This window comes from Mesorhizobium sp. P2_C4, assembly GCF_056404575.1.
Genome location: NZ_JBFUDT010000001.1, coordinates 1,301,214 through 1,351,752, shown reverse-complemented (window position 1 = coordinate 1,351,752; position 50,539 = coordinate 1,301,214). Strand labels below are relative to the sequence as shown.

At 62.8% G+C, this 50,539-nt stretch carries 47 protein-coding genes (1 of these 47 running past the window's edge); 20 read left to right on the top strand and 27 right to left on the bottom strand.

What is annotated here, in order from left to right; genetic code table 11:
• Positions 1 to 323: 323 nt before the first annotated feature.
• From AC1DX6_RS06415 to AC1DX6_RS06395, 5 genes are all read right to left on the bottom strand, one after another.
• Positions 324 to 548, bottom strand: a complete 225-nt coding sequence (locus tag AC1DX6_RS06415) for a hypothetical protein (RefSeq protein ID WP_477311865.1) — start codon at positions 546 to 548, stop codon at positions 324 to 326.
• 340 nt (positions 549 to 888) lie between these two features.
• Positions 889 to 2,175 carry a type II toxin-antitoxin system HipA family toxin gene (locus AC1DX6_RS06410; RefSeq protein ID WP_477311864.1) on the bottom strand — a complete coding sequence of 429 codons (1,287 nt, stop codon included), beginning with the start codon at positions 2,173 to 2,175 and terminating at the stop codon, positions 889 to 891.
• On the bottom strand, positions 2,172 to 2,504 hold the full coding sequence (locus AC1DX6_RS06405) for a helix-turn-helix domain-containing protein (RefSeq protein ID WP_477311863.1): 333 nt from the start codon (positions 2,502 to 2,504) through the stop codon (positions 2,172 to 2,174). The genes AC1DX6_RS06410 and AC1DX6_RS06405 overlap by 4 nt, the downstream gene beginning before the upstream one ends.
• Before the next feature lie 593 nt (positions 2,505 to 3,097).
• Positions 3,098 to 4,660 carry a glutamine-hydrolyzing GMP synthase gene (gene guaA, locus AC1DX6_RS06400; protein WP_477311862.1) on the bottom strand — a complete coding sequence of 521 codons (1,563 nt, stop codon included), beginning with the start codon at positions 4,658 to 4,660 and terminating at the stop codon, positions 3,098 to 3,100.
• Positions 4,661 to 4,716: 56 nt separating this feature from the next.
• Positions 4,717 to 5,220 carry a MarR family winged helix-turn-helix transcriptional regulator gene (locus AC1DX6_RS06395; protein WP_477311861.1) on the bottom strand — a complete coding sequence of 168 codons (504 nt, stop codon included), beginning with the start codon at positions 5,218 to 5,220 and terminating at the stop codon, positions 4,717 to 4,719.
• An 84-nt stretch (positions 5,221 to 5,304) separates the two neighbouring features.
• On the opposite strand from AC1DX6_RS06395, the gene AC1DX6_RS06390 reads away from it, so the two are divergent.
• The gene (locus AC1DX6_RS06390) at positions 5,305 to 5,622 is read left to right on the top strand and encodes a hypothetical protein (RefSeq protein WP_477311860.1); all 318 of its coding nucleotides are present in this window, start codon (positions 5,305 to 5,307) and stop codon (positions 5,620 to 5,622) included.
• A 9-nt stretch (positions 5,623 to 5,631) separates the two neighbouring features.
• Here the strand turns inward: AC1DX6_RS06390 and AC1DX6_RS06385 are convergent, their stop codons facing one another.
• The 3 genes from AC1DX6_RS06385 to AC1DX6_RS06375 all read right to left on the bottom strand — a co-directional run bounded on the left by AC1DX6_RS06385 (position 5,632) and on the right by AC1DX6_RS06375 (position 8,159).
• The gene (locus AC1DX6_RS06385) at positions 5,632 to 6,267 is read right to left on the bottom strand and encodes a 5'-methylthioadenosine/S-adenosylhomocysteine nucleosidase (protein WP_477311859.1); all 636 of its coding nucleotides are present in this window, start codon (positions 6,265 to 6,267) and stop codon (positions 5,632 to 5,634) included.
• Positions 6,268 to 6,271: 4 nt separating this feature from the next.
• Entirely contained in the window at positions 6,272 to 6,730 is a 459-nt protein-coding gene (locus tag AC1DX6_RS06380; protein ID WP_477311858.1) for a PaaI family thioesterase, read from the bottom strand.
• A gap of 139 nt (positions 6,731 to 6,869) precedes the next feature.
• A complete protein-coding gene (locus AC1DX6_RS06375; protein ID WP_477311857.1) occupies positions 6,870 to 8,159 on the bottom strand; it encodes an RsmB/NOP family class I SAM-dependent RNA methyltransferase in 1,290 nt (429 codons plus the stop codon).
• Between the two features lie 318 nt (positions 8,160 to 8,477).
• Here AC1DX6_RS06375 and AC1DX6_RS06370 point away from each other — a divergent pair, with 318 nt between their 5' ends.
• Entirely contained in the window at positions 8,478 to 9,155 is a 678-nt protein-coding gene (locus AC1DX6_RS06370; protein WP_477311856.1) for an MIP family channel protein, read from the top strand.
• Positions 9,156 to 9,229: 74 nt separating this feature from the next.
• On the opposite strand, the gene katG is transcribed toward AC1DX6_RS06370, so the two are convergent.
• Positions 9,230 to 11,419 carry a catalase/peroxidase HPI gene (gene katG, locus AC1DX6_RS06365; protein WP_477311855.1) on the bottom strand — a complete coding sequence of 730 codons (2,190 nt, stop codon included), beginning with the start codon at positions 11,417 to 11,419 and terminating at the stop codon, positions 9,230 to 9,232.
• A 127-nt stretch (positions 11,420 to 11,546) separates the two neighbouring features.
• Between katG and AC1DX6_RS06360 the strand changes: the two genes are divergently transcribed.
• The gene (locus AC1DX6_RS06360; protein WP_477311854.1) at positions 11,547 to 12,455 is read left to right on the top strand and encodes a hydrogen peroxide-inducible genes activator; all 909 of its coding nucleotides are present in this window, start codon (positions 11,547 to 11,549) and stop codon (positions 12,453 to 12,455) included.
• A gap of 187 nt (positions 12,456 to 12,642) precedes the next feature.
• On the opposite strand, the gene AC1DX6_RS06355 is transcribed toward AC1DX6_RS06360, so the two are convergent.
• Complete coding sequence (locus AC1DX6_RS06355) at positions 12,643 to 13,689, bottom strand: S1 family peptidase (protein WP_477311853.1); 1,047 nt, start codon at positions 13,687 to 13,689, stop codon at positions 12,643 to 12,645.
• 104 nt (positions 13,690 to 13,793) lie between these two features.
• Between AC1DX6_RS06355 and AC1DX6_RS06350 the strand changes: the two genes are divergently transcribed.
• The 3 genes from AC1DX6_RS06350 (at position 13,794) to AC1DX6_RS06340 (ending at position 16,427) form a co-directional block, all read left to right on the top strand.
• A complete protein-coding gene (locus tag AC1DX6_RS06350; RefSeq protein ID WP_477311852.1) occupies positions 13,794 to 14,864 on the top strand; it encodes a caspase family protein in 1,071 nt (356 codons plus the stop codon).
• Between the two features lie 109 nt (positions 14,865 to 14,973).
• Positions 14,974 to 15,567 (top strand): hypothetical protein, encoded by a 594-nt coding sequence (locus AC1DX6_RS06345; RefSeq protein WP_477311851.1) that lies wholly within the window; start codon positions 14,974 to 14,976, stop codon positions 15,565 to 15,567.
• Positions 15,567 to 16,427, top strand: coding sequence for a hypothetical protein (locus tag AC1DX6_RS06340; RefSeq protein ID WP_477311850.1), 861 nt, complete (start codon positions 15,567 to 15,569; stop codon positions 16,425 to 16,427). The genes AC1DX6_RS06345 and AC1DX6_RS06340 overlap by 1 nt, the downstream gene beginning before the upstream one ends.
• A 122-nt stretch (positions 16,428 to 16,549) precedes the next feature.
• Here AC1DX6_RS06340 and AC1DX6_RS06335 read toward each other — a convergent pair whose 3' ends face one another.
• From AC1DX6_RS06335 to hisS, 7 genes are all read right to left on the bottom strand, one after another.
• A complete protein-coding gene (locus AC1DX6_RS06335; protein WP_477311849.1) occupies positions 16,550 to 17,410 on the bottom strand; it encodes a sigma-70 family RNA polymerase sigma factor in 861 nt (286 codons plus the stop codon).
• Positions 17,407 to 17,904 carry a carboxymuconolactone decarboxylase family protein gene (locus AC1DX6_RS06330; protein WP_477311848.1) on the bottom strand — a complete coding sequence of 166 codons (498 nt, stop codon included), beginning with the start codon at positions 17,902 to 17,904 and terminating at the stop codon, positions 17,407 to 17,409. The genes AC1DX6_RS06335 and AC1DX6_RS06330 overlap by 4 nt, the downstream gene beginning before the upstream one ends.
• 160 nt (positions 17,905 to 18,064) lie before the next feature.
• Positions 18,065 to 19,021, bottom strand: coding sequence for a calcium:cation antiporter (locus AC1DX6_RS06325; RefSeq protein ID WP_477311847.1), 957 nt, complete (start codon positions 19,019 to 19,021; stop codon positions 18,065 to 18,067).
• Between the two features lie 265 nt (positions 19,022 to 19,286).
• Positions 19,287 to 21,059: an AMP-binding protein gene (locus AC1DX6_RS06320; protein ID WP_477311846.1), complete on the bottom strand. Its 1,773-nt coding sequence runs from the start codon at positions 21,057 to 21,059 to the stop codon at positions 19,287 to 19,289.
• Positions 21,060 to 21,156: 97 nt separating this feature from the next.
• Entirely contained in the window at positions 21,157 to 21,855 is a 699-nt protein-coding gene (gene hisG, locus AC1DX6_RS06315) for an ATP phosphoribosyltransferase (RefSeq protein WP_477311845.1), read from the bottom strand.
• The gene (locus tag AC1DX6_RS06310) at positions 21,852 to 22,973 is read right to left on the bottom strand and encodes an ATP phosphoribosyltransferase regulatory subunit (RefSeq protein WP_477311844.1); all 1,122 of its coding nucleotides are present in this window, start codon (positions 22,971 to 22,973) and stop codon (positions 21,852 to 21,854) included. The genes hisG and AC1DX6_RS06310 overlap by 4 nt, the downstream gene beginning before the upstream one ends.
• A gap of 312 nt (positions 22,974 to 23,285) precedes the next feature.
• The gene (gene hisS / locus AC1DX6_RS06305) at positions 23,286 to 24,788 is read right to left on the bottom strand and encodes a histidine--tRNA ligase (protein ID WP_477311843.1); all 1,503 of its coding nucleotides are present in this window, start codon (positions 24,786 to 24,788) and stop codon (positions 23,286 to 23,288) included.
• A 213-nt stretch (positions 24,789 to 25,001) separates the two neighbouring features.
• On the opposite strand from hisS, the gene AC1DX6_RS06300 reads away from it, so the two are divergent.
• Positions 25,002 to 25,256 carry a hypothetical protein gene (locus AC1DX6_RS06300; RefSeq protein WP_477311842.1) on the top strand — a complete coding sequence of 85 codons (255 nt, stop codon included), beginning with the start codon at positions 25,002 to 25,004 and terminating at the stop codon, positions 25,254 to 25,256.
• Position 25,257: 1 nt separating this feature from the next.
• Here AC1DX6_RS06300 and AC1DX6_RS06295 read toward each other — a convergent pair whose 3' ends face one another.
• On the bottom strand, positions 25,258 to 25,896 hold the full coding sequence (locus AC1DX6_RS06295; protein ID WP_477311841.1) for a DNA-3-methyladenine glycosylase I: 639 nt from the start codon (positions 25,894 to 25,896) through the stop codon (positions 25,258 to 25,260).
• A 210-nt stretch (positions 25,897 to 26,106) separates the two neighbouring features.
• On the opposite strand from AC1DX6_RS06295, the gene AC1DX6_RS06290 reads away from it, so the two are divergent.
• Positions 26,107 to 26,853 carry a L,D-transpeptidase gene (locus tag AC1DX6_RS06290; protein WP_477311840.1) on the top strand — a complete coding sequence of 249 codons (747 nt, stop codon included), beginning with the start codon at positions 26,107 to 26,109 and terminating at the stop codon, positions 26,851 to 26,853.
• 307 nt (positions 26,854 to 27,160) lie between these two features.
• Positions 27,161 to 28,081, top strand: a complete 921-nt coding sequence (locus tag AC1DX6_RS06285) for a bifunctional 5,10-methylenetetrahydrofolate dehydrogenase/5,10-methenyltetrahydrofolate cyclohydrolase (RefSeq protein ID WP_477311839.1) — start codon at positions 27,161 to 27,163, stop codon at positions 28,079 to 28,081.
• A gap of 5 nt (positions 28,082 to 28,086) precedes the next feature.
• Here the strand turns inward: AC1DX6_RS06285 and glcF are convergent, their stop codons facing one another.
• The 4 genes from glcF to AC1DX6_RS06265 form a co-directional block, all read right to left on the bottom strand.
• Entirely contained in the window at positions 28,087 to 29,412 is a 1,326-nt protein-coding gene (glcF, locus tag AC1DX6_RS06280; protein ID WP_477311838.1) for a glycolate oxidase subunit GlcF, read from the bottom strand.
• Positions 29,413 to 29,422: 10 nt separating this feature from the next.
• Positions 29,423 to 30,628: an FAD-binding protein gene (locus AC1DX6_RS06275; protein WP_477311837.1), complete on the bottom strand. Its 1,206-nt coding sequence runs from the start codon at positions 30,626 to 30,628 to the stop codon at positions 29,423 to 29,425.
• A gap of 235 nt (positions 30,629 to 30,863) precedes the next feature.
• Positions 30,864 to 32,360, bottom strand: a complete 1,497-nt coding sequence (locus AC1DX6_RS06270) for an FAD-linked oxidase C-terminal domain-containing protein (RefSeq protein WP_477311836.1) — start codon at positions 32,358 to 32,360, stop codon at positions 30,864 to 30,866.
• A 153-nt stretch (positions 32,361 to 32,513) separates the two neighbouring features.
• Positions 32,514 to 33,836, bottom strand: a complete 1,323-nt coding sequence (locus AC1DX6_RS06265) for a DUF3422 family protein (RefSeq protein ID WP_477311835.1) — start codon at positions 33,834 to 33,836, stop codon at positions 32,514 to 32,516.
• Between the two features lie 211 nt (positions 33,837 to 34,047).
• Between AC1DX6_RS06265 and AC1DX6_RS06260 the strand changes: the two genes are divergently transcribed.
• The 3 genes from AC1DX6_RS06260 to AC1DX6_RS06250 are packed head-to-tail and all read left to right on the top strand — an operon-like array spanning position 34,048 to position 36,821.
• Positions 34,048 to 34,833: an FCD domain-containing protein gene (locus AC1DX6_RS06260; RefSeq protein WP_477311834.1), complete on the top strand. Its 786-nt coding sequence runs from the start codon at positions 34,048 to 34,050 to the stop codon at positions 34,831 to 34,833.
• Positions 34,834 to 34,864: 31 nt separating this feature from the next.
• The gene (locus AC1DX6_RS06255; protein WP_477311833.1) at positions 34,865 to 36,001 is read left to right on the top strand and encodes an alpha-hydroxy acid oxidase; all 1,137 of its coding nucleotides are present in this window, start codon (positions 34,865 to 34,867) and stop codon (positions 35,999 to 36,001) included.
• A 37-nt stretch (positions 36,002 to 36,038) separates the two neighbouring features.
• Positions 36,039 to 36,821, top strand: coding sequence for a metallophosphoesterase family protein (locus AC1DX6_RS06250; protein ID WP_477311832.1), 783 nt, complete (start codon positions 36,039 to 36,041; stop codon positions 36,819 to 36,821).
• Here AC1DX6_RS06250 and AC1DX6_RS06245 read toward each other — a convergent pair.
• A complete protein-coding gene (locus tag AC1DX6_RS06245; protein WP_477311917.1) occupies positions 36,802 to 36,933 on the bottom strand; it encodes a hypothetical protein in 132 nt (43 codons plus the stop codon). The genes AC1DX6_RS06250 and AC1DX6_RS06245 overlap by 20 nt on opposite strands.
• A gap of 306 nt (positions 36,934 to 37,239) precedes the next feature.
• Positions 37,240 to 37,938 (bottom strand): type 1 glutamine amidotransferase, encoded by a 699-nt coding sequence (locus tag AC1DX6_RS06240; RefSeq protein ID WP_477311831.1) that lies wholly within the window; start codon positions 37,936 to 37,938, stop codon positions 37,240 to 37,242.
• Positions 37,939 to 38,024: 86 nt separating this feature from the next.
• Here AC1DX6_RS06240 and AC1DX6_RS06235 point away from each other — a divergent pair, with 86 nt between their 5' ends.
• The 4 genes from AC1DX6_RS06235 (at position 38,025) to AC1DX6_RS06220 (ending at position 41,991) form a co-directional block, all read left to right on the top strand.
• Entirely contained in the window at positions 38,025 to 38,672 is a 648-nt protein-coding gene (locus tag AC1DX6_RS06235) for a hypothetical protein (protein WP_477311830.1), read from the top strand.
• A 31-nt stretch (positions 38,673 to 38,703) separates the two neighbouring features.
• A complete protein-coding gene (locus tag AC1DX6_RS06230; RefSeq protein WP_477311829.1) occupies positions 38,704 to 39,438 on the top strand; it encodes a 16S rRNA (uracil(1498)-N(3))-methyltransferase in 735 nt (244 codons plus the stop codon).
• Positions 39,439 to 39,543: 105 nt separating this feature from the next.
• Positions 39,544 to 40,917 (top strand): glutamate--cysteine ligase, encoded by a 1,374-nt coding sequence (locus AC1DX6_RS06225; RefSeq protein ID WP_477311828.1) that lies wholly within the window; start codon positions 39,544 to 39,546, stop codon positions 40,915 to 40,917.
• A 93-nt stretch (positions 40,918 to 41,010) separates the two neighbouring features.
• Positions 41,011 to 41,991: a DUF937 domain-containing protein gene (locus AC1DX6_RS06220; protein ID WP_477311827.1), complete on the top strand. Its 981-nt coding sequence runs from the start codon at positions 41,011 to 41,013 to the stop codon at positions 41,989 to 41,991.
• A 156-nt stretch (positions 41,992 to 42,147) separates the two neighbouring features.
• Here AC1DX6_RS06220 and AC1DX6_RS06215 read toward each other — a convergent pair whose 3' ends face one another.
• Positions 42,148 to 42,438 carry a DUF1127 domain-containing protein gene (locus tag AC1DX6_RS06215; RefSeq protein ID WP_477311826.1) on the bottom strand — a complete coding sequence of 97 codons (291 nt, stop codon included), beginning with the start codon at positions 42,436 to 42,438 and terminating at the stop codon, positions 42,148 to 42,150.
• A 177-nt stretch (positions 42,439 to 42,615) separates the two neighbouring features.
• Here AC1DX6_RS06215 and AC1DX6_RS06210 point away from each other — a divergent pair, with 177 nt between their 5' ends.
• Complete coding sequence (locus AC1DX6_RS06210; RefSeq protein WP_477311825.1) at positions 42,616 to 43,572, top strand: LysR substrate-binding domain-containing protein; 957 nt, start codon at positions 42,616 to 42,618, stop codon at positions 43,570 to 43,572.
• 20 nt (positions 43,573 to 43,592) lie between these two features.
• Here AC1DX6_RS06210 and AC1DX6_RS06205 read toward each other — a convergent pair whose 3' ends face one another.
• Positions 43,593 to 45,809 (bottom strand): bifunctional diguanylate cyclase/phosphodiesterase, encoded by a 2,217-nt coding sequence (locus AC1DX6_RS06205; protein WP_477311824.1) that lies wholly within the window; start codon positions 45,807 to 45,809, stop codon positions 43,593 to 43,595.
• Between the two features lie 121 nt (positions 45,810 to 45,930).
• On the opposite strand from AC1DX6_RS06205, the gene xseA reads away from it, so the two are divergent.
• Both xseA and AC1DX6_RS06195 read left to right on the top strand, forming a co-directional pair.
• A complete protein-coding gene (gene xseA, locus AC1DX6_RS06200; protein WP_477311823.1) occupies positions 45,931 to 47,496 on the top strand; it encodes an exodeoxyribonuclease VII large subunit in 1,566 nt (521 codons plus the stop codon).
• Positions 47,497 to 47,512: 16 nt separating this feature from the next.
• Complete coding sequence (locus tag AC1DX6_RS06195; protein WP_477311822.1) at positions 47,513 to 48,631, top strand: DmpA family aminopeptidase; 1,119 nt, start codon at positions 47,513 to 47,515, stop codon at positions 48,629 to 48,631.
• A gap of 37 nt (positions 48,632 to 48,668) precedes the next feature.
• On the opposite strand, the gene AC1DX6_RS06190 is transcribed toward AC1DX6_RS06195, so the two are convergent.
• Positions 48,669 to 48,923, bottom strand: a complete 255-nt coding sequence (locus AC1DX6_RS06190) for a hypothetical protein (protein WP_477311821.1) — start codon at positions 48,921 to 48,923, stop codon at positions 48,669 to 48,671.
• 959 nt (positions 48,924 to 49,882) lie between these two features.
• Here AC1DX6_RS06190 and AC1DX6_RS06185 point away from each other — a divergent pair.
• Positions 49,883 to 50,539, top strand: the 5' portion of a protein-coding gene (locus AC1DX6_RS06185) for an ROK family transcriptional regulator (RefSeq protein WP_477311820.1). The gene runs 525 nt beyond the window's last position; the window shows 657 of its 1,182 coding nt (coding positions 1–657); it begins with the start codon at positions 49,883 to 49,885; the stop codon falls past the right edge of the window.

Sequence of the window (50,539 nt, the reverse complement as noted above, 5' to 3'; positions counted from 1 at the left end):
TCGCAAGAAGTGCCCGCAGCGTGGCATCAAGCTGATCCATGATATCCTGAGCAGCGTCCGCAATCGCATGCTTGCCGTCCATGGTCGCACCCAGTCACCGATCGAGTAGCGGTAGCACGATCGCCATAAGCTGTGAGCTTAGCCATTCGAGGGTGTTCGCTAGCGTGCCGCGCGTCCTAGCGTGCGCCTGTGGCAGCTGCCACCGCAACCAAGCCTGTTCGGCATCCTGCCCATATCCGGCCGGCATAGGCTTCCAATCGGCAGGCGGCAAGCGCATGGTCCACTTGGCATCGAGGTAGCCCCAATGCTCGATCCCAACGAGATCAGAGCCGTCGAACCAGACCGACACATTGAGCTTTGGAAAAGGCAGGGCCTTGGCCTGCCACCAAGTTGTCCTTGTCGAACTGGCACAGAACGATTGCGGGCTTCTCGACCTTGATCACACGCGAGCGAATCTCGACCAGCTTCTGGGTATCCTCGCCGACAAGAGGGTTCCAGTGCGACGATTCAGCCGCGATCCTTGGCGAAGCCATCAAGGCACTGATCAAGGCTCGAAAGGTGGCTCCCAACGATGTGGCGCCAAGTGCCATAACTGGTGCCGTTGGCAGCGTGGTTGCCAAGAACCTGTGGGGCGAGAAAGGAGCGTGTCAGTCGCTGCAGGTTAGCGCGAAGGACATCGCTGCTGCGGAGGCGGCCATACCAGGGTCAACCACCAAGGCGAGAAACTTGCGGGTCTTCCGGGTTCCAGAGACGATTGTGACTGCAGTTCCCACGGCAAAGCCCGCCAAGATTGTGGCTCATGTCACATTTTGAGATGTATTCCACAAGTGTCGGCTCTGTAATGCGCGGGGCTCCCTTCTCCGCCTCGGAGACTAAGGCTTCCCGGCATCACTGCAGTGCCCTTTGGGCCGCCTGCCTTTCGCTGTGTTCGAACGCATCGGTGAAGCTATCCAGCTCCTGGGAGGTCATCCCAAGCGCCCGCCCCTCCTCCCGCCATGTCGCGACCGCCCCTTCGACGTCTGCGAGGATCACCTTCGCCCGGTCGCCTCTGATCCGGAAATAGGCAATGACCGACATCAGAGCGTCGACAGTCGCTTCAGGCCCGGTATCCTCCGAAATCCAGGTTTTCAGTTCTCGCACGCGCTCGGGGAACGGGTTGATGTCGAACGCGGGCGCCAGGCGCCATTGTCCGCGATCGACATGGAGAAAGCCGTGATTGTGGAGGTGGTCATCGACATTGGTGACAAGGATCGAGAAGGCGATCCGCCGCCAAAGCTCCTCGATGTTGGCCGCTGGCTCGCTGCCGTGCTGGCGAAGAGCATCCACGAGTTCCGTATAGCTGTGCTCGCTGGCGTCCCCCGGCTCTGCACCGAGCATCGTGGCGGCTGAGACATACATCAGTCGATTGCCGATCGGTGTCCTGTCAAAGCGCCGGATCAGGGCGACGGAAGCGCCATCGCTGTCGACCAGACGTGCCTCGGCGGCATCGATGCCGGCTTTCCTGGCCAGCATCATGGCGAGCACTTCGCCCTTGGTGACAGAACGATCATCGGTGACGCTTGGAAACTTGCCGATGGCGAGCCGTCCGTCGTCGTCGACAACAGAACATTTCGGACGAAGGCCACCAAGGGACGTGCCCCGTCCACGCAGATAGGCGAGATCCGCGGCCGTCTCAGTGTTCGTCTCGATGGCGTGGGTCGCGGCGAGGAGTTGGCCGATCTCAACAAGCGGCGGCGTGGTGCGCCGGCCGTCTTCGACCGTTCTTTGGTAACGCCCCTCTTCGTCTTGCAGGCGTAGCGCACCAACGCGGCTTATGTCGTCCACTGCCAAAAGGTAATCCATCGCGTTAAGGGGCCGCGTCTCGGCCCCGGTTCCCGCCCGGCGCGCCTCCTGGCGACGCTTGGCGTGGTCACGCTGGATGACCCGCCGGCCCCAGCCGTCCGGCTCCGTGTCGGCAATCGCGTTGTGGAACACGGATCCCTCGCGGGTCTTGCGATGGAATTGAGGTCCTGCAACCAGCGGCAGGCCGGGTTCGATCGAGTAACGTCCCGCTGCTGCCAGCCAGCCTGCATCATAGTCAAACACAGCACTCTCGCGCGCACCTTGCTGGTCGTAGCGCAACGTGCCCAGTGGCGTCGCTTCCTCGCCGAGGTGAACCGCAATGGAACGTCTCATGTCGCGACCTGCGGCTTTCGCACCCTTATCCTCTTGGGCAAACGTTCGGCGTCGAGAAGCAGGCCCTGCTCGTCGCGGTGGGCGTCAACGATCTGCGACAAGGCCTCATCAAAGCCCAGCACGAAAAAGGTCATGGCGTAGGCGCCCATGGCGACTGTCGGGTCACCCTTCTCGATCTTCAGATAGGTGCTCTTGGCGACACCCAGTCGTTCCGCCATCATCATGATCGTCAGGCTGCGCTTCTTGCGGGCAAGCGCAATGTCAGCGCCGAGCTTGCCGAGCGCCCTCTTGACTCTGGGAGGCAATGTATCGATCACGGTCGAGCGCATGTGTGTCTCATAAAAACGGCCTTATAGGTCTTTAGGTCGTTTATATAAGACCTTAAACACGATCTGTCGAGATCAGACAGGGTCAGCGCGCCGGGCGGAACGCGGACGATCATATTGGCTTAGCCAACCCTCCAATCCCAACGCAATCCGACCCGCACGACCAGCGAACACGTCAGCAATCTTGTAGGTTTTTTCTCTTGGTTTCAGTGCTTTAAGAGCGGCGTCCGTCAGCATACTTATTTGCCTCCTGAAAAGTACCGTCAGTACAACTTCGAGGCTCCGTGGCAGGACATTCTCTTTTTCTTCAATGCCTTAAGTCACAAGAAAGTACCGTCAGGGCCTGGAACCCAGTGGCGGTACTTTTCTCGGACGTTGAGTCGCGGACAAAAAGAGCCGTCAAAAGTACCGTCAGATTGATCTGTTGCCCTTCACATCCAACGAGGCCCTCGTTTGCACGGAGCCAGAAAAATCAGTGACATAGGCAGTCGGGGACTTCAGTTGATGATGCAGCGTCGATAGTGAATGAGATAGACCGCAAATCGTTGTTTTTTCTGCGAAAAACTACGCCCGAGCACTCCAGACTACGCTAACCCCTACTCCCACTCAATCGTGCCGGGTGGCTTCGAGGTCACGTCGTAGACGACGCGGTTGATGCCGCGCACTTCGTTGATGATGCGGGTGGCGGCGGCGGCGAGGAAGTTCATGTCGTAGTGATAGAAATCCGCCGTCATGCCGTCGACCGAGGTGACGGCGCGCAGCGCGCAGACGAATTCATAGGTGCGGCCGTCGCCCATGACGCCGACGGTCTGCACCGGCAACAGCACGGCGAAGGCCTGCCAGATGGCGTCGTAGAGGCCGGCCTTGCGGATCTCGTCGAGATAGATGGCATCGGCCTCGCGCAGGATCTCCAGCTTCTCGCGGGAAATGCCGCCGGGGCAGCGGATGGCAAGGCCCGGACCCGGGAAAGGATGACGGCCAATGAAGCTGTCGGGCAGGCCGAGCTCCTTGCCCAGCGCCCGCACCTCGTCCTTGAACAGTTCGCGCAGCGGCTCAACCAGCTGCATGTTCATGCGATCGGGCAGGCCGCCGACATTGTGGTGCGACTTAATGGTCACCGACGGGCCGCCGGAGAAGGAGACGCTTTCGATGACGTCGGGGTAGAGCGTGCCTTGCGCCAGGAAATCGGCGCCGCCGAGTTTCTTGGCCTCTTCCTCGAACACCTCGATGAACAGCCGGCCGATGGTCTTGCGCTTTTTCTCCGGGTCCGACTCGCCTTCCAGCGCCGAGATGAACTTGTCCGAAGCGTCGACCAGGATCAGCGGCAAATTGTAGTGCTGGCGGAACATCGCCACCACGCCTGCGGCCTCGTCCTTGCGCATCAAACCGTGGTCGACGAGGATGCAGGTGAGCTGGTCGCCAACGGCTTCGTGGATGAGCAAGGCCGCGACCGAGGAGTCCACTCCGCCCGACAGCGCGCAGATCACCTTGCCCTTGCCGACCTGCTTGCGGATGGTCTCGACCGCATGCTCGCGGTAGGCGCGCATCGTCCAGTCGCCCTCGATGCCGGCGATGTTGTGGACGAAATTGCGCAGCAGCCTTGCGCCATCCGGCGTATGCACCACTTCGGGGTGGAACATGATGCCGTACATTTTGCGCGCGACATCGCCGAAGATGGCGAAGGGCGAGCCCTCCGACTTTCCCAGCACCTCGAACCCTTTGGGCAGCGAGATGACGCGGTCGCCGTGGCTCATCCACACCTGATGGCGTTGGCCGGGCGCCCACAGGCCCTCGAACAGCGGGCTGTCCTTTTCGATCTCGACGAAGGCGCGGCCGAATTCGCGATGGTCGGAACTCTCGGCGACGCCGCCCATCTGCACGCAAAGCGCCATCTGGCCGTAGCAGATGCCGAGCACCGGCACGCCGGCGTCAAAGACGATCTGCGGCGCGCGCGGGCTGCCGATGTCGGAGGTCGAGGCCGGGCCGCCTGAGAGGATGACGGCTTTCGGATTGATGCGCTTGAACGCTGCTTCGGCCGACTGGAACGGCACGATCTCGGAAAACACGCCGGCCTCGCGGATGCGGCGGGCGATGAGCTGCGTAAACTGGCTGCCGAAATCGACAATCAGGACGGTGTCGGGGTGATTGGCTGTCTTCATGGCGAGCGTTTAGAGAAAGAAATGAGTCGGCGCAATGGGTTACAAAGCCGCGCCTCTCACTTCAATTCGGGTGCTTCGCCTCGAGGGCCGGCGGGTTTTTCCGGCGCGTCCGCCTGCCCCGCGTCGAGGGAGCGCAAGGCGTCCATCAACGCCGCGAACCGCTGCTGACCGAGACGGGCGATGTAGCCCTGTTCGATCTGCAGCTTGATGCGGTCGCCGTCACGCAAGGCGTCCAGACCCTTGCGCGTGTAGCGCACAAGCTTGCCGCGGCCATCCAAGGGGTCGGGTAGACGCTCCAGCACGCCGTCCGCTTCCAGCCCGTCAAGCAATTGCTGAACCGCCTGCTTGGAGATCGCCGAGCGCTCGATCAGCGCCGACTGGCGCGTGCCGCTTCGCGGGATGTGCCCCAGCAGCCCGGCGCGCGCCTCGGTGAACCAGCCATGGCCGGCAGCGCGCATCGCGGCGGCGAACTCGGCCTGCCAGGCACGGCTCGCCTGCCACAACCGCCAGCCGACGTGATCGGGCAGCGTTTCGGTTTTTTCGTCAAGCTCCTTGACCATTTTCCCCAAACCTCATATAGTCAAGATACTTGACGACCTTCGTTACGTCGAGCGTTTTCGAACTCAAACTTTTGGACAGGGACAATGACAATTCTGAACAAGGACACGTTGGCCATTATCATGATCGGCACCACGCATGTCGTCGACATGGGCGGCAAGAGCGCCTTCATCCACTACGAAACGGGGACCCGTGCGCACATGCTGCTGCCGGACGGCAGCCGTTTCCATGGACTTTGGACGCTGCAGGACGACGGCTACGAGGTCGAATGGCAGGACGGCCCCACCGGTGCCTGGAAACTCGACCACACACCGGGCGCGATCGACTATGTCGACGCCACCGGCACGGTGCGCGGGCGCATTTCGCGTATCGACTTCGGCGATCCGGAACGCCTTGCTGCCTGATCCGGTTGCTCAGGCGCCGAGCAGGCCGTCACCGATCGCCTGCTCGAGCCGCCCGACCGCGTCCGCCAGCTTCTCGTCGATGACGTGCAGATATTCGGTCCAGTCGCCGACATGCCTGAGATCGGCGGCGCCATCAGAAATGCCGCGCAAGCCGATGAGCGGCACGCCGAACAGCTGGCAGGCGCGCAGGCAGGCGAAGGTCTCCATGTCGACCATGTCAGCGGCAATCGCATCGTAAGCGGCGCCGGAAATGATGGCGCCGCCGGTCGACAGCGTGGCTTGCCTGACACCAGGAATCAGGAGTGGCAGCGGCACGGTCACCGGCAGGTCGAGAAAGGGTGTGGCGCCCTTCTCAAAGCCCAGGGGCGAGGCATCGATGTCGCGATAGCTGACCGAAACGGCCTGGTAGATTCCCGCCTGCTCCAGCGTCCGGCTGCCGGCCGAACCGAGCGACACGATCAGATCCGGCAATCCGCCTTCGGAATTCAGCCGCGACAATTCTGCGCCCAGCCTGACGCCGGCCTCGACCGGCCCGACGCCGGTCATCAGCGGTGTGAACAGGCGCTGCAAATGCGGGCCGTATTCGGCCTGCGCCGCCATGACGAAGAGAACGGACTTGCCGCCGATGCGCACAACGTCACCCATTGGATCAGCCAGCGATGCCATCACGCCCGACAACCGTCATCATCGTTCCGGTCATGGTGGCGATCAGCTTGGCCTCGCCATCGGCGGTAAAGGCATAGGCCTGGCCGTCGGCGACGATGATGGTGCGGCCGGGTTTTGTCACCGAGCCGCGGAACAGGAAGCGCTCGCCCCTGCCCGGCGCCAGAAGATTGACCTTGAATTCGATGGTCAGCACGCTGGAGCTTTCCGGCATCAGCGAAAACGCCGCATAGCCGCAGGCTGAATCCAGCGCCGTCGAAATGACGCCGGCGTGCAGGAAGCCATGCTGCTGGGTCAGTGCCGCCGAATAGGGCATCTCGATCTCGATGATGCCGGGCGTCACCAGTGTCAGTTCGGCGCCGATGGTCGCCATCGCCTTCTGGCGCGCAAAGGAGGTCCTGACGCGATCCTCATAGTCCGGGGCCGGTACGATCTTTGCTGCCATGGCCAACGCCTTTGTTTCTCTGGCAAAGCTTATCGCAGAGGCATGGGCGGCAGGCAATCGCAATTGCTGCACTGCAGCAATCAGCCACCTTTGCCCCCGGTGGACCGATCCGCTCCGGATTGCCGGAGTTTCAGGCAGGTCAGTTCACCCGGCGCAGCGCGCAGAAGTAAAACCCGTCGGTGCCGCTCAGCGCCGGCGACAATGAAATATCGCCGGCTTCTCCGACCCGTGCCGCCGCCGGGTGGTCTGGAAAGCGGCCGTTCCAAAGCGCGCGATGATCGACCGGGACAAAGCCGTCATGGCGTTCCCGGAAGGCGGCAACCTGCTCGCCATTCTCCTCGTCGAAGACCGAGCAGGTGATGTAGACCAGCAGGCCACCCGGCTTGACGTAGGCTTTGGCCGCATCGAGGATCGCCGATTGCTCGCCCTTGCGCGCATCGAGCTGTCTTTGCGTCAGCCGCCATTTGGCATCGGGACGGCGGCGCCAGGTGCCGCTGCCGGTGCACGGCGCGTCGACCAGGACGATGTCCATGTGGCCGGTGAGCGGGGCGAGTTCCGCCGGCTTGGTGACGATCTGCACGTTGCGGTTTTCCGAGCGGCGCATGCGATCGAAGATCGGCGCCAGCCGCGCCTTCTCGGAATCATGGGCAAACACCTGGCCTTTGTTGCCCATCGCCGCCGACAGCGCCAATGTCTTGCCGCCGGCGCCGGCGCAAAAGTCGAGCACCTGCATGCCGGCCTCGGCGCCGGCGAGCGCCGCGACAATCTGCGAGCCCTCGTCCTGCACCTCGAACCAGCCTTTCTGGAAGGCGGGTTCGGCCTGCACGTTTGGGTGCCTGCCGTCGCCATCGATCGGCGGGATGCGAATGCCGTATGGCGCGATCTGGGCTGGTTTGGCGCCGGTATCAGTCAACTCGGCCAGCACCTTGGCGCGATCGGCCTGCAGCGTGTTGACCCTGAGGTCGAGCGGCGGGCGTGTGGCAAGGGCCGCCCCTTCGTCGACCCAGGCCGCGCCGAAGGTCCTTTCGAGAAGCGGCGCGCACCAGTCGGGAATGTCGGCCCGCACCGCCGGCGGTGCATCGGCAAGCCGGCGGTCGGCGAGCGTCTTCAATTCCTCTTCGGTCAACAGCGGCGGGGCGAACTTGTCGCCGTCGAGCGCCTGGTTCAGCGACTGCGCCGTCTGGTTCCATTCGAGCAGCAGGGCTCCAAAGCCGGTCGCGCGCGGTGTGTCATCGCCGAGCAGCCAGCCGGCGGAACGCTTGTGGCGTAGCGCGTCGTAGACGATGTTGCCGATCGCCGCGCGGTCGCCGCCACCGGCGAAGCGGTGCGACAGGCCCCAGTCCTTCAGCGCGTCGGCCACCGGCCGGTGGCGCCGGCTAATGTCTTCCAGCACTTCGATGGCTGCCGCCAGCCGTCCGCCCAGTCGCATTCGTCATTCCACCAAAATCGAGCACATGATCTTCTCGGCCTGCTCTTAGAGCCTTTCGCGCCCGGATTGAACCCCGCTTCCGCGTCGTCGGATGAGGCAATGCCAATCGAGGCCAGCGAAGCTACCCGACCAGTATATGTCGCTGCAACGACAGACCGCTCAATAGATGACAGGTCTCTAATGTTCGCAACAGGCGACTGCAAGCATGACCTGTGGCGCAACCGCTCTGCTTTCCAAGTTTTTCCGTTGGGAATACTCTCCCCGGCATGATTCGCGTCGCAGAAAAGCGGAGCCGCGGATCGATACGAGGAGAGGGCAATGAAGACTTATCTGGCGGAAGTTCTTGGTACATTTCTATTGGTGTTCATCGGCACGGCGTCGGTGGTGACGGGTGGCTTCGGCGGCGCGCTGCCACTCGGCCAGGAAGGCATCGGTCTGGCGTTCGGCATCGGCCTGATTGCGGCGGCCTATGCGATCGGTCCGATCTCGGGCGCGCATCTCAATCCGGCGGTGACGCTCGGCGTGTTCCTTGCCGGCCGCCTGCCGGCCAAGGATGTCATCCCCTACTGGATCGCGCAGATCATCGGCGCGATCCTGGCTTCGCTGGCGCTGTGGATCATCGTCTCCGGCAAAGCCGGCGAACCCATCACCAACTTCGGCGCCAATGGCTGGGACGTGGCAAAATGGAGCGTCAGCTCGGCGTTCCTATGGGAATTGATCGGCACCTTCACCTTCGTCACGGTGATCCTCGGCGTGACCGCGGAAAAGCACTCGACGGCGTTCGCCGGTCTGGTCATCGGCCTGACCCTGGCGGGCATTCACTTCGCTATGATCCCGGTGACCGGCACCTCGGTCAATCCGGCGCGTTCGATCGGCCCGGCACTGTTTACGGGCGGTGACGCGCTCAAACAGCTCTGGCTGTTCATCGTCGCGCCGCTGATCGGCGGCGCCATTGCCGGCGTCGTCGCCAAGGCGCGTATCTTCGAGAAAGACTGATTTCTCCAAGGGTCTGAATGTAAAAAAGGCGCGGGCCGAAGCCCGCGCCTATTTTGTTGGGTCTTGCGCGTAGATCAGCCGGCGATATCGAAGCGGTCGGCGTTCATCACCTTGGTCCATGCCACAACGAAGTCTTTCGCGAACTTCGTCTTGGCGTCGGCCGTCGCATAGACTTCCGCGATGGCGCGCAGCTGCGAGTGCGAACCGAAGATGAGATCGGCACGGGTACCGGTCCATTTGAGTTCGCCGGTCTTGCGGTCGCGGCCCTCGAACACATCCTTGGCGTCCGTCGTCGCCTTCCACTCCGTGCCCATGTCGAGCAAATTGACGAAGAAGTCGTTGCTCAGCGTTTCCGGCTGCTTGGTGAAGACGCCATGCTTGGACTGCCCGGCATTGGCGCCGAGCACGCGCAAACCGCCGACAAGGACCGTCAGCTCCGGCGCCGTCAGCGTCAACAGTTGCGCGCGGTCGACCAGCGCCTCCTCGGGGGACAGACGCTGCTTGCCGCTGACATAGTTGCGGAAGCCGTCAACGGTCGGTTCCAGCGGTGCGAAGGAGTGGATGTCCGTCTGCTCCTGCGACGCGTCCATACGGCCTGGCCAGAACGGAACGTCCACGCTGTGGCCGGCGGCCTTCTCGATGGCCGCATTGCCGCCGAGAACGATCAGGTCGGCAAGCGAGACTTTTTTGCCCCCGGTCTGCGACGCGTTGAAGTCCTTCTGGATCGCTTCGAGCTTGGCGAGCACCTTGGCCAGTTCTGGCGGCTGGTTGACGGCCCAGTCCTTCTGGGGGCTGAGACGAATGCGCGCGCCATTGGCGCCGCCGCGCTTGTCCGAGCCGCGGAAGGTCGAGGCCGACGCCCAGGCCACCGAGACCAGCTGCGGCACCGACAGGCCGGACGCCAGGACCTTGGCCTTGAGTGCTTCAGCATCCTGCTCGTCGATCAGCACATGATCGACGGCCGGAATAACGTCCTGCCAGGGCAGTTCTTCCTTGGGAACGAGCGGTCCGAGATAGCGCACCAGCGGGCCCATGTCGCGATGGGTCAGCTTGTACCAGGCGCGGGCAAAGGCGTCGGCGAACTGGTCCGGATTCTCATGGAAGCGTTTTGAGATCGTTGCGTAGGACGGATCGAAGCGCAGTGCCAGGTCCGAGGTCAGCATGGCGGGCGCGTGGCGCTTTCCAGCGCTGTGCGCATCCGGCACCGTGCCGGCGCCGGCGCCGCCCTTCGGCGTCCACTGATGCGCGCCGGCCGGGCTCTTGGTCAGTTCCCAGTCGAAGCCGAACAGATTGTCGAAGAAGTCGTTGCTCCACTTGGTCGGGGTCGTGGTCCAGGTCACTTCCAGGCCGCTGCCGATGGCGTCGCCGCCCTTGCCGGTGCCGAACTTGTTGGCCCAGCCGAGGCCCTGCTGCTCGATGTCGGCGCCTTCCGGCTCGACGCCGACCAGGGCCGCATCGCCCGCACCATGGGTCTTGCCGAAGGTGTGGCCGCCGGCGATGAGCGCGACGGTTTCCTCGTCGTTCATGGCCATGCGGGCGAAGGTGTCTCTGATATCGCGCGCCGAGGCCAGCGGATCCGGGTTGCCGTTCGGTCCTTCCGGGTTGACGTAGATCAGGCCCATCTGCACGGCGCCGAGCGGGTTTTGCAGGTCGCGGTCCCCGCTGTAGCGCTCGTCGGCCAGCCACTTGCCTTCGGGGCCCCAGTAGATGTCCTGCTCGGGTTCCCAAACATCGGCGCGGCCGCCGGCGAAGCCGAAGGTCTTGAAGCCCATCGATTCCAGCGCGACGTTGCCGGTGAGGATCATCAGGTCGGCCCAGGAGATCTTGCGGCCGTACTTCTGCTTGATCGGCCACAGCAGGCGGCGGGCCTTGTCGAGGTTGACGTTGTCCGGCCAGCTGTTTAGCGGCGCAAAGCGCTGCTGGCCGGCTCCGGCGCCGCCACGGCCATCGCCGATGCGGTAGGTGCCGGCGCTGTGCCATGCCATGCGGATGAACAGCGGCCCGTAGTGGCCAAAATCGGCCGGCCACCACTCCTGCGAGTCGGTCATCAGCGCATGCAGGTCCTTGATCAGGGCGTCGAGGTCGAGGCTTTTGAATTCCTCGGCATAGTCGAACGCCTCGCCCATCGGATCGGAGAGCGGCGACTGCTGGTGAAGAACCTGGACGTTGAGCTGGTTTGGCCACCAGTCACGGTTGGCCTTGGCAATTGTCGTGTGCACGACCGGGCATTTGCCCGCGCTGGGATCGTCAGTGTTCGCGTCCATCTTGCTCTCCGATTCGCTGATTTCCCGGGCGGGCCTTGAGCCGCGCCACTCTGGAATGGTTCCAGATTAGGCTGCCTAGCCGATAAAAACAAATTGCCTTTCCTGTTTGTTGCGATAGGTTTTTCTTATGATTGGTCTCACCGTTCGGCAGATGCATTATTTCGAAGCGCTGGCGCAGACGCTGCATTTCGGCCGCGCCGCAAAACTGGCCGGCGTCAGCCAGCCGGCGCTGTCGTCGCAGATCGCCGAAATGGAGCAACGGCTCAACTGCCGGCTGTTCGAGCGCGGCGGCAAGGCGGTGCGGATGACCGACGAAGCGCTGGTCATGCTGCCGCGCATCGAGCGTATTCTTGCCGACATTCGCGAGATCGAGACCACGGCGCGGCGTGGCCGCCCGGCCATGGAAGGCCGCTTCCGGCTCGGCATCATCCCGACGGTGGCACCCTATCTCCTGCCGCATGTGCTGCCGGAGCTGAAACGGCATTTCCCGGCGCTGCAGCTCGAACTGCGCGAAGCGGTGACCGCCGCACTGCTCGACGACACCAATTCGGGCAAGCTCGATGCCTTCATCGCCGCGCTTCCCCTCGACCATCCCGGCCTGATCACCGAGGCGCTTTTCGCCGACCGCTTCTTCCTCGCCGTGCCGTCAGGCGATCCGGCCTTCGCCTCGCCGCCGGTGCCGCCGGAAAGCCCGGCGCTGGAACGGCTGATGCTGCTGGAGGAAGGCCATTGCCTGCGCGAACAGGCACTCGCCGTCTGCGGCAGCGTGCGCCCGGTGGCGATGGCAAGCTACGGCGCCACCAGCCTGACGACGCTGCTGCAGATGGTGGCGCACGGGCTCGGCGTGACGCTGATCCCGGAAATGGCGGCACGGCCGGCCAGCACCATGCGCGACCTGAAGATCGTGCCATTCCAGGAGCCGATGCCGCAACGCACGATCTGCTTGGCATGGCGGCGCAACAAGGTCCGGCACGATGAGTGTGTGGAACTGGCGAAGATCATCCGCGGGCTGGATGCGGCGGTGCTGGCGGCGTAAGGGGGTGACACGATGGACTGCCCGCCCGAGGGGTCTGCCGATGATCAAAGGTAACCTTGGACTTCACATCATTGCTCCAACGGATATCTGGCTTGATAGGAGACTATCCAATTGCAGTGCTGAAGCGTCATCGATCAACCCGACTAGCCCTATCGCGGAACACTTGTTTGGAAGTTCTACTCAAAACCTAACGGGCCTTGACGATCCTCGAAAGATCGAAAGTCAAGGCAGTATCTCCGGCGTCTCCTATTGCGGCTAGAGTAAAGGACTCGGTCAGATAAAATTCGACGGTTGCCCTACCGCCCTCGTCGATCACTGAAAACAGTTCGTATGCGTCTTCAAATTTTTTGGAGAAACTTGGGTGAGTCAGAAAAGTCACATATTTACCTCGGCAGGTTTTGACACCGTCCAGACACCTGTAGGTTGCTCGCACCGCGAAGTGATTTTTCCTCTCTTCTCGAATGGTCGCTGTAAGTTTCCGAGTTTCATTCTTTGACGAAGTTCCAAATATTTCGGAATTAGGGTCGTCAATCTCATAGTCGTTGATAAGTGGGCGGTCGGCGGGAGGCATGCGAAATCGTACCGGCAGTTCGGGATAAAATTGCGACAGAATTCGGCTTGGAATGCACCATGCGACGCGACTCTCAGACAGCTCCGTCACAACGATTCCAACAAACGCTGCAACGTCAGCACACCAAACTGGACTGCCACTGAACCCACCTTCGACCAACAGTGGGCTGCCGCCATCCATTTGGACCAAACCCACGGCGTCGGCTGCATTCAAAGTTCCGCGTGCATTTCTTCCTTGCTGGCTGGAGTCGCTTTGCGGAAACCCAAAGGCTGAAAACTTCTTCCCGCTGTGACGAAGAGGTGCCGAAAACTGAACGGGACTGACTGATAGATGCGGCAACTGCAATATTTCAAGAAGCGCAAGGTCCTCTGTTGGCGACCGTTCGCTACCGAGGCGAATGACACGCAATTGCGTTTTCGGTTGACCAACTACACCGATCAACCTGGATTTGATGATCGAACCAACCTTCGGTGGATGGTCAAGCGCCATTCGGACAACGTGCCGACAAGTCAAGACCTGCTTTGAACTTAGCAAACACCCGGCGCCCACGACGTCGTGGCTCGAGCTCAATATAGCAACCGCCCTTGCCGTTTCCTGATCGGTGATTCGAAGTCCATAGGCTGAAGAATTGTTTTCCTGTCGAGCATTCTTCATTCTGATCATACTCACATTTTCAAATTTGAACCTCTGAAATGATATTTTTTGCCTTTCAATAAGTCTAGACGACTGAAGACAATTAATGCATTCTGCCAGCTAGGGGTGCGTCAATGCGCAAACAGAACTCCACGGTAGACGTCTGTGTTGTTATCGCCGTTGCGGAACCGGAAGGAGGGTTGGAACCTCTTCCTGGCGCGTTGAACGTTGCAAAAGCCATTTCCGATTGGGCAAAAATAGTTGGATACAGAACGACGCTGATCACTGATGAGAGATCGCCGGTTACCGCCGAGCGGATCAAACGGGCGATCCACCCGCTAATCAGTAACAAATCGGAAGTGTTGGGAAGGATCGTCGTTGCGTACGCGGGCCACGGTGTTTTGCGAGACATCGGCCAGGAGTTCTGGCTGCTATCTCGATGGCGCACGGGTGCTGCTCAGGCGGTGGATGTAGAAAAGCTGAAATGGCGGCTACGAAGTTACGGTCCAAAACAAATCACCGTTGTCAGCGACGCTTGCCGGACTTTGATCCCCAAACTGGGCTTGTCAGTCACTGGGACGCCAATCATCGACTTAAGCGACAATCGATCGTCGGCGGTTCAACTCGACCTGTTTCTTGCGGCAGACGCGGGCGAAGCCGCCTACGCGACCCCGCCGAGTGCGTCGATCCAGTACAGTTTCTTAAGCCAGGTTTTCCTGAAGGGGCTTGTTGGCCACTACGAGGAAGCGGTGGAAGAGAGACCGACACTTGGCCGTTGCGTGACCACAGCTCGACTGGTGGAAACTGTTGAAAAATACCTGCCTATCGAAGCGTCCCAATACAACGTCGTTCAGAATCCTGATCTGGCAAGCGGGTTTCGCCCACCAAACGACATCTACACTAGGCTGACAGATTTTGAGATCCCAGCAAGCATACGGCGTATCATTGACAGCAAGGTTCCGCGACCCGCTGGAACCGAAAGGGCCCGACTCCAAAAGAAGCATACTCCAAGGCAACTGTACGCGAAGCGCATCAAGGAGTCGTTCAACAAAGAGCAGCGCGCCACTCGATTCGAGTCGCGAACCGGGCTCACAATTGCCGGAGCGAAACTCAACAAGGTATCCCTTCCCCCCCTGGATCAATTCGCAACAGGACAAACTTGTTGGGGGATGGTTGCGATTTTGCAAAAGCCCTACAGATTATGAGGTGCCGGCGCCAGGATCTTTTCTCGTTCAACTTGGCAATCAAACCTGGGTTGGAGCCGCAGTCTATCCTGAGTTCATTTCAACAATCACGGTAGGGAAAGAAGGGGCAATGAGCCTTATCTATCGTCCCGCTGAAAATAGCCGCTACCCAAGATCGCCTCATGGCGCCAGAGCCGTTGAATTTGCGATAGCGAATATGAACGCAGGGCTGTTGTCTGGCTCGGCCGCACTCGATTTCGCGGCCTCAATCCGCGAATACAAGCACTTTGACCCAATTCTGGGCGTCATTGCGGCCTACGTTTATGCACGTGAAAACGACACAAACGCAATTCGACAGGTTGCATTTTACTATGCAAAACATAACCAACCCGTTCCATTTGACATCGCCATGCTTGCCGACATCGAGATCAAACGAGCTGCAACATCATTTGTTGCCCAAGTCCCCAAAACCCAAGATCGGAAGCCGAGGAGCTCGCAGGAGGCGAATTTCGCCGAGTATTTCTCAGCAACTCCGGCCGCACAAGTCAGCGTGGCTGGCGGATTTCCCTGGCTGCGGCAGGGTTGGAGCATGCTTGAAATCTATCCCGGTCGTTGGGACCATCTCGCAGAATTTAGTACCGAGCTAAAGTCCGCGCCGTTTACGACTTTCCCAGCCGATGCAGGCCGACGTCTAGCTGAACAAATCGCCAAAGGAGAACTTTGATGCGTTTGGTGTTGGTTCACGGCATCAATCATCAAGGACTAAGTTCCAATTGGATCATTGATGAATGGTTAGGCGCTCTGAAGACTGCGGTTTCTCCTGCGGAATTTTCCGTGCTCAAACGCCGGGAAATTGTTGCCCCTTTCTATGGAGATGTGCTGCATGCTGAGACTCAACATAGCTCGGCGTCAGGTGCTGATGCTGTCCCAATGAGTGTGGGACAATCGCAAGATGGTGAGCTGGAGTTCATGGGCTTCGCGCTACAGGAAGCCGCATCAGCTCTTGGGATTTCGGAGGCTCAAATTCTTGCGTCGAATCCGTCAGATGAGGCCTTGGAACAGGGCTTTCCGCACGACCGTCGAATAATCGCACTTGCTTCTGCATTGGAAAGCCTCTCGCCTTTCCAGGGAAGAATACTGCTTCGGGTGCTATCGCAAGCATATGTTTATCTCCGGAAGCCTCAGGCGCGCAAAAAGGTCGACGACATTGTCCGTCCTGCGATCGCAGACGGCCCTTGTGTGATAGTTGGCCACTCTCTCGGCTCAGTCGTCACGTTCAACCTGCTGAGAGAGGAGAGCGGGCCGCAGATACCTTTCTACATGACGATCGGGTCGCCGCTCGCGATCAAGTCTGTCCAGTCCGCCCTTGGAAGGCCGCAGAGGCGCCCAACCCGAGTGAACCGATGGCTCAACGGTGGTGACAGAAACGATTTTATCACCCTTGGAAGAATTCTTGACTCGTCCACATTCGGACCAGGCGTAGAGAACGAGCGCGTTGATAACGGGCCTGAACCTCACAATTCAAAAATGTACTTACAGAACAAAACTCTTTCCAATTCTTTAGTTATGGCCTTCGAAACTTAAGGTGACACCAAGAGGTCCTGCTTTAGGTCAATGTCATCTTCCAATTCGATATAGAACGTCCGCTCATTCCGGCGCGGCGCTGACGGAGGTGCTCGGTCAGCCGGCCTGACACGGCCGCGCAGCTAATGCAGATGCCTCAGCTTATCCGGGTTGCGCACCACATAGATCGCCGTGACCTTCCCGTCCTCGATTTCGAGCGCGGTCGTCTGCAGTTCGCCATCGGCTTCCAGGCTGACGAAGCCGGGCAGTCCGTTGACGAAACCGACGCGAACAAGCTTTGAGCCGTCTTTCGGTATCCGGCTCGCTATATAAGCGTATTGCTTGATGACGGCATCGAAGCCGAGGATCGCCTCTGTCGCCGCCGGGCGCTTGCCGCCGCCATCGGCATGGGCGCTGACATCGGCCGCCAGCATGCTGCCAAGCGCCTGCATGTCGCCGCTGCGCGTTGCCGCGAAGAAGGCCTCGGCAAGCGCCAGGCTGCGTTGCCGTTCCATCTGGAAACGCGGCCGGGCGTCGCGCACATGGCTGCGCGCGCGGGCGGCGAGCTGGCGACAGGCGGCAGGGTCGCGCTGGATCGTCTCGGCGACCTCCTCGAAACCCAGGCCGAACACATCGTGCAGCAGGAAGGCCGCGCGCTCGAGAGGAGACAGACGCTCCAGCACCAGCATCAGCGGCAAGGTGACGTCTTCCACCTCGTCCTCTTCGACGACAGGATCGGGAAGCCAGGGACCGATATAGGTCTCGCGCTGGCGCCGCGCGGATTTGAGCTGGTCGAGACAGAGGCGCGTCAGCGTGCGGCGCAGGAACGCCTCGGGCTCGCGCACCGCCGCGCGGTCGGCCCTCATCCAGCGGATGAAGGCCTCCTGCACCATGTCCTCGGCATCGGCAACGGAGCCGAGCATGCGGTAGGCGACGCGCATGAGCTTTGGACGCAGCGGATCAAACGCTGCCGCTGCGTCCCCGGCTGTTGGCTTCGCCGTCAAGCGGCGACCGCCTTGCCGGCGTGGGCGGTGAGCGCCCTGGAGGCAGCCTTCACCGCTGCCGGATCGGCGAAGCCGCCGAAGCCGACGGCGATGCGGTTCCAGCCATTGATGATGTTGATCATCAAGGTCAGTTGCACCTGCTCTTCCTCGCTGAAGTGGGCTTTCAGCGCCTCATAGGCGGCGACATGGGTGTGGCCTTCGCAGATCCGCGTCAGCGCTTCGGTCCAGCCCAGGGCTGCCCGTTCGCGATCGGTGTAGCAGGGTGCCTCGCGCCAAGCCGGCAGCAAGTAGATGCGCTGCTCGGTTTCTCCCCTCTCGCGGGCATAGGTCGTGTGCATGTTGATGCAGTTGGCGCAGCCATTGATCTGGGAGGCGCGAATCTCCACCAGCTCGGCTAGGCCCGGGTCGAGGCTGGCGGCAATGGCGATCGATGTGCGTTGCCACTCCTTCATCAGCGAAGGCGCGGCGGCAAAGGGTTCAAGTCTGACAGTCATGATTGGCTTCCTTCTGATGGTTGCGAGACCATGACGAGCCACGGGCTGTCAGTGTGACATGGGGGCCAAAAATCTTATGCGTGTCGCCAATCCCGGGAAGCAGCGCCACGATAGCGGTTGCCTCATCCCTGCAGCTGATCGCTACCCTGTACCAAAGCTTTCACGGCACAAATATCAGAAACACATAAGTAAAAAACACGACAAGATGAACCATTCCGGTCAAGAATGTCGTTCTGTCAGTGCTGAAGCTTACGTTGCATATGAAAAGCGCCAAAATCAAAAGCACTGTGTCGGTTTCCGGGAGCCCCAGGGTCAACCCTCTTCCCGTCAGCAGGCTTGCGGCCGCGACCGCCGGTATTGTCAAACCGATGGTGGCGCAAGCCGAACCCATCGCAACGTTCAAGCCGCGCTGCAGCTCGTTGTTGAGTGAAGCACGAACCGCCGAAATAGCCTCCGGCATCAAAACCAACCCGGCGATCAACGCCCCCACAATAGCGTCGGCCTGGGTCACCTGATAGGTAACGAGCGCATCTTCGACACCTGCGGCGACCTGCTCGGCGAGCATGACAATGCCGATCAGCCCGACCAACAGGAGCAGGGCGCTGGCAGCAATGCTTTCGTGGGAGGCAGTTCGGATCGAAACATCATGCGCCTGTCCTTCTATGAAGTCGTCCCGGTGCCGGACAGTCTGCGCGAACACAAAAGCTGCATAAAGCAGGACTGAAAGTACGCTTACAAATCCGAGTTGAGCCGCCGAAAAGGTGCCAGGATCCGTCGTTCGCGTGTAGGTCGGTAGAATGAGCGTCATCACGGTCAGCGCGACCAGAACCGCCAAATATGCGCTGGTCCCTTGTCGAACAATTACCTGTTTGCGATGGCGCCAGCCGCCAAGCGCGAGACACAGGCCGACAACGCCGGTGGATGTAATCATCACCGTTGAAAACACAGACTCACGCGCAAGTGTCGGGTTGTTCTCTCCATGCAGCATCATGGAAACGATGATCGACACTTCGATTGCCGTCACGGCAAAAGTCAGCACCAACGTGCCGTAGGGCTCCCCGACACGGTGGGCCACCGCTTCGGCATGGTCGAGCACGACGAAAATGGTGATGAACATGATCGCACTCGAAAGCGCTCCGATAAGGACCCTGACGCTCAGCGACCCTGTGTCTACCGACAGCCCGCTGGCTCTGACCGCAACGGCCATCGCCAGGGCGGCCAGGGGCATCGCATAAGACGTAGCCGATCGTGCGAAACCGCTCATTCAAGCCCTGTGCGTTTCTGCGAGCCTTGAGGAAGGCAATGGGGAGCAACAGTATCATGGCGATGGCGACCCTGGCCCGCATTCAGCGCGGGGACAAAAACCAGCGCCCCCTCCCCCCTCAAGCCGTCTTCTGCACCACCAATCCCAGCTCTTCCACCATCGCATTGCGCATCAAAAACTTCTGCGGCTTGCCGGTCACCGTCATCGGTAATTCTGTGCGGAAGCGAATGTAGCGTGGGATCTTGTAGTGGGCGATCTGGCCGGCGCAGAAGTTTTTGATCTCCTGCTCGGTGGCGATCTGGCCGGGCCTCAGCACGATCCAGGCGCAAAGCTCCTCGCCATATTTGGCGTCGGGAATGCCGAACACCTGCACTTCCTTGATCTTGGGATGGCGATAGAGGAATTCTTCCACCTCGCGCGGGTAGACGTTCTCGCCGCCGCGGATGACCATGTCCTTGACCCGGCCGACGATGTTGCAATAGCCCTCGGCGTCGATGGTGGCGAGGTCGCCAGTGTGCATCCAGCCGTCTGAGTCGATGGCCTCGCGGGTTTTTTCCTCGTCGTCCCAATAGCCCTTCATCACCGAATAGCCACGTGTGCACAGCTCGCCCGCCGCGCCGACCGCGACGGTCGCGCCATCGGCATCGATGGCCTTGACCTCGACATAAGGGTGGATGCGGCCGACCGTCGAGACGCGCTTTTCCAGCGGGTCGTCGACGCTGCTCTGGAACGACACCGGGCTGGTCTCGGTCATGCCATAGGCGATGGTCACCTCGTCCATGTGCATCAGCGACACCACCTTCTTCATCACCTCGATCGGGCACGGTGATCCCGCCATGATGCCGGTGCGCAGGCTGGAGAGATCGAAGGCGGCGAAATCCGCGTGATCGAGCAGAGCGACGAACATGGTCGGCACGCCGTAGAGAGCGGTGCAGCGTTCCTGCGCCACGGCCTTCAGCGTGGCGCCGGCATCGAACCCCTCGCCCGGGAAAACCATAGTGGCGCCCTTGGTGACACAGCCCATCGTGCCCATCGACATGCCGAAGCAATGATAGAGCGGCACCGGGATGCAGAGCCGGTCGTCGACGGTGAGCTTGATCGCCGAGGTGACGAAATTGCCGTTGTTGACGATGTTGTTGTGGGTCAGCGTCGCGCCCTTGGGCGCGCCTGTCGTGCCTGAAGTGAACTGGATGTTGATGGGCTCGCCCGGCTTCAGCCCCTCAGAGATGCGGTCGAGGCTGTCATGCTCGTCGCGCCCCGCCATCGCCAGCACGTCGGCGAAATTGAACATGCCGGGCGAGTTCTCGTCGCCCATGCGGATGACGATTTTCAGCGCCGGCAATTTCTTCGCCTTGAGCTTGCCCGGTGTGGTGGTGGCGATCTCAGGCGCCAGCGTCTCGATCATACCGAGATAGTCGGAGGTCTTGAATTTGGCAGCGGTGACTAGTGCCTTGCAGCCGACCTTGTTTAGCGCATATTCCAGTTCAGTCAGCCGGTAGGCCGGGTTAATGTTGACCAGGATCAGGCCGATGCGAGCAGTGGCAAATTGGGTGACTAGCCACTCCCAGCGGTTGGGTGACCAGATGCCGACGCGGTCGCCTTTTTCGAGACCAAGCGCCAGGAAGCCGGCGGCCAGCGTATCGACGGTGTCCGACAGTTCGCTCCAGGTGAAGCGCTTGTCCTGGTCGACGAAGATTGCGGCGTCCTGCGTGGCGTATTTGCTGACGGTGTCGGAAAACAATGCGGGGATCGTCTGGTGCAGCAGCGGCACGGTGCGCTCGCCCGAGACATGCGCCCTGCTGTCGAGCGGCGCGACGAAGGTGCCGCCATTGCGCAGGCCGCGACCACGCAAATTGGTGGCATTCTTCAGTTCGTCGAGATTGATCGCCATCGCCATCTCCTCCACCGACGCGCCGAGCCTATCAGCCTGCCGGGGCGGTGGAAATCCCGTCGATGGTACTGGGGCACAAAGGGGGATAGCGCCGACGCTAAGCGATTATGGAGGCCATCTTGGCGGCGATGTCGCGCAAGACAGTCTCTTCGGGTGCCGCACGCGTCTTCCTCGACGCCACGAGGCAAGCCTGCGACCGCAAGACAACGCCGTCGGCCAGAACCTTCAAATGGTTGGCACGCAGCGTCGAGCCTGACGTCGTAATGTCGACGATGACGTCGGCAAGGCCAGCGGCCGGCGCGCCTTCGGTGGCGCCCAGGCTTTCGACGATGCGATAGACCTGGATGCCGTGTTTGAGCGAAAAGAATTGCTGGGTCAGCCGCCAGTATTTGGTGGCGATGCGCAGCCGCCTGCCGTGGCGCTGGCGGAAATCGGCGGCGACATCGTCGAGATCGGCCATCGTGTCGACGTCGAGCCAGATGTCAGGCACCGCCACGACCACATCGGCATTGCCGAAACCGAGGCGGGCGACAATTTCGGCACGCGCCTCCCAGTCGGCAAGGTTTTCGCGCAACAGGTCCTCGCCGGTGATGCCGAGATCGACCGTCCCCTGGCCGATCTCGCCGGCAATCTCGGACGCCGACAGGAACGCCACCTCGATGCTCTCGGTGCCTTCGATGCGGGCGCGGTATTTGCGCTCGTCGCCGGGCAGGCTGACGGCCAGCCCGGCCTTGGCCAGAACCTCCAGCGCCTGTTCTTTCAGCCGGCCTTTCGACGGGATCGCCAGCGTGATCATTGCGTCTTCTCCCGCAGCGCTTCGATACGGTCGAGCCAGACGGAAAAGCCGACGCCGGGGATCGGCGTTTTGGCGCCGAGCAGCGTCAGCAGCCTGTCATAGCGGCCACCGCCGGCCAGCGGCCGCTCGCCATTCTCAGCCGCGATCTCGAAGACGATGCCGGTGTAGTAGTCGAGAGGACGGCCGAAGGCGGCGTCGTAGCGGATTGTCTTGATCGGCAGGCCCAGACCTTCGATGGCTTTGGCACGCGCCGCGAAATTCTCAAGCGCAACACCCAGCGAAAGACCGGCACCCCTGGCAAAAGTTTCGAGCGCCTGTGCCGCGCCATCAAGCGCAACGTCGATCGCCAGAAAACCCTTCAGCGCCGAAAATGCCTCGTTCGACAGACGCACGCTGCGCAGCTCGGCCTTCTCGATCAGCCGCCGCGCAATGTCGGATGGCGAGCGCCCGGCGGACGCCGACAGCCCGGCCTCTTCCATGCCGCCGGCGATGTGCGTGGAAAGGCCTTCGAGATCGCCATCGAGCACCAGCGCGGCAACCGGGCCGGAAAGCTGGCCGTTGCGCGGTGGATTAGCGAGATCGGCAAGTGCCGCCTCCAGCATCGCTGCCGAGCCGAAGGCGCGGGCAAGGCGCATGCGCCAGCCGCGCGGCAGGCCGAGCGCCGCCAGCACCGCCTCGAAAATGGTCTGGTCGCCAAGGGTGATTTTCAGGGACTGATCCGGCAGCACCAGCGACAGCAGTGCATGCGCATCCGCGAGCGAGCGGGCGTCGGCCTGCGCGGTATCGCGGTCGCCGAGATCCTCGATGCCGGCCTGAAAGAATTCATTGCCGCCCTCGCGGCGCTGGCGAAACACCTCGCCGAGATAGGAGTAGCGGCGCGGCGTGCCGGCCTGCGAACTGATGTGGTCGAGGCAGACGGGAATGGTGAATTCGGGCCGCAGGCACAATGTTTGGCCGGTCTCGCTCTCGGTGAGGAAGATACGGCGGCGCAGATCCTCGCCGGCCATGTCGAGGAACGGATCGGCCGGCTGCAGCACGGCGACCTCGACCGCGTGTGTGTTACGCCCGGCGAAGAGGTTGGTGATGTCGGCTGATATTGCGGGGTAGCGGGTGGTCATGAAGCACCACCTTCCCTTCTCCCCTTGTGGGGTCCGAAGGACGGGCGAGACCCGCGGCTCGCCCCGGGGGTGGATCGGCGCGCAGCGCCGAGACGGATGAGGGGTGTTGGACAGCGTGCGGAGGTCGGCGCTCTACGGCGCCCCCCTCTGTCCTGCCGGACATCTCCCCCACTTGGGGGGAGATCGAATATCGCGACGGCTTTCGCCAATTGTCTACGCTGCAAGAAAAGCGAGACGGGCGAAGCAGCCAATCTCCCCCCTTGTGGGGGAGATGTCCGGCAGGACAGAGGGGGGCGCGAAGGATCGCGGCCTTTATCTGCCACGTGCCCGCTCCTCGGCCTGCGCCGCCAAAATCTTCTTCACCTCGGCGACCAGCTCACTCTCCGCGACCGTCACCTGCGCCGGTCGCGCGGCGCGCCATTCGGCGTTGTCGGTGATCTCCGCCGACATGCGGGCGCCCTCGATCAAATCCTTGATCTGCAATTCGCCCCTGGCGCGCTCGTCGCCGCCCTGGATGATGGCGACCGGGCTGCCACGGCGGTCGGCATATTTCAGCTGTGCCTTCATGCTGGCGCCGCCGAGATACATTTCGGAGCGGATGCCGGCGGCACGCAGCTCGCCGACCATCTTCTGGTAGCGGCCGAGGCTTTCGGTGTCCTTGTCCATCACCAGCACGACGACCGGCGCGATGACATCGGACGTGTCGAGCTTGCCGAGGTTCTTCAGCGCCGTCATCAGGCGCGAGACGCCGATGGAAAAACCGGTCGCCGGCACCGGCTCGCCACGAAAGCGCGAGACCAGACCATCATAACGGCCACCGCCGCCGACCGAACCGAAGCGGACGATCTGGCCGTCCTCGTTGGGGATTTCGGCCAGCAGCTCGGCCTCGAAGACCGGGCCGGTGTAGTATTCGAGGCCACGCACCACCGAGCGGTCCATGGCAATACGGTCTTCGGCGTATCCTGCGGCCCTGACCAAGGCCTCAATCGTCGCGAGTTCGCTAACGCCTTCCTGGTAGATCGCGTTCGCGCTGACGCCGGAATCCTGGCCAGCTTGTGCATTCTTCGCGGTCGCGGCAAGGACTGCCTCGGCTTGGCCGTCATTCAGTCCAGCGCCCTTGGCGAAGTCGCCTTCGCCCTCCTTGCCGCCATCCCAGCGGCCCGGACCAAGCAGCAGTCTCACGCCTTCCGGCCCGAGCTTGTCCAGCTTGTCGATGGCGCGCAGTACCGTCAGCCGGCGCCCGGCATTTTCGTCACCGCCAAGCCCGATCGCCTCCAGCACGCCGTCCAGCACCTTGCGGTTGTTGACGCGGATGACGTAGTCGCCGCGCTTGATGCCCAGCGCTTCCATCACGTCGGCCATCATCATCGCCATCTCGGCATCCGCCGCGACGCCCGGCGTGCCGATCGTGTCGGCGTCGAACTGCATGAACTGGCGGAAGCGGCCGGGGCCTGGCTTCTCGTTGCGGAACACCCAGCCGGAGCGGTAGCTGCGGTAGGGCTTTGGCAAGCGCTCATAATTCTCGGCGACGAAACGCGCCGTCGGCGCGGTCAGGTCGTAGCGCAGCGACAGCCATTGCTCGTCATCATCCTGGAACGAGAACACGCCCTCGTTCGGCCGGTCCTGATCGGGCAGGAATTTTCCCAGCGCATCGGTGTATTCGATCAGCGGCTGGTCGGCCGGTTCGAAACCGTAGAGCTCATAGACCGAGCGGATCGTCGCCATCATCTTCTCGACAGCGCGGATGTCCTCGGCACTGCGGTCGGCAAAACCGCGCGGCAGCCGCGCTTTCGTCTTTTCCGATTTGTCGGCCATAGGATGGTACTCGGTGTTTCGTGGCGTCACGGATCGGCAAAATTACCGATTTCCGCGGCGCGGGTGTCCTAACCGATGCAGCCGGGAGCGGCAAGGGTTTGCATTTTTGCTGAAACAAACCACACCGAAAAGGAAACAATTCCGCCATCGGTGCGGCATCGTGCTGACACAATCCGGGCCGATAAAGCGCGCGCAAACAAGGGGTTCGGGGCCATGGCCACGGCAAGATATCCAGACACCATCGACAGCGACGCCCGCGCGCTGCCGGTTCGGCTGCGGCCGGCCGATGGGCATGCACCGCGAACCGCAAGCCAGATGGCAGGTCCGTTCGAGGTTGCCGCGGACGAGCGCACGAACTCCACGCTGCGCGACGCGCTGATGACCGGCCTGCTGGTGATCTATCCGGCCTTCGCGGCGCTGGCGGCCATCGTCGCCGGGCTTTTCCTCACCGGCGCCAGCGGCACCTAGCTCACTTCGGCCGTTTGAACGCCTTGCGTTCCTTCTCCACCCTCTCCCGGCACACACATCCCTCGAGATGGTCGTTGACCAGGCCCATGGCCTGCATGAAGGCGTAGACGGTGGTCGGGCCGACAAAGCTCCAGCCGCGCTTCTTCAACTCCTTTGAAATCCTGACCGAGACCGCCGTCGTCGGGTTGGCGCGCAGATGGGCGAGGTCGACGATCTCGGGCCGCTCGGCCGGGCCGGGTTCGAACTTCCAGAACCAGGCGGCCAGCGAGCCGAACTCATCCACCATTTCGCGGGCGCGCTTGGCATTGTTGATGGTCGAGACGATCTTGCCGCGATGGCGGATGATGCCGGCATTGCCGAGCAGGCGCTCGACATCCTTGTCGGTGAAGGCGGCAACCTTGTCGAATTCGAAATTGGCGAAGGCCTCGCGAAAATTCTCGCGCTTGCGCAAGATGGTCAGCCAGGACAGGCCGGACTGAAAGCCTTCGAGGCAGATCTTTTCGAACAGCCTGCGGTCGTCAGTGACCGGCCTGCCCCATTCGTTGTCGTGGTAGTCCAGATAGTCCGGCAGATTGCCGTGCCAGAAGCAGCGCGCGACACCATCGGGGCCAACGATAAGGCCGAGTTTTTCATTTTCCATCGCCAAAATTCCGTTCGTTAACAGCGTTCGCGCCGGTTTACTCCGGCTTTACCAGATTCCTGAACCCGCCGGTAACCACACCAAAAGGTTTACTGACAGAACCGCATTTTACGCATTCCGATTCATGTTTCGGTTGCTGCTTGCCGCCAATGTCCGGCGAACCGGGGAGGCTTTCCAACCCGAAATGTTCGACGATCAAGGTGCGTTCCGATGAAGACAGTGCTGATTTCCCTGTTCGGCGCCGCGGCCATGCTTGCCGCCGGCGTCACGTCCGCCAGTGCCGGCGACCGCTATGCCGAAAGGCCGCCGGTGATGGTGAGCCCCGACCTTTCGGCACCCTGGGTGCTGCAGCTTGGCCGGGCGCCCGGCATCGTGCGGCAGAACCGGCAAGTGGTGCAGCAGCAGCCGCGCCTGCGTTATGCACGACAGGCGCAGCCCGATCAGGTGCGCACGGCCGCCGTTCAGGCGCCGGCCAAGCGCATGGTCATGCGCCCGCAGATCAACCCGATCTATTTGCCGCAGGAAGTCGCCTATGACGGCACGCAGAAGCCGGGCACGATCGTCATCGATACGACGCAGAATTTCCTCTATCTGGTCGAGAAGAACGGCAGGGCGCGGCGCTATGGCGTCGGCACCGGCAAACCCGGCTTCGAGTGGTCGGGCACGCACAAGATCACCAACAAGCGCGTCTGGCCGGACTGGCGTCCGCCGGCGGAGATGATTTCGCGAGAGGCGGCCAAGGGGCGCTATCTCCCGACCTTTCTAGCCGGCGGCGAGGAAAACCCGCTCGGCGCGCGCGCGCTCTATATCGGCACGACGGAGTATCGCATCCACGGCACCAACCAGCCATGGACGATCGGCGGCGCGGTGTCTTCGGGCTGCATCCGCATGCGCAACGAGGACGTGGTTGACCTTTACGAAAGAGTCAATGTCGGAACCACCGTGGTGGTGATATAGTTAGTGCGAATCAGCCGGTTAGGCAGCACTGGGTCGTTTTTAGCGCGTGCTGTTGCACTCAAGTCATAGCGCGCTTTTGGGAGTCTGCTTAGAACTGGCAACGAGTTAACGGGGGACGGGCCGTGTGGGGATGCGGTCAGTCACGAAAGGGCAGCGCGGGAAACCGCGCTGCCCTTTCTGTTTCTGGTGAGGCAAGCTCCGGTGAAGCGCGTCTGCGCCATCAGGCCGCGTAGAGCGCGTCGCTTTCGCACTGACTGCCGCCCTGATCCTTTGCTATATCGGCGGCAACGCTTGCAGAGGTTCTTCCATGTCCCTGTCCGACGACAGCCGCTATCTCAAGGGCGGCCCGGTCGCCCAGCGCATCATCGCTGCGGTGCGCGAGGATGCGGCGATCGCCACCGCCGAGGGTTTTCCGCCCAAGCTGGTGTCGATCACCGTCGGTGACACCGCGGCGGTCGGCGTCTATGTGCGCAACCAACGCGCCAAGGCGGAGCTGGCCGGCATCGGTTTCGAGGAAAGGCGGTTTGCCGCCGACATCACCGCCGGCGAACTGGAAGCGGCGATCCATGGCCTCAACGCCGATCCGCGCGTCACCGGCATCATCATCCAGCGGCCGGTGCCGGCACATATCCCGGTCAGGACGCTGCAGGCGGCAGTGCATCCGCTGAAGGATGTCGAGGGCATGCATCCGGCCTCGATCGGCAACATCGTCTACAACCAGCTCGACCTCGCCCCTTGCACAGCGGCGGCTTCGGTCGAACTGCTGAAGGAAACCGGGCTCGACCTCAAGGGGCTCGAGGTCGTGGTCGTCGGCCATTCCGAGATCGTCGGCAAGCCGATCGCCTTCCTTTTGATGAGCGAAGGCGCGACAGTGACGGTGTGCCACCACATGACACGCTCGGTCGCCGCACATGCGCGCCGCGCCGACGCGCTGTTCGTCGCCGTGGGCAAGCCGCGCCTGATCAAGGCCGACATGGTCAAGCCGGGTGCCGCCGTCATCGATATCGGCATCAATGCCGAGATCGGGCCTGACGGGACCAGCCGTATCGTCGGCGATGTCGACACCGAGAGCGTCAGGCACGTCGCGTCGTGGATCACGCCGGTGCCGGGCGGCGTCGGCCCGATCACCGTGGCGATCCTGCTGCGCAATACGATGGTGGCGCTCAGCCGGCAGCGGGCACGCTATCAGGCGACCTATGGCGTGGTGGACAGGCTGGCGGCCGAATAAGAGCGCTACTCCGCCGCGACGAGCTCTGCTTCCGAAACACCCTCCGGCTTCGGGCCGCCATAGGCCCAGTCGAGCAGTTTGATCGTGTGCACCACCGGCAGCTTCGCGGCGGAGGCGATCTGGGTGATGCAGCCGATGTTGCCGGTGGCGACGATCTCGGCGCCCGTGGCCTCGATGTTTTTCACCTTGCGGTCGCGCAACTGTGCTGAAATCTCGGACTGCAGGATGTTGTAGGTGCCGGCCGAGCCGCAGCACAGATGCCCTTCGCGCGGCTCGCGTACGATGAAGCCGGCTTTCTGCAAAAGCTCCTTCGGCTGACGGGTGATCTTCTGGCCGTGCTGCATCGAACAGGCCGAGTGATAGGCAACGACGGTGCCCGGCTTGCGCACCGGTTCCGGCAGGTCGAGGCTTGCCAGATATTCGGTGACGTCCTTGGCCAGCGCCGAGACGCGCGCGGCCTTATCGGCATAGGCCGGATCGAGGCGCAGCATGAAGCCATAGTCCTTGATGGTGGTGCCGCAGCCGGACGCGGTGATGACGATGGCGTCAAGCCCGCCCTGTTCGATGGCGCGCGTCCAGGCGTCGACGTTCTGTCCGGCCGAGGCGAGGGCTGCTTCCTCGCGTCCCATGTGATGCACCAGCGCGCCGCAGCAGCCTTCGCCCTTGGGCACCACGACCTCGACGCCAAGCCGGGTCAGCAATGCAATCGTCGTGTCGTTGATGGCGGGATCGAGCACCGATTGCGCGCAGCCGGTGAGGATGGCGACGCGGCCCTTTTTCGCCCCTTGCCCGGCATGAATGCCGGGAGATGCCATCGGCGAGGCCGCCGGGATCGAAACCGGAGCAAGCCTGAGCATCGCGCCGAGCGGCTTCAATGCCTGGATCTTTTCAAACAGGCCGATGAACGGCTTGCCCAGTTTCGCCAGTTTCAGCGCGGCGCGAAAGCGCGTGGGATAAGGCAAGACAAGGGCGAGCATGGCGCGCGTCAGCCGGTCCAGCAGCGGGCGCTTGTAGGTCTCCTGAATATGGGCGCGGGCGTGGTCGACCAGATGCATGTAATTGACGCCCGACGGGCAGGTGGTCATGCAGGCGAGGCAGGACAGGCAGCGATCGATATGGGTGACGATCTCCTTGTCGGCCGGGCGGCCGTTCTCCAGCATGTCCTTGATGAGATAAATGCGCCCGCGCGGCGAATCCAGTTCGTTGCCGAGCGTCACATAGGTCGGGCACGTGGCGGTGCAAAAACCGCAATGCACGCATTTGCGCAGGATCTTCTCCGATTCCGCGACATGCGGATCGGCGAGCTGGGCAAGGGAGAAATTGGTCTGCATCGCGTTGGTCCTAAGCCATGCGGCCAGGGTTGAGGATGGCCTTGGGATCGAACTCGGCCTTGAGCCTGGCCGACAGGGCCGCCAAATGCGGCGCCTGCGGCTCGAACACCGGCACGGCGGCGCGATGCGAAGGGGCGGCGCGCACCAGCGTCGCATGGCCGCCACCATGCTTTCTGATCAACCCGCGCAGCAGGCCGGCCTCGGGATCGCCTTCCTCCATGCGCAACCAGACCAACCCGCCCTGCCAGTCGTAGAAGGCGGTGACACCAATCTGCATGCGCAGCGTCAACACCATCTGGTGTGCCTGCGACGGCGCCATGGAGACGCGCCAGACCGGCTTTTCGCTGCCGTCGGCGAATGGCATGCAATCTCTGATATCGCGCCAAGCGGCGTGCGAGACATCTCCCGAAATCTCCTCCAACGGGCCGGCGTTTTTCAGCAGGGTCTTTAGCGCGGCGATGCGGTAGGCGACCGACGGACCAAAACCCTCGACGCGCAGCAGTGTCGCGGCATCGCTGCCGAGGCCGCCGCCGGCAACCCGAGCGGCGACACGTTCGGGCAAATGTGCGGCGCTCGACACTTCGGCGCTGGAGCCGAGCGCCAGCGCCATGGCGGCGGCTGCGGCATCGTCGAGCAGGCCACGGATGGCCAGTGTGACTTCGGTCTCTGCTGCCGGGAGCACCTTGAAAGTGACATCGGTGAACACGGCCAGCGTGCCCCAGCTGTTGGCCATCAGCTTCGACAAATCGTAGCCGGTGACGTTCTTGACGACGCGGCCGCCGGACTTGAAGGCCTCACCGCGACCGGAGACAGCATTGATGCCAAGGATATGGTCTCGCGCGGCTCCCGCCTTCAGCCGGCGCGGGCCGGACAGGTTGGTGGCCAGGGCGCCGCCGATGGTGCCTTTTCCCTTGATACCGCCGAGCAGCGGGCCGTAATCCATCGGCTCGAAGGCGAGTTGCTGGCCGTTCTGCGCCAGCAGGCTTTCGATCTCGGCCAATGGCGTGCCGGCTTTTGCCGACAGCACCAGTTCGGCGGGTTCGTAAAGCGTGACGCCGGTGAGCTTCGACAGGTCGAGCGCGTGTTCGCTCTGCTGCGGGCGGCCGATGCCGCGCTTGGAGCCGTGGCCGAGGATTTCAAACGGCGTCTCCTCCGCTGCGGCCCAGGCGACGGTGGAGAGGGTTTCGGCCGATGTGGCGGGGGTGAAGGTGGTCATGGCGACGTAACCACCTCAAAGGAAGATACGTCGAGTTCCTTCGCGCCCCCCTCTGTCCTGCCGGACATCTCCCCCACTTGGGGGGAGATTGGCAGCTTCGGCGAGCGCGCCTCTCTTGCAACGTCGAAGATTGGCGAAGGCAGAGATGACAGCTGATCTCCCCCCTTGTGGGGGAGATGTCCGGCAGGACAGAGGGGGGCGCGAAGGATCGCAATCGTAGAGAGGTGAGACCCCATCAAAACCTCGGAATATCCGGAAACGCCACCTGCCCCCGGTGCACATGCATCCGTCCAAGTTCGGCGCAACGACGCAATTGCGGGAAGACCTTGCCAGGGTTGAGCAGATGGTTGGGGTCGAAGGCGCATTTGACGCGCATTTGTTGGTCGAGGTCGGTCTGGTTGAACATTTCCGGCATCAGGTCGCGCTTTTCGACGCCGACGCCGTGCTCGCCAGTCAGTACGCCGCCAACCTTGACGCAGAGCCGCAGAATGTCCGCGCCGAAACTTTCCGCCTTGTCGAGTTCGCCGGGCACGTTGGCATCGTAGAGGATCAGCGGGTGCAGATTGCCGTCGCCGGCGTGGAAGACATTGGCGACGCCGAGCCCGTATTTTTCCGAGAGTTCGCGCATGCCGGCGAGCACGCGCGGCAGTTCCTTGCGCGGGATGGTGCCGTCCATACAGTAATAGTCGGGCGATATGCGGCCGACCGCCGGGAAAGCCGCCTTGCGGCCAGCCCAGAAGCTCAGCCGCTCCTGTTCCGACTGCGAGATGCGGCAGGTGGTCGAGCCGTTGCGATAGGCGATCGCCTCGACGAGGCCGATCAGGTGGTCGACCTCGACGCCCGGTCCATCCAGCTCGACGATCAGCAGCGCCTCGACATCGAGGGGATAGCCGGCATGGACGAAATCCTCGGCGGCGTGGATCGCCGGCCGGTCCATCATCTCCATGCCGCCTGGAATGATGCCGGCGCCGATGATGTCGGCGACGCACTGGCCGCCCTGCTCGCTGGTGGGAAAGCCGATCAGCAGCGCGCGGGCCGTCTCCGGCTTCTTCAGGATGCGCACGGTGACTTCGGTGACGACGCCGAGCAGGCCTTCAGAGCCGGTCATGACACCGAGCAGGTCGTAGCCTTCCGAGTCCAGATGACTACCGCCGAGGCGGATCACCTCACCGTTCATCAGCACCATCTCAATGCCGAGCACATTGTTGGCGGTGAGGCCGTATTTCAGGCAGTGCACGCCGCCGGAATTTTCCGCGACATTGCCGCCGATCGAGCAGGCGATCTGGGAGGATGGATCAGGGGCGTAATAAAAGCCCTCCTGCTCGACGGCGGTGGTGATGCCGAGATTGGTGACGCCCGGCTGGGCGACGACGATGCGGTTGGGAAAATCGATCGCGAGGATGCGGTTGAAGCGGCTCATGACGATGAGCACGGCGTCTTCAAGCGGCAGCGCGCCGCCGGACAAAGAGGTGCCGGAGCCGCGCGGCACGACGCGGATGTTGCGGTCGTTGCAGTATTTCAGCACCCGTGAGACCTGCGCCACTGTTTGCGGCAGCACCACGACCAGCGGCAATTGCCGATAGGCGGTGAGGCCGTCGCTCTCGAAGGCGCGCATTGCGTTGGTCGCGTCGACGACGCCTTCGCCGGGCACGATGATGCGCATATCGGCGACGATCTCGTCGCGCCGGCGCATCGTGGCGTCGTCTGGCTTGGGCATGGCAAGGCCGGACATCAACAGCCTCCTTCGCTCGACTGGTAAAAATCTTTTACCAGCGAGAGGCGTCTGTTGCAAACCCTGCTTTGGTCAAAAGTCGCAAACCGACACCGGGGCGGCCTTCCGCAGCGGCAATCTGCCGCTCTTCAGCCTTGTGGGAGCGTGAAGTCTTTACTCGCCCGGTTGCTTGCCGGGCTCGGCGTGCATGCGGCGGACACGGCGCACGGCCCACCAGACGAGCAGGAGGGCGAGCGGCACCGAAGCGGCGGTGACGACTTCCGGCGCGAAGGCATGGCCGAAGATCGAGGCGCCCTTGGCGACATAGCTGATCAGGCCGACGACATAGTAGGATACGGCAGCCACCGAAAGACCTTCCACGGTCTGCTGCAGGCGCAATTGCAAGCGGGCGCGGTTGTTCATAGAAGCCAGCAGGTCGCGGTTCTGCTTTTCGACCTCGACATCGACCCAGGTGCGCAGCAGCGTGGTGGCGCGGGTGAGCTTGCGCGACAGATTGGCCTGACGCTCCTCGACCGAACGGCAGGTGCGCATGGCCGGCGCGACACGCCGCTGCAGAAAGCCGCCCCAGGTGTCATAGCCGGGCACCGCCTCTTCCTCGAGCGCCTCCAGCCGCTCAACGACGATGCCGTCATAGGCGCGGCTGGCGCCGAAGCGATAGAGGCTGGAGGCGGCGTCGGCCTCGAGTTCGGCGGCAAGCTCGGTCAGGTCGGCGAGCAATGTCTGGCTGTCGCGGGTCTCGGCGACCTTCATTTCCAGCGTGGTTTGCGCCAGCCGATCCTCGATGCGGCGGGCGCGGCCGGACAGGGTCAGGGCCAGCGGCAGGCCGAGCATGGCCAGCGTGCGGTAGGTTTCGATGTCGATCAGCCGTTGCGACAGTGCGCCGGTACGCGCCGGCGTCAGGCCGCGATCGAGCACCAGCATGCGGGTCAGGCCGTCGCCGTCTTGGCGGAAATCGGTGACGATTGCCGCATTGCCGCGCTCGACCAACGAATAGCAGAGGCTGGTCGGGTCGAAGCCGGCGATCAGCTTTTCGCTCGCCTGCGTCCATCGGCGGATTTCGAGCCGGATGCCGGAGATCACCGTTCCCGGCGGCGAAAATCCATTGCCGAAGGGCGAGTCTTCCTGCGCCCTACCGCTTTCCGACAGTGGCCCTTCCCACAGATAGGTCGAGAATTCGGTGTGCCGCTCCCAGCGCAGCGAACCCTTGCCCCATTTCATGGCGTGGTGGCGAGCCTGACGGTCGGGCGCGGCAATGCCGAGACGCCGCGACAGTTCGGAAAGCACAGCCTGGTCGACGCCGGAGCCGCCTTCAGTCATGAAGGCGAGTTGTACCAGAACGCGCGGCTTTTCGATCAGCGGGTGGGGCCGTGCGTGGACTTCGCCAAGCGCACCGGGTCGCCCCTCATGCGCCGGAAAACCCATCACGCTGCCCTTGGTGCGCAGCTGGAATTCGAGATTGGACGGGTCGTCTGACACGGCTGGTCCCCCGGGCTCTTTGAACCCTTCGTGCAATGGCGTCCCTCTAGAGGCAATCGCCGGAGGACGCAAACTGCAAGTTTAGCCGAACACGATATAGGGCGGCGGCGGCGGAACCGACCAGATCGGAAGAATTGGATAAATAATTTGACCAGTTGGCGACACTGGCTTTATCCTGCGCGGCACCAATTCAAATTCCGGGCGCCCCGTTTTGAGCGATATTTTCTCCAGGATCGAGCATTCCCGCACTGCCGACGAGGTGGTGCAGCAGATCGAGAGCCTGATCCTCGAAGGCGTCTTGCGCACCGGCGACCGGTTGCCCGGCGAGCGTGAACTGGCGCGCCAGTTCGAGGTGTCGCGGCCGATCCTGCGCGACGCGCTGAAGGCGCTGGAAGGGCGCGGCCTGCTAACGACGCGGCCCGGCGGCGGCACCCATGTCGCCGACGTCATCGGCCAGCTGTTCACCAAGCCGGTGACGGACCTGATCTCGATGCACCGCAAGGCGGTCACCGACTATCTCGAATACCGCCGCGAGATCGAGGCGATAGCGTCCGAATATGCGGCGCGGCGCGCCACACCGGACGATTTGGCGCTGCTCGACCGCATCATGGCGCGCATGGACGAGGCACACCGGACCGGCGACTTCGACGACGAGGCGGAAATCGACGTCGAGTTCCATCACGCCATCTGCGAATGCGCGCACAACATCATCCTGCTGCATACGCTGCGCTCCTGCTATCGGCTGTTGTCGGAAGGGGTGTTCCAGAACCGGCTTCTGGTGTTCACCGTGCCCGGCGCGCGCGACGCGCTGCTTGCGCAACACCGGGCGATCCACGCCGCGATCAAGACCGGCGATCCGGCCGCCGCCCGGCAAGCGGCGATGGACCACATCTCCTATGTCGAGCGCTCGATGCTCGAGGCCGAGCGCAGCGGCGACTGGCAGCGCGTGTCACGGTTGAGGCTGAGGCAGCGTTCCGAAGCCGGCGACGGCGCATAGGCAATGAATTAGCGAACCCGCGGGAAAGATCATGAGCGACATCCTTACCATCGCCGACCTCAAGGACCTCGCGCGCCGGCGCGTGCCGAAGATGTTCTTCGACTATGCCGATTCAGGCGCTTGGACCGAGAGCACCTACCGGGCCAACGAGGAAGACTTCCAGAAGATCAAGTTCCGCCAGCGCGTGCTGGTCGACATGAGCAACCGCTCGCTAGAAACGACCATGATCGGCCAGAAGGTGTCGATGCCGGTAGCGCTGGCGCCGACGGGCCTGACCGGCATGCAGCACGCCGACGGCGAAATGCTGGCGGCGCAGGCGGCCGAGGAATTCGGCGTGCCGTTCACCTTGTCGACGATGAGCATCTGTTCGATCGAGGATGTCGCCTCGGTGACGAAGAAGCCATTCTGGTTCCAGCTCTATGTGCTGCGCGACAAGGATTTCGTGCTCGACCTGATCGACAGGGCGAAGGCGGCAAAGTGCTCGGCGCTGGTGCTGACGCTCGACCTGCAGATCCTCGGCCAACGGCATAAGGATGTCCGCAACGGGCTTTCGGCGCCCCCCAAGATGACGCTGGCCAACATCATCGACCTGGCCAGCAAGCCGCGCTGGTGCCTGGGAATAGCCGGCACCAAGCGCCGCACCTTCCGCAACATCGTCGGCCACGCCAAGGGTGTCGGCGATGTCTCTTCGCTGTCGTCCTGGACCACGGAGCAGTTCGATCCGCAACTGTCATGGAAAGATGTTGCCTGGATCAAGGAACGTTGGGGCGGCAAGCTGATCCTGAAGGGCATTCTCGACAAGGAAGACGCGCTGATGGCGGCCAAGACCGGCGCCGACGCGATCATCGTTTCCAACCATGGCGGGCGCCAGCTCGACGGCGCATCGTCGTCGATCGGCGTGCTGGAAGAGATCGCCGATGCGGTGGGCGACAAGATCGAGGTGCATATGGATGGCGGCATCCGCTCGGGCCAGGATGTGCTGAAGGCGCTATGCCTCGGCGCCAAGGGCACCTATATCGGCCGGCCGTTCCTTTACGGCCTTGGCGCGCTCGGCAAGGAAGGAGTTACCAAAGCCTTGGAAATCATCCGCAAGGAGATGGACATCACGCTGGCGCTGTGCGGAAAACGTCTGGTGACCGACATGGGCAAGGATCAGCTTCGCCGCTAGATCCGGTGACGGTCCGGCCACGGAGACGACGCAGGCATTGACGGAGCCCGGCATCCATTTTCTCGACGCACGCGGACCGGAAGGCGTGCGGCTCTACGCGATCGGCGACGTGCACGGCCGGCTTGACCTGCTGGCCACCCTGCACAGGCGCATCGAGAGCGAGATCGAACGGGACCAGCCGGCGGACTGGCGCGTCATCCATCTCGGCGACTATGTCGACCGCGGGCCAGACTCCAAAGGCGTCATCGATTTGCTGCTCGATGCGCAGGCACGCGATCCACGCCATCTGATGCTGGCCGGCAACCACGATCTCGGTTTTCTCGATTTCCTGGGAAGCCCGGATCCAGACGGGCTTTTCATGCGCTATGGCGGCGTCCAAACGGCATTGTCCTATGGGGTGTCACTGACCGCCGACGCCAGTTGGTTCGGTAAGGCGGAGACAGTAACGCGAGGACACGCGGCGCTGGTCGAGGCGGTACCGCAGAGCCATGTCGACTTCCTGCGCGCGCTGCCGTTTTCCCTGGTTTTCGGAGATTTCTTTTTCTGCCATGCCGGCATCAGGCCGGGCATCCCGCTAGAGCAGCAGAACCCGCAGGACCTGATCTGGATCCGCGATATCTTCCACAACCATGCCGGCCTCTATCCGAAGATCGTGGTGCATGGCCACACGCCTGTGCCGGAGGCCGAAGTGACGGCCAACCGCGTCAATGTCGACACGCTCGCCTGGCAGTCGGGAAACCTCACCGCGCTCGTCGTTGACGACGCCGAGAAGCGTATCCTGACGGTGACGGGTGAAGGGTCTAGTGGAGGGCGGCGGTGACGCCGTAGCCGTCGACGGCCTGATGGTTGTTGGCAGCGTCGGCGGAATAGATGCCGAGGCCGCACAGCACAATGGCGGACAGCATGACAAAGGACAGAAGCGCTGCTTTCACGGAGGTCATCTCTTGTTGAGCTTTCTGCATCTGTGCACGAGGCGGTTACCAATGGGTTGAAACGGAGAATTCGTCTCAAAGTTTCGAAGATTTCAGGCTTGTAGGCAGATTCTGTATCGGCGGTGTGTCGCGCGGGTCACATAAAAGGTTCATCGCGGTTGCATTGCCGATGCAAAGCGCGTGCCTTCTAGGGCAGCGGGCGAGCACAATCCAAGGATGAAATGCGTTTTCCCCGGCGGATTTACCGCCGCGTGCCAAAAATGCCACGCAACCCCGAAAGTCGGGATTTGTTCGGGGGGCGAGCCGTCAGATCGTTGCTACCCAGGCGCGAGCGATGGCGAGGCCGGCGGCATCGGCATCCGGTCCATTGCGGGCGATTTCGCCATCAAGCCGATCGTTCCAGTCGGGGTGGCGCTCGGCAATGAGCGGTGCGAAGGACGTGCTCCAGTCCTGCACCATCGGGCTGTCCGCCTCGAAATGGAACTGGAAGCCGTAGATGGCGCGGCCGATGCGGAACGCCTGGTTCTCGGCGACAGCGCTGCCGGCCAGCCGCACCGCATTTTCGGGCAGCGCAAAGGTGTCGTCGTGCCATTCGAAAATGGGGAAGTTTTCAGGCAGCGTAGCGAGCACCGGATCGGTCTTTGCCGCCGGCGTCAACGAAACCTGGTGCCAGCCGAATTCGGTGGCGCCGCCGATCTGGTTCTGACCGCCAAAGGCGCGGGCGAGCAGCTGGCTGCCGAGGCAGATGCCGAGCACCGAGCGATCCTTGCCGGCGAAATCGCGCGTCAGGTCGAGCAAATCAGGAAAATACGGACACAGTTCATCGTCCAGTGCGTTCTGGGCGCCGCCGAGCATCACCATGGCGTCATGCGCGGCGCTGTCTTGCGGTAGTGTGTCGCCTTTATAGGGACGGCGCAGATCGATGTCGGCGCCCGCCTCGACCAGTGCCGCACCAATCTGACCAAGGCCCTCATTGTCAAAGTTCTGGACGACCAACACCCGCATCGAAAACCTGCTGACATGAAAATGATGCAGCGAGCGATATCATGACGCCAGCCTAGCAGCCAAGATGCGCATTCCAGGAGAAAGCTATGCCACTGCAGAACCGGGTCGACCCGTTCGGCACCATCCACGCTGTACCCGAACGTGGCCTGTTCACAGGCAATCGTGGCATCATCCATGATCCTGAAACCAAGACGCTGTTGAAAAAACGCTGGGCCTTGCCGGCATGGATCATCTGCGTGTGCGAATTCCGCAATGTGCGGCGCGAGCCGATGGGCCGCAACCGACCGGGTGGCAAACCCGGCTGGACCGAACTGTTTTTCCTCGACGAGGTGACGGCGCTCGCCGCCGGGCATCGGCCCTGCTTCTTTTGCCAGCGCGAGCGGGCCAAGGATTTCGTCGGCCGCTTCGGTGAAGCGTTCGGCATTGCCGAACCGCGCGCGCCGCAGGTCGACAAGCGGCTGCACAAGGAGCGTCTGGCGTCGGGTGGCCAACCGCCGATCGTGGCCGCGGACGAGTTGGCCGGACTGCCGGACGGGACGATGGTCGCCGATGGTGGCAGCGCCTATGCCTTGCGCGACGGCAAGGCGCTGCGCTGGTCGTTTGCGGGCTATGGCAATCCGGAAGCATTCGGTGGCCTTGACGACCGTCCGCTCCGTTTGCTCACGCCAGCGACCACGGTCGCCGTGCTGCGGCAAGGATACCAACCCGTATGGTCCCCGACAGCCAAGGCTTGACGCCGGGGCCTGGCTCGCCCATTCGTCGGCAATGCGCGCCAATTACAAGATGCAGCGACTGTTCGTGCCGGACGCTCTCGGGCCAGACATCGAGTTCGATGCCGGCCAACAGCAGAGCCACTATCTCATGCATGTGCTGCGGCTCGGCGAAGGCGCTGAAATCCTGGTGTTCAACGGCCGCGACGGCGAGTGGTCGGCAGCCATCGCCGCGAAATCGAAGAAAGTGGTGCGGCTGAAGCTTTTGACGCTGCAACGGCCGCAGCCGCCGCTGCCGGATCTCGTCTATTGCTTTGCGCCGCTGAAGCAGGGACGGCTCGACTATCTTATGCAGAAGGCGGTCGAAATGGGCGCCGGCATCCTGCAGCCGGTCATCACCCAGCACACGCAAGTGGCAAAACCCGGCATCGATCGCCTGCGCGCCAATGTCGTCGAGGCGGCTGAGCAATGCGGCATACTGGCGGTGCCGGAAGTGCGCGAAGCGGAGAAATTCGACCGCCTGCTCGGCAACTGGGACAAGGAGCGGCGGCTGATCTTCTGCGACGAGGACGCCTCGACCAACAATCCCTTGCCGACGCTTCAAGCGGTGCGAGAGAAGAAGCTGGCGCTGCTGGTCGGGCCAGAGGGCGGCTTTTCCGACGACGAGCGCAAGACGTTGCGGGCGCTGCCCTTCGTCACCGCCATTCCGCTCGGGCCGCGCATCCTGCGCGCCGACACGGCGGCGGTGGCCGCACTGGCGGTAATGCAGGCGACGATTGGAGACTGGTGATCAATTCCTCTTGACCCGTGGCTCAGGATTTTTCGCTTGATCGGCTGCTGACATTTCGTCCATTTAGCGCCGGCGGTTGTTCCGCCGCTTCCGGAGGGGCCTTTCATGGCGCGCGATACAACCGATTTCCGGCCCATCGAAGGCATCGACGAGCTCGTCGAGCATCTGGCCGAAGGCAACAAGCCGCGCGACAAATGGCGCATCGGCACCGAGCACGAGAAGTTTCCGTTCTATGTCGACGGCAATGCGCCGGTGCCCTATGGCGGCGAGCGCGGCATACGCGCCATTCTCGAAGGCATGCAGCAAAAGCTCGGCTGGGATCCGATCATCGATGACGGCCGCATCATCGGCTTGGTCGAGCCGACCGGCCAGGGCGCGATCTCGCTGGAGCCGGGCGGCCAGTTCGAACTGTCCGGCGCGCCGCTGGAGACGATCCACCAGACCTGCCGCGAGGGCAATGCGCATCTTTCGCAGGTGCGCGAGATCGCCGAGCCGATGGGCATCCGTTTCCTCGGCCTTGGCGGCAGCCCGAAATGGACGCTGGCCGAGACGCCGAAAATGCCGAAGTCGCGCTACGAGATCATGACGCGCTACATGCCCAAGGTCGGCAGCAAGGGCCTCGACATGATGTACCGCACCTGCACCATCCAGGTGAATCTCGACTTCGAAAGCGAAGCCGACATGCGCCGCAAGATGCAGGTGTCGCTGAAGCTGCAACCGCTGTCGACGGCATTGTTCGCCAACTCGCCCTTCACCGAGAGCCGGCCGAACGGCCTGCAGAGCTGGCGCGGCGACATCTGGCGCGACACCGACAACCAACGCTCGGGCCTGCTCGAATTCTGTTTCTCGCCCGAGTTCGGTTTCGCCGACTATGTCGAATGGGCACTCGACGTGCCGATGTATTTCGTCATTCGCGACGGCCACTATCACGACATGACGCACGTCACCTTCCGCCAGTTCATGGCAGGCGCCGCGCGCAATGAAGTTCCCGATGGCCTGCCGACGATGGGTGACTGGGCGAACCACCTCTCGACATTGTTCCCCGACGTGCGGCTGAAGCGCTTCCTTGAAATGCGCGGCGCCGATGGCGGGCCGTGGCGGCGGATCTGCGCGCTGCCGGCCTTCTGGGTCGGGCTGCTCTATGATGAGGCAGCGCTCGACGCGGCCGAGGCATTGACCGCGAGCTGGACCTACAAGGAAGTTCTGGCGATGCGCAACACTGTTCCGGAACAGGGCATTTCGGCGCCATTCCGCAACACGACGCTGCGCGATATCGCCCGCGACGTGCTTACCATCTCGCGCATGGGGCTGAAGAACCGCGGCCGCAAGAACCGCGAGGGCTATGACGAGACCTCGTTCCTCAACACGCTCGACGAAGTTGTCTCCCGCGGCACCACCAGCGCCGAAGAGATGCTGTCGGCCTACCACACGCGCTGGGGCGGCTCGATCGAGCCGGCGTTCATGGAGTACGCCTATTAACCGGCCATGATCGTCCGATCCGGCAAAAGCCGCTTCAATCGGTGATGGAAACGAACTAGGTTTCTCCCAAGAAGATTTCCGGAGGAGAGACCAATGCCTTCCTTGTTCGACATGCTGGCGCAGGCCCAGAACGGCAACGGCATGCAGGCGCTTGCCCAGCAATACGGGCTTTCGATGCAGCAGACGCAAGCTGCGGTTGCCGCATTGCTGCCGGCCTTTTCGCAAGGGCTGCAGCGCAACACCGCAGACCCCTACGGACTTGGCGCCTTCATGACGGCGATGGCGAGCGGCCAGCACGCCAAATATTTCGAGGACGCCACACGAGCCTTCTCGCCGCAAGGCATCGACGAAGGCAATGGCATTCTGGGGCATTTGTTCGGCTCGAAGGATCTGTCGCGCGCCGTCGCCAGCCAGGCCGCGCAAGCCAGCGGCGTCAGCCAGCAGATCCTGCAGCAGATGCTGCCGGCCATGGCCTCGATGATGATGGGCGGACTGTTCAAGCAGACCACCAACCAGATGCAGTCGGCAGGCGGCTTCGGTGTTGGCGGCAATCCGCTGGGCGAGATCATCGAGCAGATGATGCGGCAGGCGGGCGGCGGCGCGCCGGCACCGCAGCCCCAGAGCCCGATGGACAATCCGCTCGGCAAAGTGCTGCAGGATATGTTCGGCGGTGGCCCGCAGCAGCCGCAAAGCCAGCCGCAGCCGGCACCCAATCCCTATGGCGACAATCCGCTCGGCAAGGTGCTGCAGGACATGTTCGGCGGCGGCGCGCAGCAGCCTCAGGGCCGGCCGCAGCAGCCGCAGCAGACGCAAAGTCCCTATGGCGACAACCCGCTCGGCAAGGTGCTGCAGGACATGTTCGGCGGCGCCCTGCCCGGCGGACAGCCGGCGCCTCAGGCGCCACAGCCACGCCAGGCGCCGCAACCGCAGACCAATCCGAGTGGCAGGCCAAAGAACCCGTTCGACGATCTGTTCGGCAAGATGTTCGAGACCGGCGCCCAGCAGCGCGACGACTACCAGAAGGGCATGGAATCGATCTTCGATCAGTTCAAGAAGGGTATGGACCGGCGATAGCGGCCGGCGCCCCAAAAAGAAAAGCCCGGTCCTTGGGAGGACCGGGCAGTGTGCAGGCGGGGAACCGGCAGGGAGTGGGGAGCCTGCGATACCTTTAGGTCGCGTCACGCCTCAAAAAGGTTCAACGCAGACCGAAACAGCGCCCGACCAACGCGATCAGGCAACCTTGCGGGCAAAGTCTTCGATGGTCTCGGCGCGATCGCTGGCGATCGAGCGCAACTTCGCCGTCGGATCGCGGCCGAACGGGACGGCGATAGCGACGTGCAGGTCGGCGCGCGTCAGGCCGATATCGGCGAGTTCGGCGTCCGACATCTCGCCAAGACGATAAAAGGCGCGGCGATTTTTCCAGGCGCGGTAGACATTGGCGACGGCACTGGCCACGCGCGTCGCAACGGCCGGACGCGAGGTGATGCGCGAGGTCTCGGTGGCGAAATCAAACGTGGTCATGTCGGTCTCCTCAAGATTCGAGCGGACGAAACCGGGCGATCGGCGCTGGCGACAGCGGCCGTTCCGGCTCAGATTCACATGCATTCATGTGGACAATCGGAATTTGCCACGGTGCGATTGATTAATCCAACGAATGTTTCTAATCTTTAGCATCAACGCTAGTGATGGATCATGTCGATGAAAGCACCGCTCGATCTCGATCAGTTGCAGACCTTCATCTCGATTGCCGACACCGGCAGCTTCACCCGCGCCGCCGAAGAGGTGCACCGGACCCAGTCGGCTGTGTCCATGCAGATGCGCCGGCTGGAGGAGCGAATCGGCAAGCCGCTGTTCGAGAAGGACGGGCGCACCAACAGGCTGACCGAGGAAGGCGACAAGCTGCTTTCCTATGCAAGGCGGCTGCTCTACCTCAACCGGGAAACGCTGGCCGCCTTCGACGACCGGCGGCTCGAAGGCACGATCCGCATCGGCACACCGGACGACTATGCCGATCGCTTCCTGCCCGAGATCATGGCGCGGTTCGCGCGCTCCAACCCGCGCGTCGAACTGACCGTCATCTGCGAACCGACGCCAGGGCTGGTCGAGCACATCAAGCGCGGCAACCTCGATCTGGCGCTGGTGACGCACAATGATGCTCGCGGCCAGTCGGAAGTGGTACGGCGCGAGCCACTGCTGTGGGTCACCTCGGCCAATCACGCGACGCATGAGCAGGAAACCCTGCCAATGGCCTTTGGCCGGCCGAACTGCATCTGGCGTCGTGCCGCCGTCGACGTGCTCGACCGGCAGAACCGCGACTACCGCATCCTGTTCACCAGCTTCTCGGCAACCGTCATCACCGCCGCCGTGCTGTCCGGCCTAGCGATCTCGGTGCTGCCGGAATGCGCGCTCAGGCCCGGTATGCGGGTGCTGGGCGAAGCCGACGGCTTCGGCGCCCTGCCCGATTGCCGCATCGGCATCATGCGCGGCCAGACCTCACGGCCGGAGATCGTCGATGCGCTTGCCCGCCACATTTCGGAAAGCCTCGACAACATTTCCGTGCCGCTCGGCGAAGAGACCGGAACTTTCGACTTCGCCGCGCTTGCCTTCTCCAAGATGAAGCGGACCAAGCCGAACCAGATCCTGCCGGGCTGGTAAGACAGATCGCATATGTTGGTTTAGGCGCGAGCGGCCGCCTGTTCACCGACATCGGCGGCGGACGACAGTCCCGGAAGGCCCAGCAATTGGGCCGGCTCCAGCGGTGGCGACAGAAGATAACCCTGCAACTGCTGACAGCCCATGCCGACGAGCTGCGCCATCTGCCCCTCGGTCTCGACACCTTCGGCGGTGACAGCGACATTGAGGGCGCTGGCGAGATCGATCAGCGCCTTGACGATCGGCGCCGAATTGCCGTCGCCGTCAACAAGGCGGACAAATGAGCGGTCGATCTTGAGCTTGTCGATGGCGTAGCGGCGCAGATAGCTCAGCGACGAATAGCCGGTGCCGAAGTCATCGAGCACGATGCCGATGCCCGACTGGCGCAAGGCAGCCAGAACCGTTCTCACCGTATCGTTGTTTTCCAAAAGCACGTTTTCGGTGATTTCAAGCTGCAGCCGCCTCGGCGCCAGCCCGGTCTCGGCAAGGATCGACGCAACCTGGTCGGCGAAACCGGCGTCGCGCAATTGCAGCGGCGATACATTGACGGCCACCCAAGGCAATTCGGTGCCAATGGCAAAGCGGCAAGCTTCAAGCAGCACCCATTCGCCAAGCTGGCCGATCATGCCGCGTTCTTCGGCGATGGCGATGAACTGTGCCGGCGGCAATGCGCCGTGGACCTCGTGCGCCCAGCGGATCAGTGCTTCAGCGCCGAGGATCGTCTTGCCGTCCGCCGCGAAGATCGGCTGATAGGCCAGCTTGATGCCGGTTCCGCCGTTCAAGGCCTTGCGAAGCTCGCTCTCGACCTTGCGCTTGCGCAGCAGGAGGTCATCCATATCGCCGGCGAAGACCTGATAGCGGCCGCGGCCGGTCTTCTTGGCTTCGTAGAGCGCGATGTCGGCCTTGCGCAGCAGATCGTCAGCGTTGGCATCGGAGCCTGTCGACAAGGCAATGCCAATGCTGGCGCTGACAAAGACCTGGTCGTCGATCAGCTTGAAAGGCTCCTGCAGTGTTTGCAGGATCCTGTCAGCAATATCCTCGGTGGCTCTGATATCGCGGATATCGATCACGATCAGGGCGAATTCATCACCGCCGAGCCGCGCCACCGTATCGACTTCACGAATGGTCTGCTGCAGCCGGCGCGCGGTCTGGCGCACAAGTTCGTCGCCGGCCGGATGACCGAGCGTATCGTTGACGTGCTTGAAGCGATCAATGTCGAGGTAAAGCAGCGCCACCCTGGCCGTTTCATGACTGGCGGTGAGCAAAGCGCGCCGCAGCCGGTCCTCGAACAGCGCCCGGTTGGGAAGACCCGTCAGCGTGTCGTGGAAAGCGAGATATTGCGCCTGGTCCTGGCTGGCTTGCAGCGCCGACGAAGCCCGACGCAGGCGCCGCAACAGGAATGCCAGGACGCTGACGGCAAGCAGCAGACCACCGATCAGGGCCGGGCCGGCCTTGCGCACCAGGGTCAGGCCAGGACGCTCCTGATCCCAGCCGATATAGCCCAGGATGATGCCGCGCGAATCGACCAGCGGAATGGCGGCCGAGCCGGTCGGCTGTGACAATGGCAGCAGGTGCGCGCCGGCCAGCAGATACTTTTCGGCGATCTTGCCGATAACGATATCATTGATGAATTCCACCGAGACATGGAGATATTCGCTGCCCGGCGCCTGGGTGACGCGGTCCGAACTCGGCACCAGCGGCATGACGCTGAGAATGGCAGGCTTGCCGCCAAGCGACACCAGATCTTCGGCGACCATCTTGGCCTGACCGCCGGTCTGGTTTTCATTTGTTGGCTGACGCATCAGCAGGCGCAGCCTTTCGACGCTGGGCAGGATGGCCGGTTCGTCCTCGCCATAGCTGGCCGGCGCCACCACCTGTCCTTCACGCATCGCATGAATCGGGCGGTTGGCGGCATCCAGCACGTAGACCCGGTTGTGGCCGTAGTAGGAATACATCCAGACGCTGATGTTCTCGACCATCCAGTCCGCGTTGCCGGCCTTGGCGTTGATGACGGCATCGTCCCAGACGGCGATACTTTCCTGCTCGCGCTCTACCGCGGCGATCTGATCCTGAAGGCCATTGGCGAAGAATATCTTCTGCCGTTCGAGGGAGACGTGGTCCGCCTGCATGGTGGCGTACAGGCCGAAGCCGACGACCATGGCCAGCGCGAAAACGGCAAGCGCCAGCACCGTCAGGGTGACCTGGAATGTCAATGGACTGCGGTTTGCGCGTGTGCTCATGCGTCTTTGGCTAGCTCCCATGCCGCAGAGTCAATCAAATCTGGCTTAAGATCGCGTTATGAAATCGGCGATGGGCTTCAGCCGCCTTGACGCGGGCGGACAACCGTCCACCAATCGCTCCATGAGCGAAGCAACTTCCGAATCACGCACCAACGCCGCCGAATACACGGTGAGCGAGATTTCCGGCGCGCTGAAGCGCACCGTCGAGGATGTGTTCGGCAATGTGCGGGTGCGCGGCGAGATTTCAGGCTATCGCGGACCGCACTCCTCCGGTCATGCCTATTTCGCGCTGAAGGACGACCGGGCGCGGCTCGATGCCGTGGTCTGGAAAGGCACGATGAGCCGGCTGAAATTCCGCCCCGAGGAAGGGATGGAGGTGATCGCCACCGGCAAGCTCACCACCTATCCCGGAAAGTCCAACTACCAGATCGTGATCGACAATCTCGAGCCCGCCGGCGCCGGGGCGCTGATGGCGCTTTTGGAAGAACGCAAGCGGCGGCTGCAGGCCGAAGGCCTGTTCGATACCGGCCGCAAGCAGCTGTTGCCCTACATGCCGCGCGTCATCGGCGTCGTCACCTCGCCGACAGGGTCGGTCATTCGCGACATCATCCACCGCATCAAGGACCGCTTTCCGCTGCATGTGCTGGTCTGGCCGGTGCGGGTGCAAGGCGAGACGGCCGGCGCGGAAGTCACTGCCGCCGTCAACGGTTTCAACGCGCTGGCATGGGACGGCGCCATCCCGCACCCAGACCTGTTGATCGTGGCGCGCGGCGGCGGCAGCCTCGAGGATCTGTGGGGCTTCAACGACGAGGCGCTGGCGCGCGCCGTCGCCGCCTCGCGCATTCCGGTGATTTCCGCCGTCGGCCACGAGACAGACTGGACGCTGATCGACCTGGTGGCGGATGTGCGGGCACCGACCCCGACCGGTGCCGCCGAAATTGCCGTGCCGGTGAAAGCGGACCTTGAAGCGACGCTTGCCAGTCTCGCTGCAAGGCTCAAGGCCGCCGTCTCGCGCGGTTTCGAACGCAAGCGGCAAGCGGTGCGCGCGGCCGCCCGTGCGCTGCCCTCGCCCGATCAGTTGCTGGCGCTGCCGCGCCGGCGGCTGGACGAAGCGACGAGCCGGCTCGGCCGGGCGCTGAGCGTCAGCATCGATCGCAAGCGGGCCAGGCTTGCCGGGCAGCGGCTGACACCGGCCACACTGTCGCGCCGCATCAACGAGGCCCGTACGCTGACCGGCCGCGACCTCGCCCGGGCGCAAGCAGCCTTTTTCGGCATCGTGCGCGAACGACGGGCGCGATTTTCGCGCACGGCGGCACGGCTGTCGCCGGCGCCGATCGCAAGGCGGCAGAAATTGCAGGCAGACGCGGTGGCGGGGCTGTCGCGGCGGCAGGACCAGGCGATATCGAGACGGCTGGACCGCTTGCGTGGAAACCTGACCCAGGCCGACCGCCTGCTGGCGACACTGTCGCACAAGGCGGTCCTGGCGCGCGGCTTTGCGCTGGTCAAGGACGCCGACGGCGCGGTGATCAAGCGAGCGGAGGACGTCGTGTCCGGCGCAGCCCTCTTGCTGGAGTTCGCCGACGGCACCGCGGATGCGGTCGCCACGAGCGGCACGGAACGGCCGAAGCCGGCGGCCAAACCACAGGCCAAAACCAAGGCGCCGGGCGGTCAGGGGTCGCTTTTCTAGATCTCTAGGGGACCACATGACCGGATACGACCCGCATCTGCAGACGCCATCGGGCAAGCCGCGCGCCCGCGCTTTCGCCATCCCGTTCGACGGCACGCCGGGCACCGTCAATGCCATCACCGATGTGCCCGGCGTGGCCGTCGGCTATACGACACTGATCTCCGGCGATGGGCCGCTCATCGTCGGCAAGGGTCCGGTGCGCACTGGCGTGACGACAATCCTACCGCGCCCGAGAGGCGAATTGGCAATCCCGGTGTTCGCCGGCATGTTCAGCGGCAATGGCGATGGCGAACTGACCGGCTCGCATCTGATCGACGAGCTCGGTGCGTTCAATTTTCCAGTCACGATCACCAACACGCATTCCTGCGGCGTCAGCCGCGACGCGACGTTGCGCTGGATGCAGAAGAGGCTGCCGCGATCGCTCGACAGCGCCTGGGCGCTGCCGGTGGCGGGCGAGACCTATGACGGCTTCCTCAACGACATTAACGGCCATCATCTGGACTTCGAGCATGTCTTTTCCGCGCTCGACGCGGCTCAAGGCGGGCCGATCGAGGAAGGCAGCGTTGGCGGCGGCACCGGCATGATCACCTTCGGCTTCAAGGCGGGGTCCGGCTCGTCTTCGCGCAGTGTCGAATGGAACGGTGAGCGTTTCACGGTCGGTTGCTTCGTCCAGTCGAATTTTGGGGCGCGGCGAAACCTTGTCGTGCGTGGCATCAGGGCCGGAGCCGAGCTTGTCGAACCGGCGATCAGGGACAACACGCCGCGCGCCGAAAAGAGCTCGATCATCGCGGTCATTGCCACCGATGCGCCGTTCATGGCGCATCAGATGAAGCGGCTGGCCAAGCGCGTACCGCTCGGCGTGGCGCTGACGGGCGGCTATGGCTACACGACCTCGGGCGATATCTTCCTGGCATTCAGCACCGCCAATCCCGACGCCGCGAGGGGTGCGCCGGGCAAGATGGTCAATGCCAGCTACATTCCGGATGCCGACATCAACCCGTTCTTCGATGCCGTGGTGCAGGCGACAGAGGAAGCGATCCTCAATGCGCTGGTCGCCAATGACGACATGACCGGGCGCGACGGCAATTTTGTGCCGGCACTGCCGAAGGCATGGCTTAAAGATAGATTTGGATAGAGATGCAGCGCCCGGCCCTCTTGCCGGGCTCGACCCGTCACTCGGCAGGTTTGCCCGAATTCGTTTGGCTCTGGTCGGCCTCGGCAGCCTCTTCGAGCCGCGACGCAATCAGTTCCTGAATGTCGCCGACTTCTTCCTGGATGTCTTCCAGGGGTATGCCAACCTCAGCCGCCTTGGCGGCGCACTCCCGGGCAAGGGTCTCGGCCTGCTTCTCGATCTTTACCGGCGAGTGCTGGCACTGGACCTTTTCGCCGATCCACCCGCGCAAGAACTCGATCGCATGTTCACTCATACTGCATTTCCCTGGCGGCTATGCCGGTTGGTAATCGTAAACGTCCGCACCCGGTAAAGGATGCATGCTCCCATTCCAACCGAGTCGGCTTCGCCCGGCAAGCTGATCTTGTCCGAGGTCCGCTGAGCCGAAGGAAAGGAAGGGTTCAAGGAGCACGTTCTGTTTGTTTGATATAGTGGTACCGTTGGCTGGGATCGCTAGCGGCCATACGTCATTGTTTCTATTCGTTTTTTCCCGGCTTCAACCACCGATTTGTATCACAATAGGTATCACAATACGTAGCACATTTTCTGCCGCTTCGCGGGCGCAACCAGAGGTACGCGGTCGAAGCCGCCGCTATATAGTGACATCCTCATGCAATGTCGACTCTACACGCCCCTCCTGCTTCTTTCCGCCGCGCTGAGCTAAATGCCCCTTGTCCGAAAACGAAATTGGTGGCCCGGAGGATGTCCTAAGAGCATTGATTTAATTGGCCTTTTCGTGAGCCAGAATCTGAAATCTTCCCGTATCGTTCCGCATGGTCCCGTGACGCCACAGCGACTGAACCTCGTTTTCGAACACTCGGAGCCATGCTCCAGAATGACCACATTTTGGGCCGTTAACGGCCTGGCCGCATTCAGGATGACTGGAAAAAAAAGACCGACCGTTGCGTCCAGCGTGGTGCGGACCGCTTTGCGCCAAAAGCGGTCATTGATGTTGGTTCCGCGCCAAAGGCGGACGAGTTCGTAACCGATTGAAGCAACCGGAGACAGTTATTTGCACGAGTAAGCGCAGTGACTCCGGAGGGTTTGGGCGCCCGCCACGGATCGCCGTAATCATCGAACGGGCCACTGCGGTAGCTTTCACTGCGGAGCGACAACTGACGTTCGGCGTCATCAGAAAAAGGCGGACTCTGGCACGGTTCTGGTCTATGCCGACGCTCGTTGCCGGTCCGCCGGCTTTTTGCAACTGGTCAATGAATGAAGCGCCAGCCCACGACGTCGAGCCTGTTACGCCGACTCAATCGTTCGGCCGTGGTGGATTTGATCCGCACCGAAGGAGTGGCATCACCTTCGAGCCTCGCCGAGCGGCTGAACATCAGCCTGCCCACGGTGATGCGCGTGATCGAGGATCTGATCGCCGAGGATCTGGTCGCCTATGACGGCTTCGACGAGACGTCGCGGGGCCGGCCGCGGGCGCGCATCAAGTTCCGCGGTGCGGCGCATGCGATCATCGGCATCGAGGCCGGCAAGGGCGAGTTCTACGGCGCCGTGGCCAATCTCGAAGGCGTCGTGCAGACAGAAATGCACGAGACGGCCGACGATGATGGCGAGCGCAATTTCGAACAGCTGGTCGGCCTGATCCGCCGGCTGATGGCGGGCCCCCGCCCGCGCGGACAGACCATTCGCGGCATCGGCATTGGCCTACCCTCGATCGTAAGGCAGCCGGAGGGCGAAGTGGTACTGACGCTCGGGCTCGGCTGGCGCGACATGCCGTTGCGGGCGCGGCTCAGCGAACATTTTCAGATGCCCATCATCGTCGAGAACGGGCGCAACCTCGCCGCCGTGGGCGAATGGGGATTCGGGGCCGGGCGTGGCGCCGACAGCGTCGTGAGCCTCTCGATCGGGCCCGGCGCC

Coding starts and splice junctions, on each gene's coding strand:
- AC1DX6_RS06210 (WP_477311825.1), top strand. CDS start 42,616: ATGAAAGCACCGCTCGATCTCGATCAGTTGCAGACCTTCATCTCGATT.
- AC1DX6_RS06205 (WP_477311824.1), bottom strand. CDS start 45,809: ATGAGCACACGCGCAAACCGCAGTCCATTGACATTCCAGGTCACCCTG.
- AC1DX6_RS06290 (WP_477311840.1), top strand. CDS start 26,107: ATGAAGACAGTGCTGATTTCCCTGTTCGGCGCCGCGGCCATGCTTGCC.
- AC1DX6_RS06345 (WP_477311851.1), top strand. CDS start 14,974: ATGAGCCTTATCTATCGTCCCGCTGAAAATAGCCGCTACCCAAGATCG.
- AC1DX6_RS06220 (WP_477311827.1), top strand. CDS start 41,011: ATGCCTTCCTTGTTCGACATGCTGGCGCAGGCCCAGAACGGCAACGGC.
- hisS (WP_477311843.1), bottom strand. CDS start 24,788: ATGGCCGACAAATCGGAAAAGACGAAAGCGCGGCTGCCGCGCGGTTTT.
- AC1DX6_RS06225 (WP_477311828.1), top strand. CDS start 39,544: ATGGCGCGCGATACAACCGATTTCCGGCCCATCGAAGGCATCGACGAG.
- AC1DX6_RS06395 (WP_477311861.1), bottom strand. CDS start 5,220: ATGGTCAAGGAGCTTGACGAAAAAACCGAAACGCTGCCCGATCACGTC.
- AC1DX6_RS06380 (WP_477311858.1), bottom strand. CDS start 6,730: ATGGCAGCAAAGATCGTACCGGCCCCGGACTATGAGGATCGCGTCAGG.
- AC1DX6_RS06240 (WP_477311831.1), bottom strand. CDS start 37,938: ATGCGGGTGTTGGTCGTCCAGAACTTTGACAATGAGGGCCTTGGTCAG.
- katG (WP_477311855.1), bottom strand. CDS start 11,419: ATGGACGCGAACACTGACGATCCCAGCGCGGGCAAATGCCCGGTCGTG.
- AC1DX6_RS06295 (WP_477311841.1), bottom strand. CDS start 25,896: ATGGAAAATGAAAAACTCGGCCTTATCGTTGGCCCCGATGGTGTCGCG.
- AC1DX6_RS06255 (WP_477311833.1), top strand. CDS start 34,865: ATGAGCGACATCCTTACCATCGCCGACCTCAAGGACCTCGCGCGCCGG.
- AC1DX6_RS06320 (WP_477311846.1), bottom strand. CDS start 21,059: ATGGCGATCAATCTCGACGAACTGAAGAATGCCACCAATTTGCGTGGT.
- AC1DX6_RS06370 (WP_477311856.1), top strand. CDS start 8,478: ATGAAGACTTATCTGGCGGAAGTTCTTGGTACATTTCTATTGGTGTTC.
- guaA (WP_477311862.1), bottom strand. CDS start 4,660: ATGAAGACAGCCAATCACCCCGACACCGTCCTGATTGTCGATTTCGGC.
- AC1DX6_RS06340 (WP_477311850.1), top strand. CDS start 15,567: ATGCGTTTGGTGTTGGTTCACGGCATCAATCATCAAGGACTAAGTTCC.
- AC1DX6_RS06190 (WP_477311821.1), bottom strand. CDS start 48,923: ATGAGTGAACATGCGATCGAGTTCTTGCGCGGGTGGATCGGCGAAAAG.
- AC1DX6_RS06270 (WP_477311836.1), bottom strand. CDS start 32,360: ATGTCCGGCCTTGCCATGCCCAAGCCAGACGACGCCACGATGCGCCGG.
- AC1DX6_RS06195 (WP_477311822.1), top strand. CDS start 47,513: ATGACCGGATACGACCCGCATCTGCAGACGCCATCGGGCAAGCCGCGC.
- AC1DX6_RS06355 (WP_477311853.1), bottom strand. CDS start 13,689: ATGATCAGAATGAAGAATGCTCGACAGGAAAACAATTCTTCAGCCTAT.
- AC1DX6_RS06235 (WP_477311830.1), top strand. CDS start 38,025: ATGCCACTGCAGAACCGGGTCGACCCGTTCGGCACCATCCACGCTGTA.
- AC1DX6_RS06275 (WP_477311837.1), bottom strand. CDS start 30,628: ATGACCACCTTCACCCCCGCCACATCGGCCGAAACCCTCTCCACCGTC.
- AC1DX6_RS06215 (WP_477311826.1), bottom strand. CDS start 42,438: ATGACCACGTTTGATTTCGCCACCGAGACCTCGCGCATCACCTCGCGT.
- AC1DX6_RS06405 (WP_477311863.1), bottom strand. CDS start 2,504: ATGCGCTCGACCGTGATCGATACATTGCCTCCCAGAGTCAAGAGGGCG.
- xseA (WP_477311823.1), top strand. CDS start 45,931: ATGAGCGAAGCAACTTCCGAATCACGCACCAACGCCGCCGAATACACG.
- AC1DX6_RS06390 (WP_477311860.1), top strand. CDS start 5,305: ATGACAATTCTGAACAAGGACACGTTGGCCATTATCATGATCGGCACC.
- AC1DX6_RS06300 (WP_477311842.1), top strand. CDS start 25,002: ATGGCCACGGCAAGATATCCAGACACCATCGACAGCGACGCCCGCGCG.
- AC1DX6_RS06385 (WP_477311859.1), bottom strand. CDS start 6,267: ATGGGTGACGTTGTGCGCATCGGCGGCAAGTCCGTTCTCTTCGTCATG.
- AC1DX6_RS06310 (WP_477311844.1), bottom strand. CDS start 22,973: ATGACCACCCGCTACCCCGCAATATCAGCCGACATCACCAACCTCTTC.
- AC1DX6_RS06350 (WP_477311852.1), top strand. CDS start 13,794: ATGCGCAAACAGAACTCCACGGTAGACGTCTGTGTTGTTATCGCCGTT.
- AC1DX6_RS06285 (WP_477311839.1), top strand. CDS start 27,161: ATGTCCCTGTCCGACGACAGCCGCTATCTCAAGGGCGGCCCGGTCGCC.
- AC1DX6_RS06230 (WP_477311829.1), top strand. CDS start 38,704: ATGCGCGCCAATTACAAGATGCAGCGACTGTTCGTGCCGGACGCTCTC.
- AC1DX6_RS06325 (WP_477311847.1), bottom strand. CDS start 19,021: ATGTTCATCACCATTTTCGTCGTGCTCGACCATGCCGAAGCGGTGGCC.
- AC1DX6_RS06410 (WP_477311864.1), bottom strand. CDS start 2,175: ATGAGACGTTCCATTGCGGTTCACCTCGGCGAGGAAGCGACGCCACTG.
- hisG (WP_477311845.1), bottom strand. CDS start 21,855: ATGATCACGCTGGCGATCCCGTCGAAAGGCCGGCTGAAAGAACAGGCG.
- AC1DX6_RS06360 (WP_477311854.1), top strand. CDS start 11,547: ATGATTGGTCTCACCGTTCGGCAGATGCATTATTTCGAAGCGCTGGCG.
- AC1DX6_RS06330 (WP_477311848.1), bottom strand. CDS start 17,904: ATGACTGTCAGACTTGAACCCTTTGCCGCCGCGCCTTCGCTGATGAAG.
- AC1DX6_RS06375 (WP_477311857.1), bottom strand. CDS start 8,159: ATGCGACTGGGCGGACGGCTGGCGGCAGCCATCGAAGTGCTGGAAGAC.
- glcF (WP_477311838.1), bottom strand. CDS start 29,412: ATGCAGACCAATTTCTCCCTTGCCCAGCTCGCCGATCCGCATGTCGCG.